Annotated in this window: 37 protein-coding genes; 24 read left to right on the plus strand and 13 right to left on the minus strand. The window is 37.0% G+C overall.

Annotation, left to right across the window (positions count from 1 at the left end; translation table 11 throughout):
* From RFX69_RS13715 to RFX69_RS13730, 4 genes are all read left to right on the plus strand, one after another.
* Nucleotides 1-692 (plus strand): SDR family oxidoreductase (locus tag RFX69_RS13715; RefSeq protein ID WP_309169476.1); only part of this gene is annotated, 692 nt, incomplete at its 5' end.
* A 43-nt stretch (nt 693-735) separates the two neighbouring features.
* The gene (locus RFX69_RS13720) at nt 736-1,974 is read left to right on the plus strand and encodes a styrene monooxygenase/indole monooxygenase family protein (RefSeq protein ID WP_289332777.1); all 1,239 of its coding nucleotides are present in this window, start codon (nt 736-738) and stop codon (nt 1,972-1,974) included.
* 28 nt (nt 1,975-2,002) lie between these two features.
* Nucleotides 2,003-2,533, plus strand: coding sequence for a flavin reductase family protein (locus tag RFX69_RS13725; protein ID WP_000379652.1), 531 nt, complete (start codon nt 2,003-2,005; stop codon nt 2,531-2,533).
* Between the two features lie 53 nt (nt 2,534-2,586).
* Complete coding sequence (locus tag RFX69_RS13730; protein WP_032060039.1) at nt 2,587-3,534, plus strand: transporter; 948 nt, start codon at nt 2,587-2,589, stop codon at nt 3,532-3,534.
* Between the two features lie 57 nt (nt 3,535-3,591).
* Here the strand turns inward: RFX69_RS13730 and RFX69_RS13735 are convergent, their stop codons facing one another.
* From RFX69_RS13735 to antA, 4 genes are all read right to left on the minus strand, one after another.
* A complete protein-coding gene (locus RFX69_RS13735; protein WP_289332776.1) occupies nt 3,592-4,650 on the minus strand; it encodes an AraC family transcriptional regulator in 1,059 nt (352 codons plus the stop codon).
* A gap of 449 nt (nt 4,651-5,099) precedes the next feature.
* Complete coding sequence (gene antC, locus RFX69_RS13740) at nt 5,100-6,134, minus strand: anthranilate 1,2-dioxygenase electron transfer component AntC (protein ID WP_289332775.1); 1,035 nt, start codon at nt 6,132-6,134, stop codon at nt 5,100-5,102.
* A gap of 5 nt (nt 6,135-6,139) precedes the next feature.
* Nucleotides 6,140-6,631, minus strand: a complete 492-nt coding sequence (antB, locus tag RFX69_RS13745) for an anthranilate 1,2-dioxygenase small subunit (RefSeq protein ID WP_000076815.1) — start codon at nt 6,629-6,631, stop codon at nt 6,140-6,142.
* 2 nt (nt 6,632-6,633) lie between these two features.
* Nucleotides 6,634-8,049 carry an anthranilate 1,2-dioxygenase large subunit gene (gene antA, locus RFX69_RS13750; protein WP_000204400.1) on the minus strand — a complete coding sequence of 472 codons (1,416 nt, stop codon included), beginning with the start codon at nt 8,047-8,049 and terminating at the stop codon, nt 6,634-6,636.
* Nucleotides 8,050-8,271: 222 nt separating this feature from the next.
* Between antA and RFX69_RS13755 the strand changes: the two genes are divergently transcribed.
* The 7 genes from RFX69_RS13755 to RFX69_RS13785 all read left to right on the plus strand — a co-directional run bounded on the left by RFX69_RS13755 (nt 8,272) and on the right by RFX69_RS13785 (nt 13,669).
* The gene (locus RFX69_RS13755) at nt 8,272-8,622 is read left to right on the plus strand and encodes a winged helix-turn-helix domain-containing protein (RefSeq protein WP_000664112.1); all 351 of its coding nucleotides are present in this window, start codon (nt 8,272-8,274) and stop codon (nt 8,620-8,622) included.
* Between the two features lie 190 nt (nt 8,623-8,812).
* Nucleotides 8,813-9,598 (plus strand): molybdate ABC transporter substrate-binding protein, encoded by a 786-nt coding sequence (gene modA / locus RFX69_RS13760; protein WP_272351014.1) that lies wholly within the window; start codon nt 8,813-8,815, stop codon nt 9,596-9,598.
* The gene (gene modB / locus RFX69_RS13765) at nt 9,595-10,287 is read left to right on the plus strand and encodes a molybdate ABC transporter permease subunit (protein WP_000971578.1); all 693 of its coding nucleotides are present in this window, start codon (nt 9,595-9,597) and stop codon (nt 10,285-10,287) included. Before modA ends, modB begins: the two co-directional genes overlap by 4 nt.
* A 4-nt stretch (nt 10,288-10,291) precedes the next feature.
* The gene (locus RFX69_RS13770) at nt 10,292-10,912 is read left to right on the plus strand and encodes an ATP-binding cassette domain-containing protein (protein ID WP_033853648.1); all 621 of its coding nucleotides are present in this window, start codon (nt 10,292-10,294) and stop codon (nt 10,910-10,912) included.
* Between the two features lie 359 nt (nt 10,913-11,271).
* Nucleotides 11,272-12,042 (plus strand): SDR family oxidoreductase, encoded by a 771-nt coding sequence (locus RFX69_RS13775; RefSeq protein ID WP_111849001.1) that lies wholly within the window; start codon nt 11,272-11,274, stop codon nt 12,040-12,042.
* Nucleotides 12,043-12,114: 72 nt separating this feature from the next.
* On the plus strand, nt 12,115-12,756 hold the full coding sequence (locus RFX69_RS13780; protein WP_000026856.1) for an isochorismatase family protein: 642 nt from the start codon (nt 12,115-12,117) through the stop codon (nt 12,754-12,756).
* A 511-nt stretch (nt 12,757-13,267) separates the two neighbouring features.
* Nucleotides 13,268-13,669, plus strand: coding sequence for a transcriptional repressor (locus RFX69_RS13785; RefSeq protein WP_000207886.1), 402 nt, complete (start codon nt 13,268-13,270; stop codon nt 13,667-13,669).
* A gap of 67 nt (nt 13,670-13,736) precedes the next feature.
* On the opposite strand, the gene RFX69_RS13790 is transcribed toward RFX69_RS13785, so the two are convergent.
* Complete coding sequence (locus RFX69_RS13790) at nt 13,737-15,518, minus strand: bifunctional UDP-sugar hydrolase/5'-nucleotidase (protein WP_272285956.1); 1,782 nt, start codon at nt 15,516-15,518, stop codon at nt 13,737-13,739.
* 306 nt (nt 15,519-15,824) lie between these two features.
* On the opposite strand from RFX69_RS13790, the gene ppk1 reads away from it, so the two are divergent.
* The 9 genes from ppk1 to RFX69_RS13835 all read left to right on the plus strand — a co-directional run bounded on the left by ppk1 (nt 15,825) and on the right by RFX69_RS13835 (nt 24,456).
* Complete coding sequence (gene ppk1 / locus RFX69_RS13795; protein ID WP_032043232.1) at nt 15,825-17,900, plus strand: polyphosphate kinase 1; 2,076 nt, start codon at nt 15,825-15,827, stop codon at nt 17,898-17,900.
* Nucleotides 17,901-18,123: 223 nt separating this feature from the next.
* Complete coding sequence (gene pqqA, locus RFX69_RS13800) at nt 18,124-18,198, plus strand: pyrroloquinoline quinone precursor peptide PqqA (protein WP_001982218.1); 75 nt, start codon at nt 18,124-18,126, stop codon at nt 18,196-18,198.
* A gap of 75 nt (nt 18,199-18,273) precedes the next feature.
* Nucleotides 18,274-19,185, plus strand: coding sequence for a pyrroloquinoline quinone biosynthesis protein PqqB (gene pqqB / locus RFX69_RS13805; RefSeq protein WP_289332774.1), 912 nt, complete (start codon nt 18,274-18,276; stop codon nt 19,183-19,185).
* A gap of 8 nt (nt 19,186-19,193) precedes the next feature.
* On the plus strand, nt 19,194-19,952 hold the full coding sequence (gene pqqC, locus RFX69_RS13810; protein WP_000195110.1) for a pyrroloquinoline-quinone synthase PqqC: 759 nt from the start codon (nt 19,194-19,196) through the stop codon (nt 19,950-19,952).
* The gene (pqqD, locus tag RFX69_RS13815) at nt 19,949-20,233 is read left to right on the plus strand and encodes a pyrroloquinoline quinone biosynthesis peptide chaperone PqqD (RefSeq protein WP_001031360.1); all 285 of its coding nucleotides are present in this window, start codon (nt 19,949-19,951) and stop codon (nt 20,231-20,233) included. The genes pqqC and pqqD overlap by 4 nt, the downstream gene beginning before the upstream one ends.
* Nucleotides 20,230-21,384, plus strand: coding sequence for a pyrroloquinoline quinone biosynthesis protein PqqE (gene pqqE, locus RFX69_RS13820; protein ID WP_289332773.1), 1,155 nt, complete (start codon nt 20,230-20,232; stop codon nt 21,382-21,384). Before pqqD ends, pqqE begins: the two co-directional genes overlap by 4 nt.
* Before the next feature lie 16 nt (nt 21,385-21,400).
* Nucleotides 21,401-22,453, plus strand: a complete 1,053-nt coding sequence (locus RFX69_RS13825; RefSeq protein ID WP_309169477.1) for a dipeptidase — start codon at nt 21,401-21,403, stop codon at nt 22,451-22,453.
* 1,013 nt (nt 22,454-23,466) lie between these two features.
* Complete coding sequence (locus RFX69_RS13830; protein WP_000044010.1) at nt 23,467-23,703, plus strand: hypothetical protein; 237 nt, start codon at nt 23,467-23,469, stop codon at nt 23,701-23,703.
* 165 nt (nt 23,704-23,868) lie between these two features.
* Complete coding sequence (locus RFX69_RS13835; RefSeq protein WP_000582747.1) at nt 23,869-24,456, plus strand: uracil-DNA glycosylase family protein; 588 nt, start codon at nt 23,869-23,871, stop codon at nt 24,454-24,456.
* An 8-nt stretch (nt 24,457-24,464) separates the two neighbouring features.
* Here RFX69_RS13835 and RFX69_RS13840 read toward each other — a convergent pair whose 3' ends face one another.
* Complete coding sequence (locus RFX69_RS13840; protein ID WP_289332771.1) at nt 24,465-26,024, minus strand: phospholipase D family protein; 1,560 nt, start codon at nt 26,022-26,024, stop codon at nt 24,465-24,467.
* 432 nt (nt 26,025-26,456) lie between these two features.
* Here RFX69_RS13840 and RFX69_RS13845 point away from each other — a divergent pair, with 432 nt between their 5' ends.
* Complete coding sequence (locus tag RFX69_RS13845; protein WP_289332770.1) at nt 26,457-26,924, plus strand: hypothetical protein; 468 nt, start codon at nt 26,457-26,459, stop codon at nt 26,922-26,924.
* Between the two features lie 811 nt (nt 26,925-27,735).
* Complete coding sequence (locus RFX69_RS13850) at nt 27,736-28,101, plus strand: hypothetical protein (protein WP_289332769.1); 366 nt, start codon at nt 27,736-27,738, stop codon at nt 28,099-28,101.
* Nucleotides 28,102-28,178: 77 nt separating this feature from the next.
* Here the strand turns inward: RFX69_RS13850 and RFX69_RS13855 are convergent, their stop codons facing one another.
* Nucleotides 28,179-29,342, minus strand: a complete 1,164-nt coding sequence (locus RFX69_RS13855) for a catalase family protein (protein WP_289332768.1) — start codon at nt 29,340-29,342, stop codon at nt 28,179-28,181.
* Nucleotides 29,343-29,524: 182 nt separating this feature from the next.
* On the opposite strand from RFX69_RS13855, the gene RFX69_RS13860 reads away from it, so the two are divergent.
* Nucleotides 29,525-31,396: a phage capsid protein gene (locus tag RFX69_RS13860; RefSeq protein ID WP_289332767.1), complete on the plus strand. Its 1,872-nt coding sequence runs from the start codon at nt 29,525-29,527 to the stop codon at nt 31,394-31,396.
* 229 nt (nt 31,397-31,625) lie between these two features.
* The gene (locus RFX69_RS13865; RefSeq protein ID WP_033853668.1) at nt 31,626-32,735 is read left to right on the plus strand and encodes an S-(hydroxymethyl)glutathione dehydrogenase/class III alcohol dehydrogenase; all 1,110 of its coding nucleotides are present in this window, start codon (nt 31,626-31,628) and stop codon (nt 32,733-32,735) included.
* Between the two features lie 57 nt (nt 32,736-32,792).
* Here RFX69_RS13865 and RFX69_RS13870 read toward each other — a convergent pair whose 3' ends face one another.
* From RFX69_RS13870 to RFX69_RS13895, 6 genes are all read right to left on the minus strand, one after another.
* Nucleotides 32,793-33,767 carry a DUF4882 family protein gene (locus tag RFX69_RS13870; RefSeq protein ID WP_289332766.1) on the minus strand — a complete coding sequence of 325 codons (975 nt, stop codon included), beginning with the start codon at nt 33,765-33,767 and terminating at the stop codon, nt 32,793-32,795.
* A 112-nt stretch (nt 33,768-33,879) separates the two neighbouring features.
* A complete protein-coding gene (locus RFX69_RS13875; protein WP_000821736.1) occupies nt 33,880-34,890 on the minus strand; it encodes a fimbrial protein in 1,011 nt (336 codons plus the stop codon).
* On the minus strand, nt 34,887-37,445 hold the full coding sequence (locus RFX69_RS13880; protein WP_253821457.1) for a fimbria/pilus outer membrane usher protein: 2,559 nt from the start codon (nt 37,443-37,445) through the stop codon (nt 34,887-34,889). The genes RFX69_RS13875 and RFX69_RS13880 overlap by 4 nt, the downstream gene beginning before the upstream one ends.
* 57 nt (nt 37,446-37,502) lie before the next feature.
* Nucleotides 37,503-38,237, minus strand: a complete 735-nt coding sequence (locus RFX69_RS13885) for a molecular chaperone (protein ID WP_000774086.1) — start codon at nt 38,235-38,237, stop codon at nt 37,503-37,505.
* Between the two features lie 88 nt (nt 38,238-38,325).
* Entirely contained in the window at nt 38,326-38,859 is a 534-nt protein-coding gene (locus tag RFX69_RS13890; RefSeq protein ID WP_000731819.1) for a fimbrial protein, read from the minus strand.
* A 490-nt stretch (nt 38,860-39,349) separates the two neighbouring features.
* On the minus strand, nt 39,350-39,640 hold the full coding sequence (locus RFX69_RS13895; RefSeq protein WP_000794351.1) for a hypothetical protein: 291 nt from the start codon (nt 39,638-39,640) through the stop codon (nt 39,350-39,352).
* Nucleotides 39,641-40,522 lie beyond the last annotated feature (882 nt).

The raw sequence follows: 40,522 nt of genomic DNA on the forward strand, positions 1-40,522 counted from the left end.
CTCATGTCGCTATCTTAGATATTGATGCCAAAGGTAAGACGATTGCCGAAAGCTTTAACCATGACGTGATGTTTATTCAAACCGATTTAACCAGCGATGCGGCTATTCAACAAGCTGTGGCGGATATTCACCAACATTTAGGTGAAGTGAGTTACTTGGTGAATTTGGCATGTACTTACTTAGATGACGGTTTTAAATCTTCACGTCAGGATTGGTTACAAGCACTCGATATTAATCTGGTCTCTACAGTTGAGCTGAGCCGTGCTTTATACAATGACCTAAAAAAGCAACAAGGTTCAATTGTTAACTTTACTTCCATTTCAGCCAAAGTGGCACAAACAGGACGCTGGTTATATCCGGTTTCTAAGGCCTCGATACGTCAACTCACACAAAGCATGGCAATGGATCTTGCTGCCGATGGTATTCGCGTCAATTCGGTTTCTCCGGGTTGGACATGGTCTCGTGTCATTGCAGAAGTCAGCGGTAATAACCGTGAAAAAGCCGATAGCGTGGCAGCCGATTACCACTTGCTAGGCCGATTGGGTCATCCCGAAGAAGTCGCCAATGTTGTTTTGTTTTTATTGTCACCTGCTGCGAGCTTTGTCACCGGAGCAGATTATGCGGTCGATGGCGGATATTCAGTAATGGGCCCTGAAGGATCACAGCCCGCTATTCCGCGTTTAGCCGAATAGCACAGCGTTTTAAAAGCACATTTAGAAAATTATGGAGAATATTATGCGCCGTATTGCAATTGTTGGAGCAGGACAGTCTGGTTTACAGCTTGGTTTAGGCTTATTAGATACAGGTTACGACGTAACCATGATCACCAACCGAACTGCCGATGAAATCCGTCAAGGTAAAGTCATGTCAAGCCAGTGTATGTTTCATACCGCTTTACAAACTGAACGTGACTTGGGACTAAATTTCTGGGAAGAACAATGTCCAGCAGTAGAAGGCATTGGGCTAGCTTTAGTTAATCCTGAAAATGGTAGTAAAGCATTTGAATGGAGCGCTCGTCTTGAGCGCTACGCTCAATCGGTCGATCAACGCGTCAAAATGCCATATTGGATGGAAGAATTTGAACGCCGTGGCGGTCGATTGGTGATTCAAGATGTAGGAATAGAAGAGTTAGAACAACTCGCAAACGACTACGAGCTTGTATTGCTCGCCGCTGGTAAAGGTGAAGTTGTTAAACAGTTTGAACGTGATGATGTACGAAGTGTTTTTGATAAACCGCAGCGCGCTTTGGCTTTGACCTACGTCAAAAACATGAAGCCAATTTCACCTTATTCACGTGTGACTTTTAACATTATTCCTGAAGTCGGGGAATACTTTTCATTTCCAGCACTGACCGTGAATGGTCCTTGCGACATTATGGTGTTTGAAGGTATTCCAAATGGACCAATGGACTGCTGGCAAGATGTCAAAACACCTGAACAACACCTGCAATGCAGTCTGGATTTACTCAAGAAATTTGTGCCTTGGGAATATGAACGTTGCGCAAATGTTGAATTAACTGATGCTGGCGGTTATTTGGCAGGGCGCTTCCCGCCGACCGTACGCAAACCCGTTTTAACCTTACCGTCTGGCAAGAAAATTTTTGGTATGGCAGATGCCTTAGTGGTCAATGATCCAATTACCGGTCAAGGCTCAAACAATGCGGCTAAGTGTAGCAAGATCTATTTTGATGCCATTTTAGCCAATGATAATCAAAGCTTTAGCGAACAATGGATGGTTCAAACTTTTGAACGCTATTGGGCTTATGCAGAAAAAGTCGTGGCTTGGACCAATAGCTTGTTATTACCACCAGAGCCTCATGTCGTTGAACTCCTAGCAGCTGCAAGCCAAAACCAGAGCATTGCTTCAATTATGGCCAATAACTTTGATGACCCGCGCGCCTTTGCTCCGTGGTGGTTTGATGCAAATCAGGCTCAAGCATTCTTAGCTTCAAAAAACACAGCAAAAGTGGCCTAAGGTCAAAATATCAAAGGGAGATTTAAAAATGGACACAATTGAAACTTTAGCTTTACAAGCGATTAATGCCGAAAACCCAAGAGAAATTCGTAATTTGCTTGGTCAGTTTGCAACTGGCGTTACCGTGATTACCACTCGTGGTAAAGATGGCCGGAAAATAGGCATGACAGCCAATTCATTTTCATCTCTGTCTTTAGATCCGCCATTAATTTTGTGGAGCCTTTCAAAAACGGCGCCAAGTTTGCCCGATTTTGTAGAAGCTGAATATTTTGCTATTCACATGTTGGCACAAGAGCATCATCAGCTTTCGGGACATTTTGCTCGAGGTGCGGAAGATAAATTTGCAGGCATTGCCCATCAGCAATGCAATGCAGGCGTTCCAATTTTGACGGATGCACTCGCAACCTTGGTTTGCCGTAATGTAAATCAGTATGAAGGTGGAGATCACCTGATTTTTATTGGTCAAATTGAACAGTATCAACAACGCCAAGGTGAACCCTTGGTATTCCACGCAGGAAAGTATCGAATTGCCGCAGAGCATCCAGAATTAGCACATTAATTCACCATAATCACGATCAATCCGGTCGTGATTTTTTTATAGGAAATAAGAAGATGAAAAGCACTTTAATTAAACATGGCTTTTTAGCAGGGACATTGTTGGGTTTGCCATGGGTTACACATGCCTATGATTTACCGACCGTAAACTTAGGTATGACCAGCTTTCTTGATGGTGGATTACCCGCAGGGCCCGGCTGGTATGCTCAAACTTACTTTCAAAATTACGATAGCAATAAATTGGTTGATGCCAATGGACACAAGTTAGGACTACCTAAAACTGATTTAAATTATCAAGTACTGGTTGAACAGATTAGTTATTTATCAAATGTCCGAGTAAAAGATAAAGCCAGTCTAGGCATGAATTTTTTAATTCCTTTTGTCAGTAAAATGGACATGGATGATGGCTTAAATAATGCTGCTATTAAGGCCCAAAGTGGCTTTGGGGACATTATGATCGGACCTTTTATTCAGTTCGATCCAGTCATGGGTGCGCAAGGGCCGAAGTTTGTACATCGTTTTGAGTTTCAGGTGAATTTACCTACTGGCGAATACGACCAGCAAAAAGATATTAACCCAAGTAATAACGCTGTTTCATTTGACCCGTATTGGGCTGCCACATATTGGTTTAATCCCAAATGGACTGCGTCAACACGTATCCATTATCTCTATAACTTTAAAAATGATGACCCAAGTTATGCGTTTGCAGGTGCAAATGATATGCAAGCTGGCCAAGCAATTCATGCAAACTTCGCAACAGACTATGCTATTACCGAACAGTTCCGCTTGGGACTAAATGGCTATTGGCTAAAACAAATCACTGACACCGAAGTCGATGGTGAAAAAGTTAAAGGTAGACGTGAGCAAGTCTGGGCAATTGGTCCGGGTGCGATGTATAGTTTTTCTAAAAATGATCACTTGGTTGCAAATGCCTATTTTGAGCAAGATGCTGAAAACCGCCCAGAAGGTACGCGACTACAAGTTCGTTATGTTCATCATTTCTAAGTCATAAAAAAGCCTTTTATATCAAAAAATATAAAAGGCTTTTATCTATTTTTTAGTTTAAGAAAAAATTGAAGTAATTAAGCCTGAGCCTTCATTTTGACCAGATCGGCGAGTAGACGAAGGTAACTCACCATAACGGCGTTTGTACTCTTGTGAAAAACGGCCTAAATGGGTAAATCCCCATTTAAATGCAACGTCAGTGACAGATAGATTTTCATTGTGCATGAGCTCTAAATGGGCTTGTTCAAAACGTAATTCTTTTAAATAAGACATTGGGGTTGTCCCCAAATAATTTTTAAAACCAGTAAATAGGGTTCTTACGCTCACGCCTGCATGCTCAGCTAAAATCTCGACATTAAGCGGCTCATGTAAATGTTCTTTTATGTAGGCTTCTGTGCGCTTCACGAAATAAGGAGATACTGTTTTTTCTTTATGCTGATCTATTTTATGTAATGCGTTATTGGGTTGCCCATAAATGAGGGCATTAAACAAATTTGACTCAAATTGTTTAAAGGCTAATGGATGATGGAGCGGGTGCTGATCACATGCTAAAGCATCCATCAATGTTCTAACGAGCTGTAAAAAATAGGCTCCACCTTGGGTAGAAAAATCTAATTTAGGGTCAAAAACGAGTAAGTTATTCTCTGAATCCGCAATGTGTTGACGGCAATGGTAAGTAAAATCATCCTTTGACACTTTTAGAATAAGCTGGGGTGAGTTCGCATGCCAGCGCATACGTAAAGATTGTTGAGGAGAAATAAGAGAAGCAACTTGAGAATAAGAAATAAACTTTTGTGAACCAAACTCGATTTCTGCATAGCCCTGAGTTGGAATTTGAATTAAGTAAAAGTTATCCAGATGATCTGGTTCAATAATGACATCTGCGCCATATTCCAAGCGACTAATAGACAATGCGCCTGTTTTAACATGGTGCATAGTTGCACTGAAATCTCGCTTCTGATGAGAGATTTTAAGATCATGCGGTTTAAAAATTTGGCCTACATTTCGGCAGGTTTCGCTTAAATCGTGGTGATCGAACACCAAATTATGATCAGTAAAGATCGGCTCATTTTGAAAATGACGTCCATTGAGTTCGTGGGAGTTGGCTTGGTTCATATTTATCCCTTTTGGCTCACTCCTGTATTTACCTATGTTGCAAAAGCTTTAAACTTTCACTGTGCAATAAGTAAATACGGCACTTAAAAATTAAGTTAAGCGTAAAATACAATGAGATATAAGCAAGATATAGACCAATCTAACCGCTAGTTATTGGGATTTTCTCAAATTTTTACGTCGGATTTTGACTATCAATTTAATACATTCGAGAAATAGAATAAGGGGATATAAAAGGTGCTATAACTTAATCTCATCATGATCTTATTCCTTAAGATCTATCAAAATTTATAGCAAATCCGTGCGAACTGGTCAATTTATTTTGTCGGAATTTTTTATTTTATATTATTGATATATAAAATCTTTTAATTTAAATGCAAAAATTCAATATACCCCTTATAAGAGTATATTGAATCATTTCAGGTTTAGTAGTTTTTAAGCTATTTATACTTTTAACGTGAGGTATTGCTCTGTAAAAATTTCTCGCTGTAGATACGGTAGTTTTGCAAAGCTTGTTCATCTAACCAATTTTTAACGGCTTCAATCATTGGCGGTGGGCCACATAAATACATATCAAAAGCTTGCTCGGCCAGTTGATCTTTATTTAAGTGCTCATGGATATAACCGGCTTTACCTTGCCAAGTTTCCGTTGCCTTAGTCACAATCGGGTGATAGCTAAAGTTGGGTAGCTGTTCTGCATAAGCCTGTAAACGCTGTTGTTCACACAAGTCGGTTTCACTATTTACGCCGTAATACAACTGAACTGTAGGCGAGTTAGGTTGATCAACCAAGTTATCAAGCATTCCCAAGAAAGCTGATAAACCAGTTCCACCCGCCACAAAAACCAGTGGTCGTTCTACTTCACGTAAATAGAAACTACCAAGCGGTGCTTCAATAAGTAAGCTTTGTCCAACCTGACAACGGTCACGCAGGTAATTACTCATCACACCGTCTGGCAAGAGACGAATGAGAAATTGCAATTGATTAGTTGCGTTTGGTCTGTTTGCAAAAGAATAAGAGCGCCAATCTTCAGTATCTGGAATCTGCAAACGAGCGTATTGACCTGGCAAAAACTGAAGTTGTTCAGCATGACTGCTCGCATCAAGATGTAAAATTGCTGTTGTTTCTGAAACCAGCTCAACCGCAGTCACTTTGGTTTCAATTTTTAAGGTATCACCAGCATTGCAAATAGCAGAATCATGATCGAAATAAAAAGCTGCATCTGATTTTACACGGGTCTGGCAAGCTAACATTTTTCGCTCGGCCAAATCACGTTCACTTAATGCATCTTCATCAACATATTCTTGTTCATAAATGCCGGTTTCACATTGTCCCTGACAGGTACCACAAACACCTTCGCGGCAGTCTAACGGCAGGTTAATTCCTTGACGAACTGCTGCATCAAGCAACAATTCGTCGTTATTTACCGAAATGAAAAAGGTTTTGCCATCGGCAAAATTAAGTGCAACTGAATGTCCCATTTTCATTCCCCTTAAACGTGATAGAAGTCTAAAACGGAATCAATTTTGTCATTCAGCAAAATGCTGTGCTGACGACGAATACGGAAACTATCTGCTGTTTGGCGTAAAAGATAAGTAGCGTGTCCGTAAAAACAGCCTTCTAAACCTTGACGGTTATAAAGCGTTTGCCATACAACTTTTGCTTCGATAAGACCATCTTCCAGTGTTTTAACTCGAATATTGTTTATGCTGTGCAAAGTACGTGGTAACGGAGTTGCAGATGCTGCTTTACCTGTACGAATACGGAATACACGGTCTTCAAGGCCTGTACGGTCTGCATAATAAATATAAGACAAGCCCTGATTTGGATCTTGAACATAGTTATGGTCATCAATCCACTGTGGGATATGATATTCACTATCTTCATCGTAAAGCTCTAGATAGGCATCCCAGTCATAAGCATCGCAAAGTTCTGCTTTTTTGTACAAAAACTGAGATACAGCAAAATGTAGTTCTTGTGACATGGTTACACCTCATCCATTACGGCATTGTTTTCAAAAGTAATATCCTGCATTTTCAAGGCTTTCTTGTTTAAGCCATCAAGCATTAGACGTTGCCAGTGTCCATGCTGGTTTACATAGAGTCCTTCATGGGTAAATTCACGGCCAGTAATGACGGGTTGAATGCCTAAGTCTTGTGAGTTTTTAGTTGCACCGTATTCCCAAGACTGACAGCCACGAGAAATATCGCTCCAACGTTCAAGACGCGCTTGAAAACCTTTTTGCTGTTCACGGAATTCGACTAAATCGTCTGGTGTACCAAGGCCCGACACATTAAAGAAATCTTCAAACTGGCGAATACGGTTACGGCGTGCTTCTGCAGATTCACCTTTAACGCCAATACATTGGCTGATGACTTCAGTTTTATTCCATGCAACAGGGCGAACAATACGAAGTTGTGAGCTAATCTGGTCCATAAAAAATAGGCTAGGGTACAAGTTCAAGTTTCTTAAACGGTGCATTGCCCATTCTGCATATTTTTCTCCATATTTTTCGACCATATACGGCATAACTGTACTGTAGCCAGGACGAACTGTCGGATTTGGCATGTCACTAAATAAAACACTATGACCATTCTTAAAACTAAACCAGCCATCGTCAGTTTCTGAGTCACCTGCACCCAACTTGCTATAGTCAAGTGTGTCGAGTTCGGCACCTTTTGATGCATTGACTTGCTGACGGTGTTGAACTGTAGAGACATAGTTATAGTGAACAGTGCTGACATGATAACCATCTAGACCATTTTCATTTTGTAGCTTCCAGTTACCTGCAAAGGTATAAGATGACTTACCTTGTAATACTTCGAGTTCACCTGTTGGCGACTGGTTAACCATTAAATCAAGGAACAGTTTTGCATCGCCCAAAAAGTCTTCTAGTGAATCTGTTGCTTGAGTATCAAGGCTTACAAATACAAATCCACGATAGCTGGCAATACGGCCTTGTTTTAAGCCCCGGCTTGATTTATCAAAATCTTCACAATATTCGCTAGGCGCTTTGACTTTAACCAAACGGCCATCTGATTTATAACACCAAGCATGAAACGGGCAGGTAAATGTAGATTGATTGCCTTTAGCAACACGTGTTAAGGTCGCACCGCGGTGTTCACAAGCATTCACCATGGCATGTAGTTCGCCTTTACCATCACGGCTTACAATAATCGGTTGGCGGCCAATTTGAACGGTTAGGAAATCATGATTGTTTGGAATTTCACTTTCGTGACATGCGTAAATCCAAACCTTTTCAAAAATAAATTCCATTTCCAAGTCAAATAGTTCTGGCTCGGTAAACATGTCGCGTGCAATACGGAACACGCCATCGTTAGGACGGAAGTCGATACATCCATCTATAAAATCATTCCATTGTTTTAAATTAGATGAGGTCATTTACTCAATCCTCCAATCAATCAGCTTTTAACTGATTGAACCGCGATTAAGCATTGCTCTCTATCCGTTTTTTCCAGATCTTTATCCACTTTGTGCAGTTTTGATTTTTTAATTGAACTCTTTTGAAGAAAGAGTAGAGATTTAAATTTGTATGTGTTTTAAGCTATTAAAGTTTTCTATAATGTTAAGCAGCATAAAAATGAAACTTTGTGAACTAAGTCTATGAAAGAACAAAACTTAAAATTACAAATTAGAATTCTTTTAGAGCAAAATATTGCATTTGGTCCGGGTAAGGCGGATTTACTTGAAGCAATTGCGAGAACTGGTTCAATCTCACAAGCTGCAAAATCTATGAATATGAGCTATCGCCGTGCATGGCAGTTAGTCGACACCATGAATCAATGCTTTGAAACAGCTTTAGTGGAAACACAAACGGGGGGAACACATGGTGGTGGGGCAGCTATCACAGCTTTGGGCCAGAAAGTCTTACAGCATTACCGGCAAATGGAAAACAATGCCCGACAAGCTTTAGAGCATGATTACCAAATCATGAGTAGTTATTTAAAAGGTTAAGATAAAAGATTGCATAACGATGAAATCTTTTGATTTGGTATAGCTTTTGCTTAATATCAAGTGCACGCCGAAAAAGCACTGCTGCATTCCAGTCATCTATAGTTAACGAATTATGCTTTTCATAATCTTCGTGTAGCGCTATATTCTTGGGTATATATCGCTGCAAAAAAACACAAAAAAGGTAAACATAATGGTAAGTGATACGAAGATAAAAAATTTGGCTTTCGCCTGTTCAGTCCTCAGCATAGGATTGGTCTTTAATGTTCCAGCCAAGGCTGAATCAGTTACTGTTTATGCAGCAGCAAGCTTAACGAATGCAATTAACGATTTAGAAAAAATTTACGAAAAACAGAATAAAGTAGAAATTAAAACTTCATATGCAGGTTCATCGACCTTAGCTAAACAAATTGAAGCTGGAGCACCAGCTGATATTTTTATTTCAGCAGATACTCAGTGGATGGATTATCTGCAAAATAAAAAATTAGTTGCAACAAATGACCGTATAAATTTATTAGGCAACCGTTTGGTTCTAATTACCCCTAAAGGGCAATCATTAAACATAAAACTAGATAAAACGACCGATCCCAATAGAGTGTTTACAGGAAAGATTTGTACAGGGGATACCAAAAGCGTGCCTGTAGGCAAATATGCTAAACAAGCTTTTACCAATTTAGGTTGGTGGAGCCGTATTGAGCCAAAATTAGTTGAAACAGAAGATGTTCGAGCTGCTTTAAACTTTGTTGCGCGTGGTGAATGTCAGGTTGGGATTGTCTATGTAACCGATGCTGCGATTAGTAAAGACGTGAAGGTAGCAGGCGTATTTCCAGAAAATACACATTCGCCAATTATTTATCCTTTAGGGTTGATTAAAAAGAACTCAAACTCAGCAAAGTTCTATCAATTTTTACAAAGCAACCAAGCTAAAGCTGTCTTTAAAAAATATGGCTTCAGTGTGTTGGCTCCAGTCAAGCCATGATGTTTTCTTTAACCCCAGAAGAGCTCAGTGTACTGCAACTTTCTTGTAAGGTGGCAGCAAGTTGTCTTGTGGTCAGTATTATTCCTGCAATTTGTGTGGGATGGTTTTTGGCACGTAAAGACTTTTGGGGTAAGTCATTCATTGAAACATTGGTGTTTTTACCTTTAGTGCTACCGCCAGTGGTTCCTGGTTATTTACTTTTGCAAGTTTTTGGGAGCCGCGGCATTATTGGGCAATATTTGGCGCCACTCGGAATTGATTTTGCATTTAACTGGAAAGGCGCCGTTCTTGCTTCGGCAGTGATGGGTTTCCCGTTATTGGTGCAATCTATTCGTCTAGCGATTGAACTGGTCGATCAGCGTTTAGAAATGGCAGCAAAGACATTAGGAGCTTCATCTTTAGGGGCATTTTTTCATGTCACTTTGCCTCTTGCCAGCAGTGGCATTTTAATTGGTGCTATTTTATGTTTTTGCCGCAGTTTAGGGGAGTTTGGGGCCACCATTACTTTTGTGGGTAATATTTCAAATGAAACACGGACTTTGCCTCTAGCCATGTATAGCTTAATGCAACAACCCGATACAGAAGCTGCTATTCAAAGGCTTATTGTTTTATCGTTAAGTGTAGCTTTTCTGGCATTATGGTTTGCGCAGTGGTTTCATCGTTATCAAAAGAAGCGTTTAGGGCGGTAAAATTATGTTGATTGATTGCCGTTTTGAGCTACACATGGGCCAATTTCATATTGAGCCTAGTTTCCAGTCAGATGCTTCTGTTATTGGCTTATTTGGTGCCTCTGGGTCAGGTAAAACGTCCATTTTACATGCCATTGCAGGGCTGAACACTCCGCGTAGTGGGCTTATTAAAATACAGGATCAAACGTGGTTTGATTCAAATCAAAAAATTAATGTCAGCACGCAAAAACGGCATGTTGGATTGGTTTTTCAAGATGCTCAGCTTTTTCCGCATAAAACAGTCAAGCAAAATTTATTATTTGGTCTTAAGCGTCTATCCCAACAAGAACGTCACTTTGAAGCAGATTACATTATTGAATTATTAAAGTTAGAGCATTTATTACAACGTATGCCTAACAAACTTTCTGGTGGAGAAAAGCAGCGCGTGGCACTAGGTCGAGCATTGTTATATTCACCTAAACTGTTACTGCTTGATGAACCTTTATCAGCATTAGATGCGAATCATAAAGCTGAAATTATTCCTTTTTTTCAGAAAGTAAAAGAGGAAATTAAAATTCCGATGATTTATGTGAGTCATGATATTCAAGAGATTAAACAACTGACCGAAACAATGTGGATTTTATAATTTTTCATTTTTTATACGCATTTCCAAACTTACGAGAGTCGGAGTTATAGAGAACTCATTCTGAGCCTGCGGGAGATTGAACCCTAAAAAGTTACTAGGTTTGATAAACCATAAATCTGATTTTAGTCGAATAAATCAAAACCTGTCTTATTGAAAATGATTATTAATAACAAAATATTCTTAATCTTTAAATTTTATAAAATACATATAAAACAATATTTTAGTTTGTAATTTTAAGCTGTAACTCATTTGTATAAGATCATAATTTGAACTTTTATATCCATTTACTCTTGATAAGAATGATAATTATTTGCAATTATATTTATAGATTTCTTTATAATATAAATTGGAGTATTCACATGCGCTCTACCATCGTGGTCACAGGTGCTGCAAGAGGGATAGGAGCGGCTATCGCCAAGCAACTACTAGATCAGGGGTATCATGTTATTGGTATTGACTGTCAAAAAAATCCTGAACAATGGGATATCAGTAAAACAATGACGTCAGATCAATCTTCACAATGGCAAGGCATCTCACAAGACATTACCCATCAACAAGAAACACAAACTTTAATTTCAGAGCTGTTAGAAAAATACGAAATTACGGGGTTAGTAAATGCAGCAGGAGTATTAATTATGCGCTCCATGCTTGAAGCAAAAACGGAAGATTGGGAAACACTTTTTGCGGTCAATGTCATGGCGCCTATCGCGATCAGCCAACAAGTTGCTAAACATTTTTGCGAAAAAAGGCGGGGTAGCATTGTCACTATTAGTTCAAATAGTGCGCGTATGCCACGTATGCAACTTGGTATGTATGCCACCACTAAGGCTGCACTGAGTCATTTTTGTCGCAATCTGGCACTTGAAATCGCACCTTATCAAGTCAGGCTGAATATCGTTTCACCTGGATCTACTCTCACTCAAATGCAGCAACAACTCTGGATAGATAATGCACCTCCACCTGCAGTAATTGATGGTGATTTGAGCCAGTATCGAACAGGAATTCCATTAAGAAAACTCGCGCAACCAGATGATATTGCCAATACCGTGAGCTTTTTACTTTCGGACCGAGCGGCCCAAATTACAATGCAAGAAATAGTGGTAGATGGAGGAGCTACACTTGGGGTTTAAAGCTTACTTCAGCACAACAATACACTGAAATTAAAGAACAAATATTTTTAAAGATAGAATAGGAAAATACCAATGAGTATTCCAAAGATTGCAAGTTACAGCATGCCCCAAGCGCACGAATTTACTCCAAACAAAACAAATTGGCTACTACATACCAGTCGAGCTGTTTTATTGGTTCATGATATGCAGCAATATTTTTTAGATTTCTATGATCTAACCCAAGAACCTATTCCAGAACTAATTCAAAACACCAAGGCCTTAATTGATGCTGCTCGCCAGTCTAATATTCCCGTTGTCTATACAGCACAACCTGGCAACCAATCACCTGAATATCGGCAATTATTAACCGACTTTTGGGGGCCTGGTTTAAAGGATGAGCCAAACATCACACAGATTTTTCCGAAAATTTCACCTCAAAAAAATGATACGGTGCTTACTAAGTGGAGATATAGTGTTTTTAAATTTTCTCCGCTCGAACAACTCATGCGAGACTCTGGTCGCGATCAACTCATTATCTGTGGTGTATATGCACATATTGGTTGTCTAATGAGTGCTGCGGAAGCATTTATGCTAAACATACAGCCATTTTTATGTGGTGATGCGCTGGCTGACTTTAGCAGAGAAGAGCACGATATGGCATTAAAATATGCCAGTACACGATGTGCTCAAGTCATGACAACACAACAAGTAATCCAAGCATGGATACAAGAATAAGATGCACTACCTCTAGAATAAAAATCATTTAACTTTCTGTATTTAAGATATAAAGAGCAGGTCATTGATCTGCTTTTTATATAGGTCGAAATGAATACTTATAATAGAGGATGGATGCAATTCATCATTATTTAATCAATAAAATATAATGGTTATCATTATGTATTTGATAATTACTTAATATTGAATATTAAAACTTATGTGTATATGATACACCGTTAAACACAAATGATAATAATTATCATATGTTAACCATTATACAAAATAATGTTGAAGAGGGTCGCCATATGGTTCAGTTCAAGAATGCATCTAGTCGCAAAGTGCGTACATGTAGAAAGCAAAGAGAGGGATAATATAGGAGTTATTTTAAAACTTAATAATTAGCTCAGAGCTTATTTATAGGGTAGTAAGTTCTAATTTATAGATCAAATCATTTCCATAATTTTCAGGTAAATATAGTCAAAATAATTTTAAAAAATTCCTATATTTCTAGACATTAAGGTTCAGTAAGATGACGACAATATCAAAATCATTATTAAATGGATTACCGATAAAAAAATCTAGGGTACAAGTTTTTGAGATTTTAAATCAGAACCCACAAGGCTTAAGCGCGGTAAGTATCTATGCGCAAATTAAAAATGAACATAAAATTACGTTAGGTACCATTTATCGAATTTTATCTGAGTTTGAAAACCGTAAAATCATCAAAAGGGTGTTTTTAGGAAAAAGTAAAAGTATTTATAAGCTTAGAAAAGACAAGATGAGCTGTAACCTCATTTCGCTCAAAACCTCTGAAGCCTTGAACTTTGAAAATGAGAAAGTTAAAGAATTACTTCATGAGGTTACGGATATTATTTTTGCAAACACCGGAGTCGACATTAGTAGTGTTGAACTCAATCTTTATACCGAATAAAAATCTTTTAAACTGTTATAAAAATAAAGGACAGCATCATACTGTCCTTTATGCATTCTTAAATGAGTTATTTAATGACTTTAATACGAGTCGTAGCCGGAATAGTTAACGGTGAGTTCTTAGCAACATAGCTTTCAAGCGCATCAATATCTTGACCACCACCGACACGGTTTTGGCCTTCTTTTAATACCGTAAAGTTGTCACCACCATCTGCCAAGAAGCTATTTACTGTCACACGATATACTTTAGTGTCAACTAATGGTGAACCAGCAACCATGATGTTACTTGCTCGTGGTGAAACAGATGTATTTACCGCATATTGGTAACTCAACTCTTTAGACGGCTGTAAAATTCTAGGCGAATTTGTATTTGCACCAGACCATTGTTGTTCAAGCACATCTCTAATCTGTTTACCGGTTAAGCTCAAAGTCACAATCGAGTTACCGAAAGGTTGAACTGCAAAAATATCACCAAACGTAATCTGGTTACTGCTGTTAATCAGTAGGTCAGCACGTACACCGCCCGGGTTCATTAACGTAAAATCCGAACCTTGATTACTTGCTTGAAGAGCGGCAGCTTGCTGCGCATCGGCAATCATATCACCTAGTGGGCTTTCACCACTTTCGACTTGCGTACGGCTTACAACGGCAGTAGAAGTTCCAACAACACGTCCAGAAATTGTGGTTACTGCTTGACGGTATTTATCTAAAATCGCTTCGATACTTGGCGTTTTACTAAATTTTTGATAGAGGTCTGTCAGACTTACAGTGGTTGTACCCGAAGTATAGGCCTCACTTTGAACCGGAATTTGTTTAGCATCTTTTTTAATGATATCGCCAGTTTTACCATCCAACTCCACCTTAATATCGGTAATAAGCGTGCCGTATTGGCCAGCTGAGGTTAGTAAAAATGGTTTAGCTGGATTCTTGGTTGCATAATCACAAATATAAGACTGATGTGTATGCCCCGAAACAACAATATCAACTGCCGGATTTAACCGATCTAAAATACCTAAAATTGGCCCACTTAAGCCATCACATGTTTTTTGATTGAGTTTCGTACTTGGCGCCGCACCTTCATGGACAACGACGACAATGGCTTCAATACCTTGTTTTTGAAGTTCAGGAATTAACGCATTTACCGTATCCGCTTCATCACGGAATTCAACATCCTTAATACCCGCCGCTGAAACAATACTTGGAGTCGCTTTCAGAGTTAAACCAATGAATGCTACAGGAATCCCGCCATAAGTTTTGACTTTATAGGCAGGAAAAATCGTTTTACTTGTATCATTTTTCATTGCCACGTTAGCTGCAAGGAAATTGAATTTTGCGCCGCTAAAGTTTTTATTAATTTGGCATGGGGCAGTGCTGGTATATTGTTGACAACCGCCATTTTGTAAACGACGCAATTCATCTGTACCACGGTCAAACTCATGATTTCCAACTGCATTAAAGTCAATTTGAATATCATTCATGACTTCAATAGTAGGTTCATCTAGAAATAATGAAGAAGTAAGTGGGGAGGCACTAATTAAGTCACCTGCTGACACAACAGCATTATTGGGATTTTGAGCTTTAAGTTTCTTAATTGCATCTGCAAAATAACTCACACCACCGACAGGAATACGTACAGTTTGAGATGCATCATTTGGATTCGCTGCTTCAACGTAACGTTTAGGTGGTTCTAAATTTCCATGAAAGTCATTGAAAGCTAAAATATTTACAGTTTGGTTACTTCGCGGTGCTGGTGTGCTTGAATCATTGTCATCGTTATCATTACAGCCTACCAATAAGGCCATTGCCAGACATAAAGATGTTGTCTTAAATAGTATGTTTAAAGTCGTCATTTTTTTATCAATTGATGAATTAAGATGCATAAAAAATACGCATAGAGTATGAATATTTGATGAAAATTGAAACTGAATCGAAATAGAATGATCTTTAAAAAATTAATGTTAAGATGATGGTAGATATGGATGACTAGAAGGAAGTAAATAAGGCAAAAATAAATATTAATTTTAAGGTTTTCATAAAAAATTCATGAATTTGCAATAAAGCAGTTACAAAATGTCCGGTGAATAAAATCGGTTATACATTATTAAATTAATCTTTTTTATTCATTTTAACTTTTTTACCCAGTATAAGAGTCAAGAATGACATCATTGCCCACTTTAGCTAGCTCAAACCAGCACAATTTAGAAACGTATATTAATAGAGAACTCTCTTTATTAGAGTTTCATAAACGGGTGCTTGCTCAAGCCAAAGATATTGAACACCCATTACTGGAACGTTTGAATTTTTTAATTATTTTTTCGCGTAATCTGGATGAGTTTTTTGAAATTCGTGTGGCAAGTTTGATCCAGAAAATTAGCTTGATGAGTCAGGCAACCGGACCAGAAGGTTTACCGTTAGTAGAAGTATTAAAGCAAATTTCAAAAAATGCTCATGAGGCGGTTGAAGAGCAATATAAAATCTTAAACTATACTTTGTTACCGCAACTCCAAGGCTATGGCGTTCATTTTATTCAGCACGGCGATATATTAGAAAAGCATAAAGAATGGATTAAAGAGTATTTTTTTAAAGAAGTACAACCTGTAGTTACGCCAATCAGTCTAGACCCAGCACATCCATTTCCAAGGCTGGTCAATAAAAGTCTAAACTTCATTGTAACTTTAGAAGGTAAAGACGCTTTTGGACGTCAAATTGATTTAGCTATTGTGCCGGCACCGCGTTCGTTACCAAGGCTTGTTAAAATTCCAGAACATATTTCTGGCGGTGCAGAGCATTACATTCTGCTCTCGGCCATTATCCATCAGCACATTTCAGATTTATTTCCGGGTATGAAAGCGACCGGCTGTCATCAATTTCGTGTAACTCGAAATGCCGATTTAACCGTTTCTGAAGATGTAGAAGACTTGGCTGCTGCTTTAAAAGGTGAGTTATCTTCACGCCGTTTTGGCCAAGCAGTTCGTTTGGAAGTAGCAAAAAAATGTCCTGAAGAAATTGCTAACTATTTATTAGAGCAATTCGATTTAGATGCAGAACATCTTTACTACGTCGATGGCCCTGTTAATTTAGCCCGTTTTATCTCAAATTTTGATTTACCAGAGTTACGCTATAAACCATATCAACAAGTTTTGCCTCAGCTTTTATACACTAAAAAACCGATTTTTGATGTGTTAAAAGCAGGGGATATTCTACTGCATCACCCATTTGATTCTTTTGCACCTGTTATCAAGTTCCTTCGGGAAGCTGCACAAGATCCAAATGTTTTAGCAATTAAACAAACCTTATACCGTAGTGGTGCCAACTCGGAAATCGTACAGCTACTCGCAGAAGCTGCGCGTAATGGTAAAGAAGTGACCGCGGTTATTGAGTTGCGGGCACGTTTTGATGAAGAATCAAATATTGAAGTCGCTAACGTTTTGCAAGAAGCTGGCGCCGTCGTGGTGTATGGCATTGTTGGCTATAAAACTCACGCTAAAATGATTTTAGTGGTTCGCCGTGAACAAGACAAAATCAAAAGATATGTGCATTTAGGTACAGGCAACTATCATGCAGTGAATGCCAAAATCTATACCGATTTTGGTTTGCTGACCAATGATGCGGAAATTTGTGAAGACGTCCATAAAATTTTCCAAGAACTGACCGGTATGGGCAAAATGGCAAAGCTTAAAAAGCTTTTTCATGCGCCATTTACCTTACATTCTCAGCTGTTAGAACTTATTGAACAAGAAATTAAAAATAGCCTTGCTGGTAAAAAAGCACACATCATCATTAAAGTGAATGCGCTTACTGAACCACAGCTCATCAGCGCGCTTTATAAAGCATCACAAGCTGGTGTAAAAATTGATTTAATTATTCGTTCAATTTGCTGCTTAAGACCACAAGTTGCAGGACTTTCAGAGAATATTCGAGTACGTTCAATCGTTGGTCGTTATTTGGAGCATACGCGGGTTTACTATTTTTATAATGATGGCGATACAAAAGTTTATTGTGCAAGTGCAGACTGGATGGAACGTAATTTGTTCTCTCGTATTGAAACCTGCTTCCCAATTGAAAATAAAAAATTAAAGAAACAAGTCATTGAAGATGGCCTAAACAACTATTTGAAAGACAATCGTCAAGCATGGGAATTACGAGCTGATGGAACTTGGGTGCAATGTCATCCTAAGCCGGAAGAAGAACTTTATATTGCACAGCAACACTTGATGAACTTAGCTGGGTAAGGCATAAGTCATAACAGAACATTGACCTGTTATGACTTTTCAAATGCTTTTGAAAGATCAGGATTTATTAAAATTTGGACAAAAAACACAATTATCGAACAATATCTTGTTCCGAGCTTATCTACAAACGTGGCATTTTTAATTAGAATAAATTTTTAATTGCCTTATGTGATTTAATCAAGTGATTCATTTCACGAGATTAATACTGACTGGAGTAAAATTTATGCAATGGACAAAACCAGCTTTCACTGATTTACGTATTGGTTTTGAAGTAACAATGTACTTTGAAGCACGTTAATCATTTCTATTCAAATCTGTCATAAGCCCTAGTCTTGTTCTAGGGCTTATGTCTTTCTAATAAGATATTAATTTTATGCATATTTATATTTTAGGTTCAGCAGCTGGAGGCGGTTTCCCTCAGTGGAACTGTAATTGTCCTAATTGTCATGGTGTTCGTACAGGTACGATTAATGCCAAAGTGCGTACTCAATCTTCAATTGCAATTTCAGAAAACGGCGTAGACTGGATTTTATTAAACGCATCACCAGATATCCGTCAACAATTATTTGATTTTAAAGCGGCTCAACCAGCGAGAAAGTTACGTGATACTGGTATTACCAATGTTATTTTAATGGATAGCCAACTTGACCATACCACTGGACTTTTAACTTTACGTGAAGGCTGTCCAATGAATGTGTGGTGTACTGAAATGGTCTATCAAGATCTCACCACGGGTTTTCCGGTATTTAATATGCTGAAACACTGGAATGGTGGTCTTCAATATCATCAAATTGATCCTAAACAAGCTTTTAAAATTGATGGTTTCGAAAATTTAGAATTTTTACCCTTAATTATTCAAAGCGCGGCACCCCCATATTCCCCACATCGCCATGACCCGCATGAGGGCGACAATATTGCCTTAATCATCAAAGATCACAAAACACAAAAACAGTTGTTTTATGCGCCAGGGCTTGGAAAGATTGACGATCAAATCATGCAGATTATGCAAAGTTCAGATTGTGTCATGATTGATGGCACACTATGGACAGATGATGAAATGCAGCAAACCGGTGTAGGGAACAAAACTGGCCGTGAAATGGGGCATTTATACATTAGTGGTGAAGGTGGTTCGTTATCTTACTTAAACCAACTCAATACACCAAAGAAAGTGCTAATTCATATTAACAATACCAATCCGATTTTAAATGAAGACTCTGCTCAATTTGCTGAACTAAAAGCAAATGGTGTAGAAGTTGCCTTTGATGGCATGCAAATTGAACTCTAAGGTGAAACATGACTCAAACACCTGAAGCTTTAACGACCGAACAATTTAAACAGGCTATTATTGATAAAGGTCAGTATTATCATATCTATCATCCATTTCATGTGATGATGTATGAAGGTAAAGCCACTCAACAACAAATTCAGGCTTGGGTTGCAAACCGCTACTACTATCAAATCAATATTCCGCTCAAAGATGCCGCGATCATGGCAAATTGTCCTGATCAACGTGTGCGACAGGAATGGATTCAGCGCATGATTGACCAAGATGGCGAATATCCTGATGGCGGTGGACGAGAAGCATGGTTACGGTTAGCCGAAGCTGTAGGCTTGAGTCGTGAGCAAGTGATTTCCGAAGAATTGGTTTTGCCGGGTGTACGATTCGCTGTAGATGCCTATGTAAATTTTGCACGCCGTGCGTCATGGCGTGAGGCAGCAAGCAGTTCTTTAACTGAGCTATTTGCGCCTCAAATTCATCAGTCTCGTCTTGAGTCATGGCCACAGCATTACCCTTGGATTGATGACAAGGGCTATGAATATTTCCGCTCTCGTTTAAGTCAAGCACGCCGTGATGTTGAACATGGTTTAACTATCACGCTTGATTCATTTACTACTCATGAACAACAACAAAGAATGCTGGAAATATTACAGTTTAAACTGGATATTTTATGGAGCATTTTGGATGCTTTAACACTGGCATATGTACACAATGAAGCACCGTATCATAGCGTGACTCAAGAACGAGTATGGCACAAAGGACTATTTAAATGAATAAAGAACAATTTGATGTAAATCTTGTGCCTACCTGGCGCCAAGGTTATCGCTTTCAATTTGAGCCTGCTCAAAATGGTTTTGTCATTTTATATCCTGAAGGCATGATCAAATTAAATGAAAGTGCAGGGGCCATTGGACAATATATTGATGGGAAAAATAATGTTTCTGCAATTATTGCCCAGCTCAAGCAACAATTTGGTGATATAGCCGAAATTGACAACGATGTTATTGATTACATGTTAGTTGCCCAGCAACAACACTGGATTGATTTAGTATGACAGAAGGTGTTGGCCTACCTTTATGGTTATTAGCGGAGTTAACTTATCGTTGCCCGCTACAATGTCCATATTGCTCAAACCCTTTAGACTACGCACAGCATAAAAATGAACTGACCACACAAGAGTGGTTTGATGTTTTTGATCAAGCGCGTCAAATGGGGGCAGTACAACTCGGTTTTTCCGGTGGTGAACCTTTGGTGCGTCAAGATCTGGAACAGCTTGTGGCGCATGCACACCAACTAGGCTTCTACACCAACCTGATTACCTCAGGCATGGGACTTACCGAACAGCGTATTTCGCATTTAAAGCAAGCTGGCCTAGACCATATCCAAATCAGCTTTCAAGCGAGTGATCCGGTCGTTAATGATGCTTTAGCAGGGTCGAAACATGCTTTTGAACAAAAGTATGAAATGTGCCGACTTGTTAAGAAATATGATTATCCGATGGTCCTCAATTTTGTAATTCATCGGCATAACATTGACCAGATCGATAAAATTATTGAACTTTGTCTAGAACTTAATGCAGATACAGTCGAACTAGCAATTTGTCAGTTTTATGGTTGGGCGTTTTTAAACCGTCAGGGTTTATTACCGACACAAGAACAACTCATACGTGCCGAACGTATTACCAATGAATATCGGGAAAAGTTAAAAGCGCAAAATCATCCTTGCAAACTTATTTTTGTAGTACCTGATTATTACGAAGAAAAACCAAAAGCCTGTATGAATGGCTGGGGTAAAATTTTCTTTACGGTAGCGCCAGATGGTATGGCGCTGCCTTGTCATGCAGCAAGACAATTACCGATTTCCTTCCCAAATGTTCGCGAACAAAGCCTATCAAGAATCTGGTATGAGTCTACCGGTTTTAACCACTTCCGTGGTAATGCATGGATGCCAGAAGGATGCCGCAGTTGCCCAGATAAAGATCGCGATTTTGGTGGCTGTCGTTGTCAAGCTTATATGTTAACAGGCGACGCAAGTAACGCGGATCCTGTTTGTGGTAAATCGCCGTATCATCAATTCATTGAGCAGGCACGTGCCGAGAGCGAAATTGATTCCTCTCTGGAAAAATTGGTATTCCGTAATAGCCGAAATTCAAAGCAATTTACGGTTCAACAAAATATTCCGGTTCAAAATATTGTAGATGATTAGCTATGAGAAAACCGATATGAACCATGGCACATTTCCTGTTTTTGATGGCCATAATGATGTACTAACCCTATTGTGGTTAAGTGATCATAACAATCCTGCTCAAGCTTTTATTCAAGAAAGTTTAACCGGACATCTCGATTTAAAACGTTGCCAACAAGCCGGTTTTGTTGGCGGTATGTTTGCTATTTTCTTGCCGCCTTTTCATTATGTTAAGCAGCATCATCCCAACAAACTCTTTGACCAAGACGCATCTGACTTCACGCAACAGCAAATTGAACACATTTGTTTGGCACAGCTCGATTTAGCAAAACAACTTGCCGAGTACTTTAATGACATTCAAATTTGCACAACTGTTCAGGATATCCAGCACTGCCTAACACAGCAAAAGTTAGCCATTGTATTGCATATGGAAGGTGCTGAAGCATTACAACATAATCCAGATTTACTCGATGTATTTTATGATGCTGGGCTTCGTAGCATCGGTCCACTTTGGAATAGACCAAGTCGTTTTGGTCATGGTTTAAATGCCAAGTTTCCGCATTCACCTGATACCGGAGCAGGGCTTACAAACGAAGGTAAAGCTTTTATAAAGCGCTGTGCTGATAAAAAAATGGTGATTGATGTTTCCCATATGAATGAACGAGCTTTTTGGGATACAGCTAACATTCTTCAGCAGCCAATTGTCGCAACTCACTCAAATGTGCATGCTTTATGTCCACAAGCCAGAAACTTAACAGATAACCAACTTAAAGCAATTAAGGACTCTAAAGGTATAGTCGGGTTAAATTTTGATGTCGCATTTTTGCGTAAAGACGGGCAACGTGATGCAAACACATCCATTGAGGTACTTTTAGAACATCTTGAATATTTAATAGATCAAATGGGAGAAAATCATATCGGTTTTGGTTCTGACTTTGATGGAGCACTGATTAGTCATGAAATTGAAGATGTAAGGGGACTACACCTACTGATTGAAGCAATGCAAAAGCGACATTATTCGAATGAGATTATAGAAAAAATTTGTTTTTCGAATTGGTTAACCGTGCTCAATCGCATCCTAGGTAAATAATTTACAGACAAACATATTAAAAATAGCGAATTACTTAACCTTTTTTATTGGCCGAAATGACTAAAAAAAATACAAATGGTTTAATTGTCAACCATTTGGTAAATTAATTAGAATCAATAGTACTAAATGTAAAGACATTTGGTATTTCAGGTCTTTAGTGGTTTTCACTTGCGCTCATTTCTTTTTGAGAAGTAGAAATGGGCGTTTTTTATTGCCTTAAACAATTAAATGATAATCGTGTCACAAAAAAGTTCATTTTGTTGCAAATCATCGCTTTCCTATCTTGACTAAAAGATCGACATTAAATACATTGGAAGAGTATTTAAAGATAAATAAGATTGCTTAAAGCAATTAATAATACTGCTTAATCCTGAAATACAGTAGAAAGCCTATTCTGTTTTGAGAATAGGCTTTTTGCTTTGTATCAAAATTTATTTTCTCAAAATATTATACTTTTTAATTAACATAAAAATTAAATACCTTACAAAAGCGGCTCAAATGAAAGCCCTTAAATAACAAAGAATATGCTATTAATTTAAGTTGATTTATCAGAAGTTTCTCCGTCAATTGAAGAGGTGCAAAATGTTAAAGTCAATTTTAGTATTAGGAACAGGTATTGCGATTGGCATGTGTATGTACAAGAAAAAGCAAAAGAACAGTAAGAGCTTCTCTACTGATAGTGATACCGACTCATTGATTAGTAAGGATAATAATAAGAGTAAAGATGACAATTCACTCGATAATGCTGTCCAGGTTTAAAGTTAAATGCAAGGGTTCATACGTGAGCCCTTTAAATATTATTTTTTATAAAATTAATTTTACTTAAAATAAAGATAGCTTTAATAAGTTAATTTAATAATAAAACTTATTTTTAAAGATATTCCACTATTCATTTAATTATTAAATAAATATGTTTAAAACAAAAAAAAACACTTCAAATGTTAAATTTTACACATTGTAGCAAAACACCCTTTACTATTTTTTATGTTAAGAATAAAAAAATGGAGATTAGAATGTCAAAGCGCCATATTTTAAAAGAAGTTAATGCGAAAAGTATGTGTGGGATGGAAATTGTAGTAGAACAAATTTTTGAAAATACATTGGAGAAAAATTTAGCTTCGGCTGAAATCGAACAAAACTGGTTACCGCTTTCCAAGATTGTGATTTCAGATAAAGTTATCAATTTAGATCAAGATAACACCTTTGCTCATCCCAGAACAGGGAAAGTCTTTAAAGTTTTAAATTCTTAAATATTTTGGTTTTAGCATGAATATAAAATTAGAAATGATTGAGGCGAAACAACAAAACGTTTCGCCTCAATACATTTAATTAAGATACTTTGCACTTCTTGACTCGTGATTAACCTTAAAATACGTTAAGTTATTTATAAATTTTGAAGTAAATACTGATTTTTTATGATAATTGAGATAGAAACCCATCCACTGCAACCGTTTTTGCCAGAAAATGCCCGTTTATTAATGTTAGGAAGTTTTCCACCACCACGTAATAAATGGAAGATGGACTTTTACTATCCGAACTTTCAAAACGATATGTGGAGAATTTTTGGTTTAATCTTTTTTCAAGATAAAACTTATTTTTTAAGTGAGAACCAAAAAAGTTTTAATGAAGAAGCTATCCGCAGTTTCCTGATTGAGACAGGCGTTGCTATTTTTGATACGGCGTATCAAATTAAACGCCTAAGGGGCAATGCTTCCGACAAATTTCTTGAAATTGTCACTCCGACAGACTTAGCAGTTTTATTGAAACAGATTCCTCAATGTCACACTATTATGACTACGGGCGATAAAGCCACAGATACCTTAATCTCAGTTTTACCTGAGAACACGGAAAAACCCTTAATTGGGACATCTACATCAACTTATTTTGCAGACCGCGATATTAATTTATATCGATTACCGTCATCTTCTAGAGCATATCCATTAGCTCTCGAGAAAAAAGCAGAAGCCTATCAGAAATTCTTTAAGGAAATCGGTTTCTTGTAATAAGAAAATTACATCATCCACTCAATTGGCAAATAAGAGACAGCTTTAATCATTGTTCTCTGAAAACGGCTGGTTCCTGGGTCTTTATCATATTCAATGACTTGTCCGTTAGCTTGGTAATCTAGCCAAGTAATTTGGCCTTGGCTATTTAGCTTAAGTTGATATGCTACTTGAGGTAAATGTTGATCTAACATGACAGAAATCTGAGTTTGTAATTGACTGGACTCAATCACCAAACCTACTTCGGTGTTTAAATAGGTAGAGCGGGGGTCAAAGTTAAATGATCCGATAAAGACTTTACCATCTACATCAAAAAACTTGGCATGCAAGCTCGACTTATTTTTTCCTTTTGCTGGTATAACGCTGCCTGTTACGATTTCGTACCACGTTCTACATCGTCGTTCCAGAACAGGTTTAAACTCATACAGTTCAATACCATTCTTAAGCATTTCTACACGGTATTGGCTATAAAAGGCATGTACGATCGCAACATCGTTTGCAGCAAAAGAATTTGTTAAAGCGCGGACTTTTATGCCTTCAACTCGTAGTTGCTTTAAGTAATAAGTGCCTTGTTGGGTAGGTACAAAATAAGCTGAAGCTAATTCTAAGTGTTGCTTAGGCTTACCCATAATAGACATGACTTGGCCATAAAGCATTTCATGTTCAGTTGCAGTGCCCAGTATTTTCTTCGGAGAATCAGCCACGAAATGGGCCTTAGACCATTGAATAGGGTTATGCTCTAAAAGCTCTTTTAAATAACTCTGCGCATCGTAAAGCTTATCTTCAGTGAGGCTATGGTCTTCGTGGTGGAGTTGTTCATAGTGCTCTCTTAAAGCTTTTAAATGATGCTCAGCACAAGTTCCGATAATATCAGTTGCATTTACGCTTAAAGTACTTTCCCAAAAATCAGCAAATACAGCTTGGGCATGTCGCACTGCATGCCCGTAAAATAAGATATCCATATCTGTAAATTGAAACTTACTACTTGCTTCAAAATATTCACTACTAATATTTCTACCGCCTGTTACTGCAATCGATGCATCTGCAATAATGAGCTTATTGTGCATCCGATGATTTACTTTTTTAAATCGAAAGAGATAATCGAAGATACGTAAGTAACGAAATTTATAAGGATTAAATAATCTAATTTCAAAGTTGGTATGCTGTAAAAGGCTTCTTAATATGCCATCAAGCTTTATACCGTTTTGATCATCAATTAATAAGCGAACTTTGATGCCACGATCCGCTGCCTTGAGCAGCTCATGTAAAATAAGGTTCCCCACAAAATCATTGGTCCAAATGTAGTATTGTAGATCAATCGTTTCCTTGGCATTTCTAATTAAATAAATCCGTGATGCAATACTCATGAATGCGTCATCAAGAGCTACAAAGGCAGTAAGACCTTGCTGAGTTTTTTCCTCTGCTGCCTCATCATTCAACCAATTATTTGTCTTTATCACTATATCTTTCTCATTAGGATCATATTTATCTGTATAAGAAGGTAAATCAGTAAAGCCCCAAGCACTTAAGGCCATAGTACTGTACTGCTCATATAGCTGGTTGATCATGTAAGCATTTAATTTGCATCCAGGTTAGAGCTATAAGAGCATTCTTATATTCAATTTATATGTCAAAATTCACAATAACTGTATGATTTTGTTATAATCTAAGAAGGTTAAAATTTAAAATATAATAAAAACAGAAGTTTATAAATTATTTTTTAAATTTTCTATAGTTATATATGAGTAATTAACGTAATTATGTGAGCTGTATTTTATTGCAAACAATTATTTCGATAGTTTACGTTTTTTATAAGTAAAACAGTGACGTAGTTATCTTTGTCGTTATAAGATGCGTTTTATTAGATACTCAGATTTCATAACTTTACATTACTTACAATTAAGTTACCAACAACTACATTACAACACATGATTTCTATCATACTTCCTTAAAAAGCTGAGTAAGCAACCAGCCAGAAAGAGGAAGGAAGGAGATAGGAAATGCCACAATATTTAATGATTGCTGAAAAGGTGTATAAAAAAATTAAAGAAGATGATCTTTTCTCTGATACTCCGACCGAGCATTTAAATAACTTAATAGGTGTGATTCGAAAGGAAATCAAAGGTACAAAGTTTAAACTTAAATATAATTTTATTGATTTTGATGAATGTTTAACAAAGCCACTAAATGAATGTGCCGTAAAAATTGATATTAGCCTCATGCCTAGTCATAAAAATAAAGATGAATATATTTTATGGTTAGCTGGATTTATAGAAGGAATGACGACAGGCGGAGAAACCCATCTTCCACCTATCTCAAAATTTATTCCGCCCGATTTTAAGTTTAATTGCGAATTTGACAATGCTAAGACACCAGCAAAATCTACACATCCAGATGATGAAGGTGAACTGATCATTAACTATTTTAAATCTGAAGCTTTTATGAAAATTATAAACGAAGAAAAATAATGTGATAAGAAATATAGAAGGGTTTCTGCCGTACTTCTATTCATAGCTGTTAAAATTCAGCAACCGCCTTTTGGGGCGGTTTTTTGTGGCTTAATCTCTTTTTTATCTCGTTCTCTTCACATAAGTTTTCATTGTAAACAGAACTCACTTGTTCCCTATAAAAACAGATACATAGATTAGTGCTACCTTTTACTTATCTTCATTGAGTAAGGAGATAAGATATTTTGAAATATTTTCTTTTTGCTTCAATTTAAGCTTTTCACATACCTTTCAAAAAAGATATGGTGAAAAATTTCCCTTTTAGACAATTGAGTCTAGAAGAATTCTGAATTTCTAAAAAACTTCCATAATTGTTGGTTTTTTAAGGAGGTGTCTATGCTCCATAATATTAGACAATTTTTCTGCATGCACATCTGGGAATATGATTTTGATATTTCACATGATGAAGTCAGAGAATGCAGAAAGTGCGGGAAAATTCATAAAATGAAGAGTTCCCATAAAATGACTTAAGGTTAAAGCGAAATACTTCAGTCATACTAAACCAATTAAAGATAAGCTCAATAATTAAAAGTATTGAGCTTATTTATTTTAAAGAAGAGCATAGTTTAATTTAGTAATCATATAAAACCTATTAATTTACTCAGAATATAATTCAAAGTAGTTCACACTTTAAAATAATAAAAAGTTGCAACTTACATAAAACTCTATTAATTTTAAAAAATAAATAACACTTCAATAAAAACTGAAAACTTAAATTTATAACTTTAATTTTATACTCATATTTTATAAAAAAATTGATAAGGAGATAGAAATGCCAAAATACTTACTATTAGCAGAAAAAATTTCTAAAAACATTAAACAAGATTCTTCAAACAATTATCTAAAAAACTTAAATAATTTAATTATAGAAATTAAAAAAGCCATTACAGGAACGGAATTAAAATTTTTATATAATTTTTTAGATTTCGGTGGTTCGCTGCTTAACCTTCAAGATGAAGTATTGCTCAAATTTGATAGCAGTCTGATTCCTAGCTATAAAAATGAAGAAGATTTTATTTTATGGTTAGCAGACTTCATTGATCGGATCACCATAGATACAAGTAAAGGAGATTATCCAATAAAAAAGAATTTAACCAACCTAAGCTCTATTGCTGAGAAATTGATTTATAGACATTAGAAAATCTATGGCCATCCTCATCAAATACTGAACTATAAAGAACTGCTTTGGTTATTGGCAGTTCTTTTATACTTAAATTAGTTTTTGGGTTCTTGTCGGGGAGCTGAGTTGATATCGTGTCTAACTCTGCTTATATTTTCATAAATAATTTTACGCATTCTATTTATTGCGCCAAGCGGTTTATGTTCAGGTAAAGCATGCCACGGTGTAAAAGAGAGATTTTCACAAAATTGATTCTGTTCAGGTGTATCAAAGCTTTGCTTTGGAATATGAATGGTCGCAACTTGGTAAAAAGGTGCTTCATTTTCTTTCCACTCGGACATTGCATCTTCAACCAACATTTTAGTCGAAGTTCTTGGCTGTATAAGAAATTCCATACACACGTCTTGCTTTTGCAATGTATCTTTTAAGGCATCTCGTAAAAAATTATGGCTAGGGTGATCAGGTAGAGTTGCAGACACTGTAGAGCAATTTCTTACGGAGTATTTAACCGCTTGACGGTCAACACCTAATCCTAATTGATAGGGCACCATAGACCAGTACCGTGCATATAATGGATTTGCAATTTTAGAATTACGCGCGCCTAAAGCATTCATAGTACCTTTAAAACCTAAAGCAAACGGCATATGAAGCTTTCTGATCATATTATGGCTATTTAGATCGTTCATAAAAGAAAGGTATCTTTGCCCGTCATTTACAAAAAAGACGGGGTGATTAATCATAATAAAGTCTTGAGTTGTAGCTTCTTTTTCATTTTCTAAAATTTTCTGACCTGATACACCTAAGATTTTTATTGCCATTCCACGTGCGTCTTTTTCAATATCTGCTCTAGAAGCATTATTAGAAGCATTCGAAAAACGAATCCATGCTTCATAGTTTTTATCTGGAATAAAAATACCTTTTGCAAGTTGAGCTGGTATATTTTTAAATACATGAAATTCAGCACGAACACATCCATGCGCTTTAGGGTGTGCATCACGCAAAGCATTTCCCGCCGTATACTGTTCACGAATCGACTTCTCAATAACTTGAGTTATTTGATGAGCTATTACTTCCTCATTCGGTTGTAACTTTTCTCCTAATGCTGTATCGATCTCCGGATAGTCGATATTTTCTAAAGAAGACTTTACTGATGGGATTGTTTGGGAATATAGCGTTTCACTACAACCTATTGATACAAACAGAAGAGGAGTAAATATAAACAAAGCCTTAAAACTGATAGGCTGTATTAATTTTGACATTTATAATCTCCTCGGTAGAAAAAATATTTTAGAATAATATTAAGTTTTTTGTTTAAGTTTATTTTGAGCTTTTTAAAAATATTCACTGTAAATAATTTAAACGTCATTGTTACTTATCTGAACAGTAAAATAAGAATACTTATTTAATATAAAACTTCTTAATACATTAAGAGAATGACGTCATGATAACTAATCGACAAAATGTGCAAAATAATACTAATACATCACCTCATCCAATTACCCAAAATACACTTATTGATCGGTTTAGTCCTATTTACTGGAGAATAGACGGCCCACAAACCATGTCTTTTGCCATTACAAATTATGGAAATGGATTTGAAGCATCTTTTAGATCACGTATGACAAATGACTTGGTAGGGATTAGCTGGGATTCTTATGATACGAAAGATCATAAACTTTTAGCATATGAAACCAAATATAGTTATGCAGGGGTAGTTTGGGATTTTGATATTGAATTATCGGCTTCTATGCCCGTACTTAATAATCCAAGTTTAACGCCAACTTTAACGGTGTACTATCATGACAGTGGCGTAGATAAAATTGCATATATCGTCTTATTTAATTATGCAAATAATCCTTCGTCGCGAACGGCGCACATTCATATTAACTGGGACACAGTTAAAGCCGGTTTTTCTGCTACAGATAGCTTTCCGGTAACCAATATTCAACGTATCTCATTTTCAGGCTTTACTAGCCACTATAACGGCCAGTCAGCTACGCCTTTAAGCCAGCCGGAAGATGGTTATATTCGTATTACCAATTCAGTCGTGACTGGAACAAATGCAAAGTTAAATCTGAGTCGTGTTGTTGTACCCCAGCACAATTATGGGATCTGTACCAGCTATGATGACCATTATGACTTGAACCCGCAGCGCCTAGTCAACAATATGGTCGCTTTGGGATATCAGGGATTGGTAAACCACTATTGTGGAATGTCGCATTATCCCGAAATGACATGGAAAAGCGATATTAATAAATGGCAAATACCAGATACGTTGGTAACAGGTGAGGCAGTCGTCAACACATGTGCCCGAAAATGGCATGAGAAATATGCCCAAGCTCTACATAATGCAAACATGCAACCCATTTTTGGGGTAAGTTTTGAGATGTATTCACTTGGAGCAAATGAGTTTTGGGCACAGCGTGACTGGAATAGTAATTTAGGTAAAACAGGTTACCAACCACCGAGTTATTTCTTTAGCTTAAGTGATCAAAATGCTTTGGCTTATTTGCACAAAGTTTTTAGTGAGTTCGCAGATACAATGGTTGCTGGCGGCTGTAATGTTAACATGCAAATTGGTGAACCTTGGTGGTGGTATAACACGGACACGAATCTACCTTGTGTGTATGACTATCCAACAAAATTAGCCTTTAATGCCGATACAGGACTATATGCGCCAGACCTAGGCACAATCTATGAGGCTATGAATAAAACAGGTACGCCGTATGATGAGTTTAAAACTTGGTTAAGAAATAAGTTAGGACAGACCTGTCAAAATATTCGAGCAGCCATTAAAGCTAAATATGCAAATGCTCAAGTGTGTCCTTTAATATTTTTCCCATCCATTCGTTCTCCAATACAAACCCTAGCAACCTATATCAACTATCCAAGCCAGCACTACTCATATCCAAATTTTGATTACATCATGACTGAAGCTTATGACTGGCTTTTAGAAGCTAAATTAGATTTAGCTCATCAAGCTGTTTCTCAGATACCAACTCAAGATTTAGGTTATCCGGCAAATAAAGTTGCTTATTTATCTGGATTTGTACCAGATGCATCTATTGCTTATATCTATGGATTCGACAAAAACAAACCTTATCGAACTCCAATTTGGCAGAGGATTTTTGGCGATATGAAAAATAACGTATCTCTTGGCCTCATGAAGCAGTTTATCTGGGCCTATCCGCAAGTCATGTTCGATTCAATTACAATTGATACGACCCAAGCCCAAAATGGCTTCTTTGTTGAAAATACACTTTACTCACCAATTAGTGATAACACACCGTATCCACCAGATATTTACCTCTAAGTAAACATAAGCTGTTTATAAGAGACGTAATCTGATAGAAAACCTCTTCACTTAGGAGGTTTTCTTCTTTTTTTAGTACAGGCTTGCTTAGACGTTTCTGACTGGCTATGCTGTGATGGATTGTCATGAAAGCCAATTTTAATTTAAGCAAAATTAAGCTCTTGTATTACGGTTACATAATCTATTTTGCTCGACTATAAGTACCGAATGATATAAAGGAAACCCAAAGATGAAATCTCGTGCAGCTGTCGCCTTTGCCCCAGGAAAACCTTTAGAAATTGTTGAAGTTGATGTTGCACCACCCAAGGCTGGTGAGGTTTTAATAAAAATTACCCATACAGGGGTATGTCATACCGATGCTTTTACATTATCTGGCGATGACCCAGAAGGTGTTTTCCCAGCGATTTTAGGTCATGAAGGTGCAGGTGTTGTAGTTGAAGTAGGCGAGGGCGTAACAAGTGTTCAACCTGGCGACCACGTGATTCCACTTTATACAGCTGAATGTAAAGAATGCTTATTCTGTAAATCCGGAAAAACTAACTTGTGTGTTGCGGTACGTGCGACGCAAGGTAAAGGTGTAATGCCGGATGGCACCACGCGTTTTTCTTATAATGGCCAACCGATTTACCACTACATGGGTTGTTCAACCTTTAGTGAATATACAGTAGTTGCGGAAGTCTCTTTAGCTAAAATCAATCCTGAAGCGAATCACGAACAAGTATGTTTACTTGGATGTGGCGTGACGACCGGTATTGGCGCCGTACATAACACAGCTAAAGTACAAGAAGGTGATTCGGTTGCCGTATTTGGTTTAGGCGGTATTGGTTTAGCTGTTGTACAAGGTGCACGTCAAGCGAAAGCAGGACGCATTATTGTCATAGATACAAACCCAGATAAATTTGAACTTGCTAAACAGTTTGGTGCTACAGATTTCTTAAATCCAAAAGATTATGACCAACCTATTCAGCAAGTGATCGTAGAAATGACAGGTTGGGGCGTAGATCATTCATTTGAATGTATTGGTAACGTCAATGTTATGCGCTCGGCTCTAGAATGTGCACATCGTGGGTGGGGACAATCCGTTATTATTGGTGTTGCTGGTGCAGGCCAAGAAATTTCGACACGCCCATTCCAGTTAGTGACGGGCCGTAAATGGTTGGGTACTGCGTTTGGTGGAGTAAAAGGCCGTTCACAACTTCCTAAAATGGTCGAAGATGCTATGAAAGGTGAAATTCAACTTGAGCCTTTTGTAACACATACCATGCCTCTACAAGACATTAATACTGCTTTTGATTTAATGCACGAAGGTAAATCAATTCGTACTGTCATTCATTTTTAAATGACATAAAAAAGGGTTGTGATTCAGCCCTTTTTTTATCACTTATAATTTTATATCTTAGATGGCATTACCACAGATATCGGTTGTACCCTGAGGGTAGTTAAACTGTAATGCAGTACGGTCAGTAATGAGTTCATTAGACAACTCTTGTCCAAATAATTGATTAGAATATATTCCTATACTACTTGAGACAGAAAAACGTATATTCTCTAGTGGAGCAGGTAAAGTAGATTGATACCCCTGATCAACACCATTTACAATAAAGCCAACCTGCTTGGTATTCTGATTAATATACATCCCTAATCTTTGGTATTCATTTGAGTTATTTGTCATGTTTTGACCTTTATAATATGGATTGTTAGGCCCACTATTATCACTAAGTCGATAAGCTATATAATAGTTTAATCTAGCAGGATTCTCGCCAAAATCTGGATCATACCCCCCCATATCAAACCAATAGTTGGATCTAATCGTATAACCATTATTTGTTACGCCACTAAATCCAATGCTAGAGGAGTAATAAGTAGAATTTCCAAGTGATGAACTCCCAAGAGTTGATGTTGGAATTTTAAGTTCCATTTCAAATGCAATAATACCTGTGTGAGGTATTGTTAAATCACCAATTTCATTAATCGAATTCGGACTATTTATTTTACTTGTAGCAACATAATCTACGTAGCCGTACTCACTTTCTGGCCTAGGTTCCACTTTAAAACCAAATTTTTGACCAATTATCGATGGGAATATTTTTATAGGAAAATCAGGATATTCATTATTCCAGAGATCAAAATCTTCCTGAGTCGCGTTAAAATTATATTTACAGACTGGGGTAGAAGAATTAAGAGAATTTGTTTGGGCCAAAAGCATTTGAGGCGCTAATTTTTCATTCCTTGTAGTTGATGAAATGTTTTTAGATGCTACTTTTTGATTAGATTCGCTACGCGGTGCTGTATTGGTATTATCAGAAGATACCTCATACATTGCCCAACATAATGTCACTGCACTAACTGCAACTATACCTATTCTTTTCATAAATATTCCTATTAAGTTAAGTATGAAATTCTTAGAAAGTAGTGTTAAAGTAAAATTTATTATTAATATTTAAATATTTGAAATTATTAGGTTTAAAAACTATTGAATATGATTAATCATATTCAATAGTTACAGTAGCCATTGCACGGACCTTACCAGCAGTCACATTTGTTGCTGTTTGATAGTAGCGGGCAGTCATCGGTACGTTATATTGAATTGTCTGGTTAGAAGACAATGTACCTAATGCTAATTTGTCACCTTTTTTGATGACCTGATTCTTATTTTGATAATTCCAGAGTAACTGTACACCTACACCGTTTGCTTTCTCAGATGTTGGAGCAGTATTCGCTAAAACCTGATTGTTGGTACCATCTTGGGTAAAGTCGTAAGTTAAACTAATAAGGTTTTTCTCTTCATAGCCAGTAGGGTTGATACCACCATTACAGAGAATGTTCATATCAAAAGTTTGGTCGCCTTGAGTTGAGCCAACACCTTTAAAACCTGCCTTTGTAACTGTAGGCAACTGTACAACTTTATTAATATTACCTTGAATTTCACATGAAGAAGAAGCAATGGTAATTGCATTAGCATCAACAGTACTTGTTAAAAACGGCTGATTTGGAAAGCCACGGACGTAATAACTACTATATCTGCCCGGTACTAATGTTCCAGAACCAGTTTGTGGAGCAATTTTAATGATTTCTACAACAAAATAACCTGATGCCAAATAACGAGTACCAGAAATACCGCCACGTTCATAAGGGTAATAACCAGAAAAATTACTGCTATTCTCTGCTTCACGATATAAACGAATACCAATGCCAGGAATATTGGTTGTATAGATGCTATTGCCTAAGGAACTTAATGGATAAGCTTGTGTTAATTGAGCAACTACAGTATCTCTACTATCACAATACATCGCTTGTGTACCGCTACTACTGATAGGGAAAGTTGCTTTCCTTAAAACAGCACCCACTGGATCACTAGGACGTACAACAACACGGCCTACTGCCATGCGAACATCATTTGGTTGATAATTAACTATAATACATGAAGCATTCGCTTCACCATACACACCAAAGCCCGCGGTAAATAGAGCACCCGTTAATAATATTCTTTTCATTTGCAGACAGCCTCAGTCATAACTATGCTTTGTTGTTTATTTTGCAACTGATTACTAATGTTGTACTCAACCGAACAACGTTCATTACTTTCATCACCCCATTTCACATAGAGACGGTCTTGAGCAAGTGGGGTACGTAAGTAAATCATACTACCTTGTGCAACAATACCTACAGCTTCATCTTTCTGGTTAAAGACTTGCGCTGCAAACGGCAAACTGTTGCCATCAGCAGTTTTACTATTAATGTAAACTGCATAGCCTGTTTTAGTTGCAAAATCTACTTTAGCAATTGCACCAGCAAATGGGGCAATACGTTGACTTGTTTCTTCAAGTTCAACTTCGCTCGACATTTCTTGTGGGTCAAGAGTAATGTCATTAAGGCGGTATGGCGTAACATAAGGAACTACTGCATAACCCGATTTATTTACACTTAGACCAACCGTGTTATTCACTTTTGCTCCAGCAGCATCAGGTGCATGCACAAGTACCATGGTTTGGCCTTGCTCAGGTCCAAATAAAATACCATCTGAATGTGCAACTACACTACCACTTAAGCTAACCATTGCTTGCTGGTAAGAGTCAGCAATACTATAAGAGCCTCCAACAGTTGCATAGTTAGTACGGTAACGACCATTTGCGTTAAATGTTGGGTTCGCATAGTCTTGATGTGACACAGAAGCGCCGTAACTAAAGCGATCACCCACCATTCCACTTGCACCAACAGTACGGCTGTCTTCAGAAGCAGTAACGTTGACGTTGACTGAATTCTTCTTAAAGTTAATTGGGAATGAAAGCGTCATTAAATATTCAGTATCATGCGACGCATCATTTGAACCGTACTCAACCTTACGGTTAATTGCAGATAAACCATAAGTTAAACCATGGTAGTTATTACTATAACCAATCTGATACTGTTTAGTACTCTCGCTACGATTCCAGTAATCTACCCATGAACCTACCACATAGAAGTTACCCCAACCCTCAGGTAACCCTTGGTTTAAAGTAATCTGGAACTCACTACGTTGACGACCAGCAGCATAAGTGTTTACACCTTTTTCTTCCAGGTCACGTATAAGCAGGGCATCGCGCAATTTATAGAAGTTTTCGGTTGAATAACGGTAAGCTGCAAGTGTTAAGTTTGTGTTGGTCGGCGTAATTAACTTACTATAACTTAAACGGAAACTTTGACCTGATTGTGAAGCCTGTTTTTCAAACTCAGCTTCAGAGTGAGTCACGTCGAATGCAATTGCTCCAATTGGTGTAGCAACGGCAGCACCAAGCAATATTGCAGCGTAATTCTCAGATGCCTGAATTCCGGTATAGCCGGTTAAATAGTTATTAATACCTTGTTGGTATTTACCCTGAATAATCCAAGGGTCCAGATCAATGTCTTGATCACGGAACTGACCTACAGTTAATGAGTAACGGTTCATGCCTGGGCGTAACATCTGTACAACAGAGGCATAAGGCACAGAAAATTTCTGTATTTCACCATTCGCTTCGATAACAGAAACTTCAATTTCACCACCAAAGCCGGTAGGGTAAAGGTCATTAATTTCGAAGTTACCTGGTGCAACAGTTGTTTGGTAAATCAATTGGCCCTGTTGACGTACTTCAACTTTTGCATTGGTTTTTGCATTACCACGGATACGTGGAGCATAACCAAGCATACTATTCGGTAGCATTCGATCATCACTTGAAAAATCGATACCACGATAACCATATGAGTCAAATACTTCGCCGTTTGTAAAACTATCCCCAAGTGTTAAAACACCACGATATTTAGGGAAAGCTCTTTGTAAGTATGTACTTGTTTCTTGATAGTCTGATTTAGATTGATTTTCCGCAGGCGTATCTTGCCATTGCCACTGACCATTATGACGTAATTGCCAACCTGCTAAATTTAGTCCAGCCGTAACCCCCATAAAAGCATTGGTCGTTTCGCTTCGGTCACCAGACTGATTAAAAGTTTTATACGCACTACCACTATAAGACAAAAAGCCGGCATTAATCCCGCGATCCCATACGCTTGGGTCGACATAGCCTTGAGCATTTTTTTGTAATGCGACTTGAGGAATTGAAATATCTACACGTAAACGAGACGTATCGAATTCATAAAATGCGTTTTCTACCCATTCTTCAATTTTATAACAACTATTATTTTCTTTTTGAAGGGGAGCGTGCTTGGTTAAAATTTCTTGTTTTACGCCGTATTCAAGAAGGTTCATTCCAGTAAAACAAGTTACGGCATTTTGATTTGGATCTAATGCCTTGAAAATCATGCGGCGTTTACCAAACCATTGACCATTTACATAAACGTCAACGTTATATTCACCTGGTAAAACAGGGTTGCCGTACTTAAATCGAGAAATATCGACTTTCTGAGCGTCACCAATTAAAAAAGCAGAATCAAATTCAGCTTCTACAGGCGCACTCGCAGCTGCTTCTTCAGCATGCACGAACACAGGCATTGTCATTGTAACAACGCCAGAAGCCAAGTAATAACAAATATGGCGTTTTAATAATTTATAAGATTCTTGCCTTTTTTTTGGCATAGCTAAGTCCGCCTACTCACATAATAGGTGCTTAAATTTATTAAAAAGATAATCTGATTACTGAAGTTTTATTTGGTGTTCGACTCGACCACCATAGTCGTTGACATTAATAAAACTCATATCCTGAAGGTTGCTATTCTTAAGCTGAATAGAAGCTTCAGAAAAAGGCTTAACCATTAGCCCTTGAGGTAACAAATCAACTTTTTTATCTCCAACCTTTTGATAAACAGAAGTCATCGTAATGTGGAAAGGAGTTGGATTTTTTACCGTTAAATTCTGACCAGATTTAACCCATTGAAGCTTATCTGCTGCTAAATTCGCATCTTCTTTAATTGAAGCCGGACGATAGAAGAATTTGATCCGGGAACGAATTGCAAGTTGTAAGAAGTTATCAGGTGTCGTATCTGCATTTTTTGAGGTAGGTCTTGGTGGAATATCCAAAACGTTTAACCACAAAACAGTTTCTTGCTTCTGGTTAAATTGAGAAGCATTTGGAAGGGCAGTAATACGAAGCGTCTGACTTTTTGTCGCTTCAACACGAGAAATTGGAGGAGCAATCATAAAAGGAACTTTTGATTGATCCGGAGTACTTTTTGGATCACCTTCATCAATCCAAGCTTGGACAAGTGCTGGCTTTGAACCGTTATTGCTAACTTGTAGCGTAACTTCTCTAGCATCCGACGGATAAATTACACGGGTGCCATGAATTACAATTTCTGCTTGAGCGGCAGGAGCAGCAACAGATGAAGCAAACGCCAAACCTAACAAAAAATTATAACTGTTCAATTTCATTTTTCGAGTTCTCAACCAAGAAAGATTCAGGAAAGTGCTACACAAAACAGGGTTCCCATGCGGACATAGAAACCCCGCTATCAATTAATTATTGATAGATAATTGTGTATTGAACAGAAGTAGTTACTTTACCAGCAGTAGAAGCACCAGTTGCATAGTATTCAGCATAGTAGTTAAGGTCAGCACTTGCACCTTCAGCTACGTCAACCCATTGAGAGTTAGCTTGAGCACCGTTTGCACCAGCAGCAAGTACTGGGATGAAGTTATTGTTGCTACCTAAAAGTTGAACGTTAACGTTTTTAGCACCAGTAGCGTCTTGGTTAAGTAAACGACCAGTATTGAAGTCAACAGTTGCACCTGGTTCAAAGTAAGTAGCTACTTTACCTTGTGAACAGTTAGCTAAGTTGATTTGGAAAGGAGTACGGCCAGCAACATCCCCAGCAACAGCTAAAGTTTGTTTAGAAACAGTAGGAAGAGTCACTGTGAAATCTTTACCAGCAGGAGTAACGATGTCACAAGTTTTGTCTGTAACTAAACCATTAATTGTAATTGTACCATCAGCAGCTTGAGCATTCGCAATCCCTACAACCGAAAGAGCAGCGATCAAAGCAAGTTTTTTCATAGTGTTTTCTCAAAAGTCTGGATAAAAGTTTAATTCCTTACTTTTCCAGTGTTTGACATCTTGAAAAGTAATGCAACAATGCTAACACTTTTTAAACAAAATGCAAAATAGATCACATTATTTTTTCATAATTTTAATTGAGTCGCATTTTTAGGATGCAGTTAACAGCTAGTTAACACAGCTTATATAACTGTTTTATAGATAGTTTTTATTGTTTAGAAGAAAGGAATCGTAGAGATAAGAAAATTACATAAGGCTACTATGTAACAGGAAAAAGAATTAAACAATTTACGTGAAGAATAAGCTTAAATTCTTACAATACAATTATATAGAATAAATTATGCAGATGTATATAGAAAAACTATACAAATAGACATTTTTGCAGAAAAAGAGTGACCCAATACCCAATTCATAAAAAATTATGTTGAATTGTATGAATCACTCTTTTGCCAGCTTCTATAGTAATAAGTTCAAATGTGATGAAATGAGCTTAATGATAATTGATAAGTATAATCTTTCGATTAGAACCTAGACTTTCAATGCTAGTGTCCATCTTCTCTGTATGTTGAGCTAATTTATAGAGACTATCTTTATTTAAATATTCACTATCAAGTTTAATATTCAAATTGTTGACTTCGTTACATTCTATCTCATTACTTTTTGTTGAGCATGTGTCTTCAACAATATTTCCTTTAATCATTATTGTGTTATTTGCATAACAAAATAGTGGGGAAGTAGAAAATACCGCCAAAACCAAAATTTTAAATATATTATTTTTCATTTTATAAGTACCTATTTATTAAATAGTTAATATAAGTGATACAATATTTTTTATTTAAAAACAATATATAAATCAATTTCAATTAAAAAACACAAAATAATATGTGACCCGTATCTCACTAATTATTTAATTTGTTTAAATAGGTTTTATTTCTACATCTATTTTATTAAAACGATAATTAAATCACACTTTACAAATATTAGTGTATCTTAGTTATTGTAAAATTAAATTATTGATAATAAATACTTTAATTAAAATTATAAAAATTTAAACTAAAATACCAAGCTAAAAAATAATTTAATTAATTATAATATTTATTGAAATAATATATATTCACGGAAATTAAAATAATGTTTTAGCTCAGATTTTTTATTTATACGAATTAAAATATGAAAAATAAAATCACTTTTGAATAGGTTGTAAATAATTCTCGTATTTATTTAATTTTACTTAAAAACTTAAGGTAATAATAAGGCGAACTAAATTAGAAGATGTAATCTTTAAAGTATTTAAAAGGAATACAGAAAGTTGAGTATCAGAATGATTAATTTAATATTTCCGTGATGATAAAGTTGTTTGAATTTAATTGAGTAGTAAGGAGCATGGTTCATCTGAAATTTAATTTAAATTTTAATTCTTTAGCCAAGGATGATCATCTAAATTTAAGTGCAGCAAAGATTCTAAGAAAAGCTATACGGTGATCAATAAAATTATGTTAGCTATGTAAAGCTGAATAGAGAAAGATGAATGTCATATTTATGCTCAGATAGTGATGTTTAGCCAAATAACTTTAAAGCTACGTAAAGAGAGCTTTAGATCTGAAAGATAGAAATAAATAGGGATTAGTTTAAACTATATAATTGTTATTCCTAAGTAGAAATG

The organism is Acinetobacter sp. 148, from assembly GCF_031196675.1.
GTDB classification, from domain to species: Bacteria; Pseudomonadota; Gammaproteobacteria; order Pseudomonadales; family Moraxellaceae; genus Acinetobacter; species Acinetobacter baumannii.

Bases quoted from the DNA above. Each gene is read 5' to 3' on its own strand.
- RFX69_RS13720 (WP_289332777.1), top strand. From the start codon at position 736: ATGCGCCGTATTGCAATTGTTGGAGCAGGACAGTCTGGTTTACAGCTT.
- RFX69_RS13725 (WP_000379652.1), top strand. From the start codon at position 2,003: ATGGACACAATTGAAACTTTAGCTTTACAAGCGATTAATGCCGAAAAC.
- RFX69_RS13730 (WP_032060039.1), top strand. From the start codon at position 2,587: ATGAAAAGCACTTTAATTAAACATGGCTTTTTAGCAGGGACATTGTTG.
- RFX69_RS13735 (WP_289332776.1), bottom strand. From the start codon at position 4,650: ATGAACCAAGCCAACTCCCACGAACTCAATGGACGTCATTTTCAAAAT.
- antC (WP_289332775.1), bottom strand. From the start codon at position 6,134: ATGAAAATGGGACATTCAGTTGCACTTAATTTTGCCGATGGCAAAACC.
- antB (WP_000076815.1), bottom strand. From the start codon at position 6,631: ATGTCACAAGAACTACATTTTGCTGTATCTCAGTTTTTGTACAAAAAA.
- antA (WP_000204400.1), bottom strand. From the start codon at position 8,049: ATGACCTCATCTAATTTAAAACAATGGAATGATTTTATAGATGGATGT.
- RFX69_RS13755 (WP_000664112.1), top strand. From the start codon at position 8,272: ATGAAAGAACAAAACTTAAAATTACAAATTAGAATTCTTTTAGAGCAA.
- modA (WP_272351014.1), top strand. From the start codon at position 8,813: ATGGTAAGTGATACGAAGATAAAAAATTTGGCTTTCGCCTGTTCAGTC.
- modB (WP_000971578.1), top strand. From the start codon at position 9,595: ATGATGTTTTCTTTAACCCCAGAAGAGCTCAGTGTACTGCAACTTTCT.
- RFX69_RS13770 (WP_033853648.1), top strand. From the start codon at position 10,292: ATGTTGATTGATTGCCGTTTTGAGCTACACATGGGCCAATTTCATATT.
- RFX69_RS13775 (WP_111849001.1), top strand. From the start codon at position 11,272: ATGCGCTCTACCATCGTGGTCACAGGTGCTGCAAGAGGGATAGGAGCG.
- RFX69_RS13780 (WP_000026856.1), top strand. From the start codon at position 12,115: ATGAGTATTCCAAAGATTGCAAGTTACAGCATGCCCCAAGCGCACGAA.
- RFX69_RS13785 (WP_000207886.1), top strand. From the start codon at position 13,268: ATGACGACAATATCAAAATCATTATTAAATGGATTACCGATAAAAAAA.
- RFX69_RS13790 (WP_272285956.1), bottom strand. From the start codon at position 15,518: ATGACGACTTTAAACATACTATTTAAGACAACATCTTTATGTCTGGCA.
- ppk1 (WP_032043232.1), top strand. From the start codon at position 15,825: ATGACATCATTGCCCACTTTAGCTAGCTCAAACCAGCACAATTTAGAA.
- pqqB (WP_289332774.1), top strand. From the start codon at position 18,274: ATGCATATTTATATTTTAGGTTCAGCAGCTGGAGGCGGTTTCCCTCAG.
- pqqC (WP_000195110.1), top strand. From the start codon at position 19,194: ATGACTCAAACACCTGAAGCTTTAACGACCGAACAATTTAAACAGGCT.
- pqqD (WP_001031360.1), top strand. From the start codon at position 19,949: ATGAATAAAGAACAATTTGATGTAAATCTTGTGCCTACCTGGCGCCAA.
- pqqE (WP_289332773.1), top strand. From the start codon at position 20,230: ATGACAGAAGGTGTTGGCCTACCTTTATGGTTATTAGCGGAGTTAACT.
- RFX69_RS13825 (WP_309169477.1), top strand. From the start codon at position 21,401: ATGAACCATGGCACATTTCCTGTTTTTGATGGCCATAATGATGTACTA.
- RFX69_RS13830 (WP_000044010.1), top strand. From the start codon at position 23,467: ATGTCAAAGCGCCATATTTTAAAAGAAGTTAATGCGAAAAGTATGTGT.
- RFX69_RS13835 (WP_000582747.1), top strand. From the start codon at position 23,869: ATGATAATTGAGATAGAAACCCATCCACTGCAACCGTTTTTGCCAGAA.
- RFX69_RS13840 (WP_289332771.1), bottom strand. From the start codon at position 26,024: ATGATCAACCAGCTATATGAGCAGTACAGTACTATGGCCTTAAGTGCT.
- RFX69_RS13845 (WP_289332770.1), top strand. From the start codon at position 26,457: ATGCCACAATATTTAATGATTGCTGAAAAGGTGTATAAAAAAATTAAA.
- RFX69_RS13850 (WP_289332769.1), top strand. From the start codon at position 27,736: ATGCCAAAATACTTACTATTAGCAGAAAAAATTTCTAAAAACATTAAA.
- RFX69_RS13855 (WP_289332768.1), bottom strand. From the start codon at position 29,342: ATGTCAAAATTAATACAGCCTATCAGTTTTAAGGCTTTGTTTATATTT.
- RFX69_RS13860 (WP_289332767.1), top strand. From the start codon at position 29,525: ATGATAACTAATCGACAAAATGTGCAAAATAATACTAATACATCACCT.
- RFX69_RS13865 (WP_033853668.1), top strand. From the start codon at position 31,626: ATGAAATCTCGTGCAGCTGTCGCCTTTGCCCCAGGAAAACCTTTAGAA.
- RFX69_RS13870 (WP_289332766.1), bottom strand. From the start codon at position 33,767: ATGAAAAGAATAGGTATAGTTGCAGTTAGTGCAGTGACATTATGTTGG.
- RFX69_RS13875 (WP_000821736.1), bottom strand. From the start codon at position 34,890: ATGAAAAGAATATTATTAACGGGTGCTCTATTTACCGCGGGCTTTGGT.
- RFX69_RS13880 (WP_253821457.1), bottom strand. From the start codon at position 37,445: ATGCCAAAAAAAAGGCAAGAATCTTATAAATTATTAAAACGCCATATT.
- RFX69_RS13885 (WP_000774086.1), bottom strand. From the start codon at position 38,237: ATGAAATTGAACAGTTATAATTTTTTGTTAGGTTTGGCGTTTGCTTCA.
- RFX69_RS13890 (WP_000731819.1), bottom strand. From the start codon at position 38,859: ATGAAAAAACTTGCTTTGATCGCTGCTCTTTCGGTTGTAGGGATTGCG.
- RFX69_RS13895 (WP_000794351.1), bottom strand. From the start codon at position 39,640: ATGAAAAATAATATATTTAAAATTTTGGTTTTGGCGGTATTTTCTACT.